The 40,423-nt window shown below is 36.7% G+C and carries 44 protein-coding genes (1 of these 44 only partly in view); 43 read left to right on the top strand and 1 reads right to left on the bottom strand.

Translation table 11 applies throughout. The annotated features are described in order from the left end of the window. Positions 1–332 precede the first annotated feature (332 nt). The 27 genes from EDD72_RS05160 to EDD72_RS05030 all read left to right on the top strand — a co-directional run bounded on the left by EDD72_RS05160 (position 333) and on the right by EDD72_RS05030 (position 24,793). Positions 333–563 carry an AtpZ/AtpI family protein gene (locus EDD72_RS05160; protein ID WP_132767915.1) on the top strand — a complete coding sequence of 77 codons (231 nt, stop codon included), beginning with the start codon at positions 333–335 and terminating at the stop codon, positions 561–563. A gap of 3 nt (positions 564–566) precedes the next feature. Continuing rightward, positions 567–992, top strand: a complete 426-nt coding sequence (locus tag EDD72_RS05155; RefSeq protein ID WP_132767913.1) for an ATP synthase subunit I — start codon at positions 567–569, stop codon at positions 990–992. 6 nt (positions 993–998) lie between these two features. Further along, complete coding sequence (gene atpB / locus EDD72_RS05150) at positions 999–1,784, top strand: F0F1 ATP synthase subunit A (RefSeq protein ID WP_279388087.1); 786 nt, start codon at positions 999–1,001, stop codon at positions 1,782–1,784. Positions 1,785–1,905: 121 nt separating this feature from the next. Beyond that, positions 1,906–2,121, top strand: a complete 216-nt coding sequence (atpE, locus tag EDD72_RS05145; RefSeq protein ID WP_132767911.1) for a F0F1 ATP synthase subunit C — start codon at positions 1,906–1,908, stop codon at positions 2,119–2,121. 94 nt (positions 2,122–2,215) lie between these two features. Continuing rightward, positions 2,216–2,701, top strand: coding sequence for a F0F1 ATP synthase subunit B (atpF, locus tag EDD72_RS05140; protein ID WP_132767909.1), 486 nt, complete (start codon positions 2,216–2,218; stop codon positions 2,699–2,701). Beyond that, positions 2,698–3,243, top strand: a complete 546-nt coding sequence (locus tag EDD72_RS05135; protein WP_132767907.1) for a F0F1 ATP synthase subunit delta — start codon at positions 2,698–2,700, stop codon at positions 3,241–3,243. The genes atpF and EDD72_RS05135 overlap by 4 nt, the downstream gene beginning before the upstream one ends. A 19-nt stretch (positions 3,244–3,262) precedes the next feature. Continuing rightward, the gene (gene atpA, locus EDD72_RS05130) at positions 3,263–4,780 is read left to right on the top strand and encodes a F0F1 ATP synthase subunit alpha (RefSeq protein ID WP_132767905.1); all 1,518 of its coding nucleotides are present in this window, start codon (positions 3,263–3,265) and stop codon (positions 4,778–4,780) included. A gap of 48 nt (positions 4,781–4,828) precedes the next feature. Continuing rightward, on the top strand, positions 4,829–5,692 hold the full coding sequence (atpG, locus tag EDD72_RS05125) for an ATP synthase F1 subunit gamma (RefSeq protein ID WP_132767903.1): 864 nt from the start codon (positions 4,829–4,831) through the stop codon (positions 5,690–5,692). Positions 5,693–5,719: 27 nt separating this feature from the next. Beyond that, a complete protein-coding gene (atpD, locus tag EDD72_RS05120; RefSeq protein WP_132767901.1) occupies positions 5,720–7,132 on the top strand; it encodes a F0F1 ATP synthase subunit beta in 1,413 nt (470 codons plus the stop codon). A 30-nt stretch (positions 7,133–7,162) separates the two neighbouring features. After that, on the top strand, positions 7,163–7,567 hold the full coding sequence (locus EDD72_RS05115) for a F0F1 ATP synthase subunit epsilon (RefSeq protein ID WP_132767899.1): 405 nt from the start codon (positions 7,163–7,165) through the stop codon (positions 7,565–7,567). A 395-nt stretch (positions 7,568–7,962) separates the two neighbouring features. Continuing rightward, positions 7,963–8,334: an NADH-quinone oxidoreductase subunit A gene (locus tag EDD72_RS05110; protein ID WP_132767897.1), complete on the top strand. Its 372-nt coding sequence runs from the start codon at positions 7,963–7,965 to the stop codon at positions 8,332–8,334. Continuing rightward, positions 8,325–8,849, top strand: coding sequence for a NuoB/complex I 20 kDa subunit family protein (locus tag EDD72_RS05105; RefSeq protein ID WP_132767895.1), 525 nt, complete (start codon positions 8,325–8,327; stop codon positions 8,847–8,849). Before EDD72_RS05110 ends, EDD72_RS05105 begins: the two co-directional genes overlap by 10 nt. Next, positions 8,842–9,342 (top strand): NADH-quinone oxidoreductase subunit C, encoded by a 501-nt coding sequence (locus EDD72_RS05100; protein ID WP_132767892.1) that lies wholly within the window; start codon positions 8,842–8,844, stop codon positions 9,340–9,342. The genes EDD72_RS05105 and EDD72_RS05100 overlap by 8 nt, the downstream gene beginning before the upstream one ends. A gap of 26 nt (positions 9,343–9,368) precedes the next feature. Beyond that, positions 9,369–10,451, top strand: a complete 1,083-nt coding sequence (locus EDD72_RS05095; protein WP_132767949.1) for an NADH-quinone oxidoreductase subunit D — start codon at positions 9,369–9,371, stop codon at positions 10,449–10,451. Next, positions 10,448–11,452: an NADH-quinone oxidoreductase subunit NuoH gene (gene nuoH, locus EDD72_RS05090; protein WP_424565531.1), complete on the top strand. Its 1,005-nt coding sequence runs from the start codon at positions 10,448–10,450 to the stop codon at positions 11,450–11,452. Before EDD72_RS05095 ends, nuoH begins: the two co-directional genes overlap by 4 nt. 17 nt (positions 11,453–11,469) lie before the next feature. Then, complete coding sequence (nuoI, locus tag EDD72_RS05085) at positions 11,470–11,892, top strand: NADH-quinone oxidoreductase subunit NuoI (RefSeq protein ID WP_132767887.1); 423 nt, start codon at positions 11,470–11,472, stop codon at positions 11,890–11,892. After that, positions 11,847–12,398: an NADH-quinone oxidoreductase subunit J gene (locus EDD72_RS05080; RefSeq protein WP_243643779.1), complete on the top strand. Its 552-nt coding sequence runs from the start codon at positions 11,847–11,849 to the stop codon at positions 12,396–12,398. The genes nuoI and EDD72_RS05080 overlap by 46 nt, the downstream gene beginning before the upstream one ends. Next, positions 12,398–12,706, top strand: coding sequence for an NADH-quinone oxidoreductase subunit NuoK (nuoK, locus tag EDD72_RS05075; protein ID WP_424565530.1), 309 nt, complete (start codon positions 12,398–12,400; stop codon positions 12,704–12,706). The genes EDD72_RS05080 and nuoK overlap by 1 nt, the downstream gene beginning before the upstream one ends. 23 nt (positions 12,707–12,729) lie before the next feature. Then, positions 12,730–14,574 carry an NADH-quinone oxidoreductase subunit L gene (gene nuoL / locus EDD72_RS05070; protein WP_132767883.1) on the top strand — a complete coding sequence of 615 codons (1,845 nt, stop codon included), beginning with the start codon at positions 12,730–12,732 and terminating at the stop codon, positions 14,572–14,574. After that, the gene (locus EDD72_RS05065; RefSeq protein WP_132767881.1) at positions 14,574–16,118 is read left to right on the top strand and encodes a complex I subunit 4 family protein; all 1,545 of its coding nucleotides are present in this window, start codon (positions 14,574–14,576) and stop codon (positions 16,116–16,118) included. The genes nuoL and EDD72_RS05065 overlap by 1 nt, the downstream gene beginning before the upstream one ends. Positions 16,119–16,121: 3 nt before the next feature. Further along, the gene (gene nuoN / locus EDD72_RS05060; RefSeq protein ID WP_132767879.1) at positions 16,122–17,657 is read left to right on the top strand and encodes an NADH-quinone oxidoreductase subunit NuoN; all 1,536 of its coding nucleotides are present in this window, start codon (positions 16,122–16,124) and stop codon (positions 17,655–17,657) included. A 263-nt stretch (positions 17,658–17,920) separates the two neighbouring features. After that, positions 17,921–20,182 (top strand): S8 family peptidase, encoded by a 2,262-nt coding sequence (locus tag EDD72_RS05055; protein WP_165894972.1) that lies wholly within the window; start codon positions 17,921–17,923, stop codon positions 20,180–20,182. A 20-nt stretch (positions 20,183–20,202) separates the two neighbouring features. Then, positions 20,203–20,439, top strand: a complete 237-nt coding sequence (locus tag EDD72_RS05050) for a DUF1146 family protein (RefSeq protein ID WP_132767875.1) — start codon at positions 20,203–20,205, stop codon at positions 20,437–20,439. Positions 20,440–20,619: 180 nt separating this feature from the next. After that, positions 20,620–21,345: a YwmB family TATA-box binding protein gene (locus EDD72_RS05045; protein ID WP_132767873.1), complete on the top strand. Its 726-nt coding sequence runs from the start codon at positions 20,620–20,622 to the stop codon at positions 21,343–21,345. A gap of 40 nt (positions 21,346–21,385) precedes the next feature. Then, positions 21,386–22,687 (top strand): UDP-N-acetylglucosamine 1-carboxyvinyltransferase, encoded by a 1,302-nt coding sequence (gene murA / locus EDD72_RS05040; RefSeq protein ID WP_132767871.1) that lies wholly within the window; start codon positions 21,386–21,388, stop codon positions 22,685–22,687. Between the two features lie 206 nt (positions 22,688–22,893). Continuing rightward, positions 22,894–23,895: a stage II sporulation protein D gene (gene spoIID, locus EDD72_RS05035; RefSeq protein ID WP_132767869.1), complete on the top strand. Its 1,002-nt coding sequence runs from the start codon at positions 22,894–22,896 to the stop codon at positions 23,893–23,895. A gap of 82 nt (positions 23,896–23,977) precedes the next feature. Beyond that, entirely contained in the window at positions 23,978–24,793 is an 816-nt protein-coding gene (locus EDD72_RS05030) for a M23 family metallopeptidase (RefSeq protein ID WP_132767867.1), read from the top strand. A gap of 72 nt (positions 24,794–24,865) precedes the next feature. On the opposite strand, the gene EDD72_RS05025 is transcribed toward EDD72_RS05030, so the two are convergent. Continuing rightward, on the bottom strand, positions 24,866–25,786 hold the full coding sequence (locus EDD72_RS05025; RefSeq protein WP_132767865.1) for an RluA family pseudouridine synthase: 921 nt from the start codon (positions 25,784–25,786) through the stop codon (positions 24,866–24,868). Positions 25,787–26,041: 255 nt separating this feature from the next. Between EDD72_RS05025 and spoIIID the strand changes: the two genes are divergently transcribed. The 16 genes from spoIIID to EDD72_RS04940 all read left to right on the top strand — a co-directional run. Next, complete coding sequence (gene spoIIID, locus EDD72_RS05020) at positions 26,042–26,311, top strand: sporulation transcriptional regulator SpoIIID (protein WP_132767862.1); 270 nt, start codon at positions 26,042–26,044, stop codon at positions 26,309–26,311. A gap of 107 nt (positions 26,312–26,418) precedes the next feature. Beyond that, complete coding sequence (mreB, locus tag EDD72_RS05015) at positions 26,419–27,432, top strand: rod shape-determining protein (RefSeq protein ID WP_132767860.1); 1,014 nt, start codon at positions 26,419–26,421, stop codon at positions 27,430–27,432. A 4-nt stretch (positions 27,433–27,436) separates the two neighbouring features. Further along, entirely contained in the window at positions 27,437–28,243 is an 807-nt protein-coding gene (locus tag EDD72_RS05010; protein ID WP_132767858.1) for a flagellar hook-basal body protein, read from the top strand. A gap of 3 nt (positions 28,244–28,246) precedes the next feature. Next, entirely contained in the window at positions 28,247–29,071 is an 825-nt protein-coding gene (locus EDD72_RS05005; protein ID WP_132767856.1) for a flagellar hook-basal body protein, read from the top strand. 30 nt (positions 29,072–29,101) lie between these two features. After that, the gene (locus EDD72_RS05000; protein WP_132767854.1) at positions 29,102–29,365 is read left to right on the top strand and encodes a DNA-directed RNA polymerase subunit beta; all 264 of its coding nucleotides are present in this window, start codon (positions 29,102–29,104) and stop codon (positions 29,363–29,365) included. Between the two features lie 100 nt (positions 29,366–29,465). Then, a complete protein-coding gene (locus EDD72_RS04995) occupies positions 29,466–29,984 on the top strand; it encodes a CDP-alcohol phosphatidyltransferase family protein (RefSeq protein ID WP_132767852.1) in 519 nt (172 codons plus the stop codon). Between the two features lie 506 nt (positions 29,985–30,490). After that, a complete protein-coding gene (gene fabZ, locus EDD72_RS04990) occupies positions 30,491–30,916 on the top strand; it encodes a 3-hydroxyacyl-ACP dehydratase FabZ (RefSeq protein ID WP_132767944.1) in 426 nt (141 codons plus the stop codon). 87 nt (positions 30,917–31,003) lie between these two features. After that, positions 31,004–32,629 carry a murein biosynthesis integral membrane protein MurJ gene (gene murJ, locus EDD72_RS04985; protein WP_132767850.1) on the top strand — a complete coding sequence of 542 codons (1,626 nt, stop codon included), beginning with the start codon at positions 31,004–31,006 and terminating at the stop codon, positions 32,627–32,629. Positions 32,630–32,863: 234 nt separating this feature from the next. After that, positions 32,864–33,856, top strand: a complete 993-nt coding sequence (locus EDD72_RS04980; RefSeq protein WP_132767848.1) for a Gfo/Idh/MocA family protein — start codon at positions 32,864–32,866, stop codon at positions 33,854–33,856. 17 nt (positions 33,857–33,873) lie between these two features. Then, entirely contained in the window at positions 33,874–34,878 is a 1,005-nt protein-coding gene (locus tag EDD72_RS04975; protein WP_207893644.1) for a glycosyltransferase family 4 protein, read from the top strand. Positions 34,879–34,912: 34 nt separating this feature from the next. Then, positions 34,913–35,467: an acyltransferase gene (locus EDD72_RS04970; RefSeq protein WP_132767843.1), complete on the top strand. Its 555-nt coding sequence runs from the start codon at positions 34,913–34,915 to the stop codon at positions 35,465–35,467. 27 nt (positions 35,468–35,494) lie between these two features. Next, positions 35,495–36,580, top strand: a complete 1,086-nt coding sequence (locus EDD72_RS04965) for a DegT/DnrJ/EryC1/StrS family aminotransferase (RefSeq protein ID WP_132767841.1) — start codon at positions 35,495–35,497, stop codon at positions 36,578–36,580. Between the two features lie 12 nt (positions 36,581–36,592). Further along, positions 36,593–37,621 (top strand): DUF354 domain-containing protein, encoded by a 1,029-nt coding sequence (locus EDD72_RS04960; RefSeq protein ID WP_132767839.1) that lies wholly within the window; start codon positions 36,593–36,595, stop codon positions 37,619–37,621. 20 nt (positions 37,622–37,641) lie between these two features. Then, positions 37,642–38,304 (top strand): sugar transferase, encoded by a 663-nt coding sequence (locus EDD72_RS04955; protein WP_243643778.1) that lies wholly within the window; start codon positions 37,642–37,644, stop codon positions 38,302–38,304. A 135-nt stretch (positions 38,305–38,439) separates the two neighbouring features. Continuing rightward, positions 38,440–39,378: an LCP family protein gene (locus EDD72_RS04950; protein WP_165894971.1), complete on the top strand. Its 939-nt coding sequence runs from the start codon at positions 38,440–38,442 to the stop codon at positions 39,376–39,378. 589 nt (positions 39,379–39,967) lie between these two features. Next, positions 39,968–40,423, top strand: the 5' portion of a protein-coding gene (locus tag EDD72_RS04940; RefSeq protein WP_165894970.1) for an oligosaccharide repeat unit polymerase. It continues 867 nt past the right edge of the window; 456 of the gene's 1,323 nt are visible here — the first part of the coding sequence; its start codon is at positions 39,968–39,970; its stop codon lies off the right edge, out of view.

Raw genomic sequence — 40,423 nt, 5'->3', positions numbered from 1 at the left:
TACTGCGTAAACTTAGGAACCGCCGTGTACCGAACGGTACGCACGGTGGTGTGGGAGGTCGGTTACTCAAATAATGAGTAACCTCCTACCCGATTCACAATATTGACAAAATTATTGTTGTAGTATAACATAGCTTTGGGACAGGTTAGTCTGTTAAATAACAATGATTACTCGTTCACAATGAGAGCAGTAAAATATTTATTTAGGAAAATATTCTGAATATTATGTATGAGAAATGTTTTTTTCTAATAATGGAAACAAAAAGAGATTGATTTGTAAATATAGCGTTGTTATACTATTTAAGGGTTTAATACTATGTGAGGGATAGCACAATGAACCAAGACTCAGGTCAAGATAATAAGAATCCATGGCGTGCTTTGGCAGTCGTAGGAGTTGTTGGTGCGAATCTCGCTATTTTTTTGCTTATGGGTATCTGGTCTGGGAAAAAATTGGACATCTACTTTCATAGTTCACCTATTTTTTTAATTATTGGCATGATAGTAGGTTTTGTACTCGGAATATGGTCTGTTATCGGCTTAATCAAACCGTTTTTAGGAGATTGATCAATGAAAGATCATTCAATGGATGACTTTAAACAAAGGATCCTCCGAATTATTCGTTATACCCTTTTCTTACTTAGTTTCTTTATCATTGGCATGCTTACACCATATTCCAAAATGTTCTCAGGCTTAGCCTTAGGAACTTTTGTAAGCCTATTAAATACGATTTATACCGCTTGGAAAGTGAATAAAATCGGAGAATTCGCTGTAAGTGCAAAAAACCATCTTAGAAGAAGGCCTCATTTTAGTGGCATGCTAACGAGGTTTGCGAATTCAATTCTTGCAGTCATGCTTGTATATCAATATCCCCAACACATTCATTTGATTTCCACGTTGTTCGGTTTGTTTGTCACGCAAATCGTCACGATCGTGGATGGAATAATAAATACGAAAAGAGAGAAAGAAAACAAACTATCTACTAGAAAGGGGTGAGAATTCGTGCATGAATCACCAATATGGGCACCTGAAGCGCTTCCTTGGCTCCGCTTTAATTTATCTACTTCTTTGATGACGATCGTTACCTTTATTATCGTTTTGGTGATAGCGATCGCAGGTACGAGGAAATTGACATCAGGAGTGCCAAAAGGATTTCAGAATGTCTTAGAGTGGGTTGTTGATTTCGTATATGGCATTATAGGCAGTACGATGGACCTGAAAAAAGGTGCGGGTTTCATCTATTTAGGACTTACATTGATTTTGTTTATTTTTATCGGCAACCTTTTAGGGTTACCGCTTAATTTTGTCACGATCCATCATGAACCATTTAGTCTCTTTGGAATGGATATCGTCACAGAGAAGATGATTCAAGAATCTAATGTGATACATAATGGGCATAAAGTGGTGGAGTTAGCTTGGTGGAAGTCGCCAACTGCTGATGCAAGCGTTACCCTAGCGATGTCACTTTCAATCATCATTTTAACCCACATTTTCAGTGTGAAATTCGTAGGGATCAAGAATTATATTAAACACTATTTTGAACCCCATTTCTTGTTTTTTCCACTTCATATCATTGAAGAATTTGCAAAAACGTTAACATTAGGTTTTCGTCTTTTTGGAAATATCTTTGCAGGTGAAGTGTTAATCGCGGTTATTTTGTTGATGGGTGCTGCGGGAATTATACCTTTAGCTATTTGGCAAGGATTTAGCGTTTTTGTTGGCGCGATCCAAGCTTACGTCTTTACGATTTTAAGCATGGTATATATATCCCAAAAAATCCATCACTAGTATCAATAACACAAATCGATAGCTTATTTATTTAACGATGTTTTCTTGAAAAAGTTATCTATTTTAAGAAAAGCTTTTTCAAATGATAAAAAATTTATTAATTAAAGGGAGGATATTATCAATGAATTTATTAGCAGCAGCAATTGCAATTGGTTTAGCAGCTTTAGGAGCAAGTCTTGGTAACGCATGGGTTATTCAACGTACAGTAGAAGGAATTGCTCGTCAACCTGAATCAAGAGGTTTCTTACAAACCACAATGTTCATCGGTGTTGGTTTAATCGAGGCATTGCCAATCATCGTTGCGGTATTTGCATTTATTATTCTATTCACAAAGTAAAGTGACATTTAGATAAGTGTGGCAGGGGGGGATCGGTATCCCTGCCTTCCTTTTTCGTAATCACTTTGTTCTTTGCTAGAAGGGAGTGACAATCGTGGAAATTGCATTGGGCAGTTTTCTCATTCAAATTCTTGCCTTTGCATTATTATTTCTTTTATTAAAAAAATATGCGTTTGGTCCTTTAGTGAAAGTAATGGTCCAGCGTCAAGAAAATATACGTGAACAGATCAATATGGCAGAAAAGAATCGTCAAGAAGCTGAAAAACTGTTGAAAGAACAGAACGAAGCGATTCAAAAAGCACGTGTTGAAGCACATGAGATCGTCGAGCGTGCTCGAGTAAATAGTGTGAAGCAGGCAGATGAAATTATTGAAACGGCTAGACGTGAGGCTGAGAGAATCAAAGAGCAAGCCATTCAAGAAATCCAACATGAACGTGAAAAAGCTGTGGAAGCTTTACGTGAGCAAGTAGGTACTTTATCCGTTTTACTAGCTTCTAAGATTATCGAAAAAGAACTAGATGTAAAAGAACAGTCGAAGTTAATTGATGACTTTATGAAACAAGTAGGGGAAAGCCTATGATAAACGGTCTAGTTGCGAAACGTTATGCGAAAGCGCTATTTGAGGTGGCGTATAACAACCGAATACTTGAACAAGTAGAAGCAGATTTACAATTAATTGTAAAGGTGTTTAGGGAGACAGAAGGTTTCCTATCATTTTTACGCCATCCACTAGTAGATAAGGAAAAGAAAAAGCAAATCATTGATACTGCTTTTGGCGATTCAATCTCATCAGTTAGCAAAAAATTACTCCTTCGGCTGATAGAAGGTGGACGAGAAGAATATGTAGAAGCGATTGCGGAAGCTTATACACACCTTTCCAATCAAGTGCGTGGAATTGTCGATGTAACAGCAACTACTGCGATTGCTTTAACCCAAGAAGAAAAAGACAAGATCACGCAATCAATCCAAACAAAAATCGGGAAAACGGTACGTTTACATAATATCGTTGATCCAAACATCATTGGTGGAATGGTCATTCAAATTGGAGACCGTTTATACGATGGGAGCTTGAAAAAGAAATTATTAATGGTAAAAAGAAGCCTTATGGCATCTCGAGCTTAATTGAGATAGGGGTGGAAAAATGAGTATCAAACCTGAGGAAATCAGCTTACTGATTAAACAACAAATTGAATCTTTCCAATCAGAAGTTGAAGTAGCTGATATTGGTACGGTAATACAAGTAGGGGATGGTATCGCCCGTGTCCATGGTCTGGAAAAGGTAATGGCTGGTGAATTATTGGAATTTTCTAATGGTGTCATGGGTATGGCCCTTAACCTTGAAGAACAAAACGTGGGTGTTGTTATCCTTGGACCTTACACAGAAATTCGTGAAGGAGATCAAGTAAAGCGAACAGGTAGAATCATGGAAGTTCCAGCAGGTGAAGCTTTATTAGGTCGTGTGGTTAACCCTCTAGGCCAGCCCTTGGATGGTTTAGGTCCAATTGAAACGACAGCTACTCGGCCAATCGAATCTCCTGCACCTGGTGTTATTGATCGTAAATCAGTCCATGAACCCATGCAGACAGGTATTAAAGCAATCGACTCCATGGTACCGATAGGACGGGGTCAGCGTGAGTTAATCATCGGAGACCGTCAAACGGGTAAAACAGCGATTGCTATTGATACGATTATTAACCAAAAAGGCCAAGACATGATTTGTATCTATGTTGCAATCGGCCAAAAACAATCTACTGTAGCAGGTGTGGTAGAAACACTACGTAAACATGGAGCGATGGATTACACAATCGTCGTCACTGCAAGTGCATCCGACCCAGCTCCACTACTTTTCTTAGCTCCATATGCAGGGGTAGCAATGGGTGAATATTTTATGTACAAAGGTCAGCACGTGTTAGTTGTTTATGATGATCTATCAAAACAAGCTGCGGCCTATCGTGAGCTTTCACTCTTATTACGTCGCCCGCCAGGTCGTGAGGCTTATCCAGGAGACGTATTCTACTTACACTCTCGTTTACTAGAAAGAGCCGCGAAACTTAGTGATAAATTAGGTGGAGGCTCATTAACAGCACTTCCATTTATTGAAACACAAGCAGGTGACGTATCTGCCTATATTCCGACAAACGTGATTTCCATCACAGATGGACAAATCTTCCTAGAGTCTGATTTATTCTACTCTGGTATGCGTCCTGCTGTCAGCGTCGGTTTATCCGTATCTCGTGTAGGTGGTAATGCACAAATTAAGGCGATGAAAAAAGTTGCAGGTACATTACGTCTTGACCTTGCACAATATCGTGAATTAGCTGCATTTGCACAGTTCGGTTCCGATTTAGATAAAGCGACACAAGCGAGATTAATTCGTGGTGAAAGAACCATGGAAATCTTAAAGCAAGATCAATATCAACCAATGCCTGTCGAAAAGCAAGTTGTATCCATCTATTCCGCAATTAAGGGATATCTAGATGATATTCCTGTACATGATGTAAAACGATTTGAAAAAGAATTGCTGGCTTATATGGATCAAAATGCTGCAGATGTATTCCAAGAGATTCGTGAGACGAAAGATTTAGGAAAAGAAACAGAAGAAAAATTAGCGAAAGCCATTGAAAACTTTAAAAAGACATTCGTCGTATCCAATATATAGATGAACCACGAAGGATGAAAGTTCTTTTAGACTAAGGTGGTGAAATGATTGCAAGGGACTCGTGAGATCAAACGGCGGATTAGAAGTGTTCAAAACACCCAACAAATCACCAAAGCGATGAAGATGGTTGCAGCAGCCAAACTTCGCCGTGCACAAGAACGAGCAGAAGCTTCTCGTCCATATACCGATAAGATTCGTGAAGTGATTGGTGCGATTGCTTCTGCGACAGAAGATGTCAGCCATCCATTACTCGAAACACGTGAGATTAAGAAAACGGGTTATATCGTGATGACATCGGATCGGGGACTAGCTGGAGGATATAATGCGAATATCCTTAGGCTTTTAACAAGTACAGTGAAAGAAAGACATCAATCAAACGATGAATATTCGATCTTTGTGATTGGTCGTAAGGGAAGAGATTTTTTAAAGAAACGCAATTACCCATTAATCGGTGAGATTGTTGGGTTATCCGATAGCCCACAATTTGCGGATATCAAACAGATTGCAAAGACAGCGGTAGCCATGTATGCGGAAAAAGTGTTTGATGAGCTATACCTTGTATATAACCGATTTAATAGTGCCATTTCGCAAACACCCGTTGTTGAAAAACTTCTCCCATTAGCAGATCTAGCTGATAGTGGAGCAGGTAATTATTCACCATATGAGTTTGAACCATCTGCAATCGAGGTATTGAATGATTTACTTCCTCGTTTTGCAGAAACGGTAATCTATAATGCTCTATTAAATGCCAAGGCAAGTGAACATGGTGCACGGATGACTGCAATGGGCAATGCAACTGACAATGCTACAGAGATGATTGCAACATTAACACTAAATTATAACCGTGCTAGACAAGCATCGATTACACAAGAAATTTCTGAGATTGTCGGTGGAGCGAATGCGTTATCCTAATTTCCAATTTAGTAAGGAGGTACATCGATGAACGTCGGACGTATCGTCGCGGTTACTGGCCCAGTTGTCGATATCGAATTCGAACGCGGGTCATTACCTGAAATCTATAATGCGATTAAAATTGAACATAAAGCAACGTCTCCTGGTGAAGTAGATATTAACCTTGTGGTAGAAGCTGCTCTTCATCTTGGCGACAATGTCGTTCGTTGCGTAGCTATGTCTTCGACAGATGGTCTCGTACGTGGTATGCAAGCGGTGGACACTGGTAGACCAATTAGCGTACCAGTTGGACCTACAACACTTGGTCGGGTTTTTAACGTATTGGGACAGCCAATTGACGAAGCGGGTCCTGTTGAAGTAACTGAAGATTTACTCCATCCAATTCATCGTCCAGCTCCATCCTTTAAGGAATTATCCACTCAAGATGAAATTCTTGAAACAGGGATAAAAGTGGTAGACTTACTTGCTCCTTATGCTAAGGGTGGAAAGATTGGTCTGTTTGGTGGTGCTGGAGTAGGTAAAACCGTTCTTATTCAAGAATTAATCAATAATATTGCTCAAGAGCATGGCGGCCTTTCAGTATTTGCAGGCGTTGGTGAACGTACACGTGAAGGAAATGATCTTTATCACGAAATGAGAGATTCTGGTGTTATTAGTAAAACAGCGATGGTATTTGGTCAGATGAATGAACCTCCAGGGGCTCGTTTACGTGTTGCATTAACCGGTTTAACAATGGCTGAATACTTCCGTGATGCGGAAGGTCAAGACGTGTTACTTTTCATTGACAATATTTTCCGCTTCACACAGGCTGGTTCTGAGGTGTCTGCGTTATTAGGACGTATGCCATCTGCGGTAGGTTATCAACCAACTCTCGCTACAGAAATGGGTCAATTACAAGAACGGATTACATCAACGAAGAAAGGTTCTGTAACCTCAATTCAAGCGATTTATGTACCTGCGGACGACTATACAGACCCAGCTCCAGCAACGACATTTGCGCACTTAGATGCGACTACAAACCTAGATCGTAAGATTGCTGAGCTTGGTATTTACCCTGCTGTGGATCCATTAGCTTCCACATCCCGTATGCTTTCTCCTGCAATTGTAGGTGAAGAGCATTATCAAGTAGCACGAGGAGTACAGCAAATCCTTCAAAGATATAAAGAGTTACAAGATATTATTGCAATCTTAGGTATGGACGAGTTATCGGACGAAGATAAACTTACGGTAGCCCGTGCACGTAAGATTCAACGCTTCTTATCTCAACCATTCCATGTTGCAGAGCAATTTACAGGGTTCCCAGGAAAATATGTTCCTGTTAAAGAAACTGTACGTGGTTTCAAAGAGATTTTAGAAGGGAAACACGACGATTTGCCTGAAGCTGCATTCTTATATGTCGGAACGATTGATGAAGCAGTTGAAAAGGCCAAAAAGATGTAAAAACCCTTTACTAGAAGGGATGGATGATCAATGAGTACGATTCGATTAGAAATCGTAACGCCGGAGCGGAAAGTATATGACGATGACGTGAATATGGTCATAGTAAGAGGAGTTGAAGGTGAATTAGGAATTTTACCGAAACATGCTCCATTTGTTACACCATTAGTTATTTCCGCAATGCGCATCAAAAAAGGAAAAGAAGAACAAATCGTAGCAATTAGTGGCGGCTTTCTTGAAGTAAGCCAAAATAAAGTCGTGGTTCTAGCTGAAGCTGCAGAATTACCTGAGGAAATCGATGTTAATCGGGCGTTGGCTGCTAAGGAAAGGGCAGAAAAACGACTAGCCCAATCAAGTGCTGAAGAACTCGATTTCAAACGGGCACAACTAGCACTTCAAAGGGCTTTAAATCGTATAAGTGTTGCAGAAAAGAAATAAACTTCATAAAACAGTTCCTGATTCTAGGGACTGTTTTATGCTGTCTTTGAAATTTAGTAATCTAGTGAATTTTATCAATTCCGACTCCAATATCTGACCTCTGGAATGAAGTTGCAAAGTTATTAATTTTTGTGATGGATTACACAAATAAATTAGAAAAATTCCTATGAAAAAAAGCTGGAATTTAGTATTATAGATTATGGGAATATTCCGCCCGATTTATAAAGTATTCAGACTTTTCTGAATATTTTATTGTGCAAAGTATAACGAACTCGAAATACATACAAGCGAAAAACAGACGTGCCAGAGGTCATTATGTTATAATTTTTGTATATATTTATAAAAAAGCATGTATGTATTTCAAAAAAAATTAATTGATTGGAGGGGAAGTGTGTATGGATCAAATTTATGGAAATAGTTACCTTTCCATGGCAATTTTCCTGTTGCTCGGTATTGCATTACCTTTCCTAACGATCTGGCTAATAGGTCCTATTTTAAGACCTAATAACCCGACAAAGGAAAAACTTACAACCTATGAAAGTGGTATTGAGCCAACAGGAGACGCAATGGTTCAATTCAACGTGCGTTACTATCTTTTCGCACTTTTGTTCGTAGTATTTGATGTTGAAACCGTTTTTCTTTACCCATGGGCCGTTGCATTTAACAAACTAGGACTATTTTCATTAATTGAAATGACCATCTTTATCTTTATGTTAGTCATTGGTCTAGCTTATGCTTGGAAGAAGAAGGTGTTGAAATGGGATTAAATCTTGAGAATATTACTCCAGAAGAACAACAAGAATTAGAGCGTAATGTGTTACTTACAACACTTGAACAAATTAAAGGATGGGCTCGTAGTAACTCTTTATGGCCATTAACATTTGGTCTTGCATGTTGTGCGATTGAGATGATGGGTACTGGTGGTTCCCATTATGACTTTGACCGTTTTGGAGTCATTTTCCGTGCTTCACCTAGACAATCTGACGTTATGATGGTTGCTGGAACAGTGACGAAGAAAATGGCACCACTTGTACGACGTCTCTATGACCAAATGGCTGAACCAAAATGGGTGATTGCGATTGGAGCTTGTGCTACAGCTGGTGGTCCATATGTGAACTCCTATTCCGTGGTGAAAGGGGTAGACCAAATCGTTCCTGTAGACGTATATATTCCAGGCTGTCCTCCAAGCCCAGTAGCCATTATTTATGGTGTGAATAAGCTGCAAGAAAAGATAATGTACGAAGCGAAAACTGGAAAGAAGGTGCCAACAAGCAATGAGTGAAGAAGTAAAAGCATCTTCCCCTAAACAACCATTACTTGATCAGTATGTGAAAATCATCAAAGAGCAAGTTGGTGAAGAAGCTATCAAAGATGCTTTCATCAACGAGCCAAATGATCATATGCCAGTCTTAGTGATAAATAAAGACAAATGGTACGATGTAGCTAAATTACTCAAGGATCATCCTGAGATGAGATTCGACTATCTGATGAACCTTGCAGGTGTGGATTATGAGAAGTATATGGAAGTGGCTTATCATTTTTATTCATACTCAAGAAACGAGTTTCTTGGTGTAAAAGTACAAACGGAACGCGATGGTGGCACCGTTCCAACCGTTATGGACATCTGGGCTACGGCAGACTGGCATGAAAGAGAAGCGTATGATCTCTTAGGAATTGGTTTCACCGGTCGTCAAATTAGCCGCATTCTTTTACCTGATGATTGGGTAGGACATCCACTGCGTAAAGACTATAAGCCTTTTGATGAGGAGGTGTAAGAATCGTGGCAATACGTACAGAAGAAATGTTATTAAACGTAGGTCCTCAACATCCAAGTACACACGGGGTATTCCGTCTAGTCGTCAAAGTGGATGGTGAAAAAATTACGGATGCCATTCCAGTAATCGGATACTTACACCGTGGTACCGAGAAATTAGCAGAAAATCTAACTTACACACAGATTATCCCTTATACAGACCGCCTTGATTATTTATCTTCCATGACAAACAACTACGCTTTAGTTCAAGCTGTAGAAACATTAATGGGTATTGAAGTTCCAGAACGGGCTGAGTATTTAAGGGTTATTGTTATGGAATTAAATAGAATTGCTAGCCACCTCGTTTGGTGGGGAACCAATCTTCTTGACTTAGGGGCAATTTCTCCATTCCTCTTTGCATTTAGAGATCGTGAAATCATTGTGAATATGCTAAATGAGATTTCCGGTGCCCGTCTAACTTTTAACTACATGCGTGTAGGTGGAGTGAAATGGGATGCTCCAGAAGGTTGGATTGAAAAAGTTCGCAAATTCGTTCCATATATGAGAGAAAAAATTAAAGAATATCATACTCTAGTTACTGGTAACGAAATTTTCCTTGCTCGTGTCAAAGATATAGGTGTATACGATGCGGAAACAGCGATTAATTATGGTTTATCTGGCCCAGTTTTACGTGGATCAAATGTTAAATACGACATTCGCAAGAACCAACCTTATTCTGTTTATGATCGTTTTGAATTTGATGTTCCTGTTGGTGAAAAAGGAGATGTATACGATCGATACATGGTACGTATGGAAGAGATGGTTCAATCGTTACGTATCATTGAACAAGCTGTGGAACAGTTCCCTGAATCAGGTGAAATTCAAGGGAAAGTACCTCGAGTCCTTCGAGCACCTGAAGGGGAAGTTTATACAAGAATGGAATCTTCAAAGGGTGAACTTGGTGTTTACCTTGTAAGTAAAGGTAAAGATAAACCTTACCGTCTCAAACTAAGAAGACCTTCCTTTGTAAATCTACAGCTATTACCAAAGCTCTTAATTGGTAGAACCATGGCTGATGTTCCAGCTATCTTAGGAGCGATCGATATTGTATTAGGGGAGGTTGACGCATAATGGCAAATATTTTGTCCCAACCTTTTTCTTGGTTAAACTTATTATGGATGGTATTGATCGCTGTAGCTGTAATGGGTGTTGTTCTCGTATTCGTTATGTATGCCATCTATTTTGAGCGAAAGATTATCGGTTGGATGCAGCTTAGAAAAGGTCCAAACCGTGTAGGTCCTTATGGACTCTTCCAAACTGTTGCAGACGTTTTGAAGCTATTAATCAAAGAGGACGTTGTTCCTGCAAAGGTAGACCGTTTTCTCTTTTTGATCGCTCCAGTCATTGCCTATACACCTGCATTTGCGATCATTGCTGTTTTACCTTATTCCGAAAAGTTGTATTTTGCCGATGTTAACGTTGGTCTTCTATACTATGGGGCATTATCTAGTATTACGATCTCAGGAATATTACTTGGTGGATGGGCATCGAACAACAAATACTCCATCATGGGTGGTATGCGTTCTGTTGCGCAAATGATCAGTTATGAAGTACCACTGATCATGTCATTCTTAGGAATCGTATTAATGACTGGAAGCTTAAACTTAATTGATATTGTAAAAGCCCAACAAGAAAGTGGCGTATGGTTTATCTTCCCGCAGTTTTTAGGATTTATCATTTTCTTGATTGCTGGAAACGCTGAACTAAACCGTACACCATTTGACCTGCCAGAAGCTGAGAACGAACTTGTAGCTGGATATTTTGTAGAGTATAGTGGTTTCCGCTTTGCCTTCTTCATGTTAACCGAATATGTATATATGTTCGCAATGGCTAGCTTAATGACCGTATTGTTTTTAGGTGGATGGGATGCACCATTTGGCCTCACATTCATTCCAGGAATTGTATGGTTTATTCTCAAGTTCTTACTTCTAGTATTCTATTTATTCTGGGCACGTTCGACATTCCCACGTGTTAAAACAGATCAACTGATGGGATTTGCTTGGAAAGTATTAATACCATTAGCATTATTGAATGTGATGGGCACAGCAGTGATTAAGAGTTTATTCTTCTAAAGCGGGGTGAAATCATCATGTGGGGAACAGGATTTTTTAAGGGATTAGGTTTCACGCTCAAGCAATTAAAAGAGCCAAAGGTAACCAGTAAATATCCCGATGAGCCATACGTTTTTCCAGAACGTTTTCGTGGGATTCAGCATTTTGAACCTGAAAAATGTATCGTATGTAATCAATGTGCAAGGATTTGTCCAACAGGTTGTATCACCCTAGTCGGAAAACCAAATCCAGATCCTGAGAAAAAGGGTAAAGTGATTGACACTTACGATATTAACTTTGAAATTTGTATTTTATGTGATTTATGTACGGAAGTTTGTCCAACTGAAGCGATTGTGATGACCAACAACTTTGAACTTGCAACCTACAGTCGAGACTATCTAATGAAGGATTTGAAATGGTTGGCAAACAACAATACCAACGTGAGAGGGGCGAATCATTAATGACGATTACGGGTCAATTTATCGCGTTCTTCGTCTTTGCCCTGATGGCAATCACAGGTGGAGTTCTTATGTTAAACCTGAATAAGGTCATACATATGGTACTCTCCATTGGATTATCTTTCTTTGGGGTAGCAGGTTTATTCATTATCTTACAAGCTGAATATTTAGCATTTGTTCAAGTTCTGATTTATGCTGGTGCAATTACCATTATGATGGCAATGGGTACGATGATGACACAGCATAAGGAAAAAGACACCAAAGAAAGAAATTGGACCCATATTATCTTGTCATTACTTGCTGCAATCGGTGTAGGTGGGTTCTTCTTATATGGAATTTATCAAACAGCTTGGCCAACAGAAGCTGCTGATTTAGGTGCGAATAACGTGAAAGTCATCGGTGAAACCCTCTTCCAGAAATATGTGATTCCATTTGAAGTTGCTTCGGTTCTTTTACTTGTTGCGTTAGTCGGAGCAATTGTGATTGCGAAAAGAGAGGGGGATAAATAATGGTACCTTTAGGGGCGTATCTAGCTGTAGGAGCCATTTTATTTTCCATCGGTATCTATGGTTTATTAACGAAGAAGAACGGGATTATCGTTTTGTTATCCACAGAATTAATGTTAAATGCCGTGAACGTGAATCTTGTGGCATTTTCTAAGTTTGGTGTGAATGCAAACATTACAGGTCAAATCTTCACTGTATTTACCATTACAGTAGCAGCTGCTGAGGCTGCAATCGGATTAGCATTATTGATGGCAGTCTTCCGCAATAAGGCGACCATCAATGTCAAAGAAATGGATATTATGAAGCGATAAAAAGTGGAAGGAATGGTGATCAAATGTTAGAAAATGCATGGCTCATACCCCTATTTCCGCTTATCTCCTTCATACTGTTAGTATTATTTGGTCGCAAACTTAAGGAAGGCGCAGCCTATGTGGGTATAGCTGCTCTGCTTACTTCATTCATTTTAGCTCTTCTCGTCTTTATCCAAAGACTTGGTGAGGGTGCAGAGAACTATCTCAAGAATATTCCATGGCTAACGGTTGGAGATAAAACCATTACGGTCGGATTTGAGGTAAACGAATTAAATGCAATGATGCTATTCGTGGTAACCCTTGTTAGCTTGATGGTTCATATTTATTCCAAAGGGTATATGCATGGAGATGAACGTTTTCCAGTGTTCTACTCCTATCTGTCACTCTTTACATTCTCGATGTTAAGCCTTGTGATTTCACCAAACATTTTACAGGCTTATATCTTCTGGGAATTAGTAGGTGCTACATCCTTCTTATTAATCGGTTTCTATTATTTCAAACCATCTGCACGAGCAGCAGCGAAAAAAGCTTTTATTACAACGAGAATCGGTGACTTAGGTATCTTTATTGGTCTTTCATTATTGTTCTGGAAGACAGGTACCTTTGAATATTCCGGGATTTTTGAAGCAGTAAAATCTGGTGATCTTGCTCCAAGCTTCATTACATTAACGGCGATCTTAATCTTTATTGGTGCGGTTGGTAAATCTGGTCAATTTCCATTACATACATGGTTACCAGATGCGATGGAAGGTCCTACACCTGTTTCTGCATTAATCCACGCCGCAACGATGGTTGCTGCAGGGGTATATTTGGTTGCAAGGATGTTCCCATTATTTGAAGCGTCTGAAACAGCATTAATGGTTGTTGCCGTGATTGGTGGCTTTACAGCAATTTTTGCAGCATCGATTGGTTTGGTACAAAACGATATCAAACGTGTACTTGCTTATTCGACAGTGAGTCAGTTAGGTTACATGATGTTAGCATTAGGGTCAGCTGGTTATGTAGCTGGGGTATTCCACTTATTTACCCACGCATTCTTTAAAGCGTTATTATTCCTAGCAGCTGGTAGTGTCATCCATTCAGTAGGGACACAAAACATTAAAGAAATGGGTGGCGTTGGTAAGGATATGAAGATTACTAGAGCCGTATTCTTGATTGGTGCTCTAGCAATCGCTGGATTTCCAGGATTTGCTGGCTTTTTCTCAAAAGATATGATTTTAATGTCTACTTATGCTAGCGGTCACTATGTCTTGTTTACATTAGCATTGATTGCAGCGATTATGACAGCATTCTATATGTTTAGATTGTATTTCTTAACTTTCTCTGGTACACCAAGACATAATAATCATCATGTTCATGAGTCACCGCTTAATATGACATTTCCAATGATGGTTTTAGCAGTATTAGCAATTGTTGCAGGTTACTTCGAGTATGCTGGATTTGGTGAATGGATTACTGCAGAAGGAACGATTGCTCATGCTCATGTAGAAGCTCCATCATGGATCATGATTGCATCGATCATTGCTGCATTAGCGGGGATTGGTTTCGCATACCTTGTTTATGGACGTAACCACAAAGTGAAAAATACAGAGCCAAAAGGATTGCACAAGTTACTGTTCAATAAATACTATGTGGATGAATTATACGATACCGCAGTGATACGTCCGTATACTTTATTTGGTTACTTCTTAAAGTTCTTTGATAAGTTTATTATCGGTGGATTGGTTCAACTAGCAGTATGGATTTCCAAGTTTTTTGGTTATCTTGGTTCCAGATTACAAAATGGTCAGGTTCAAACATATGGTCTAATCATGGTTATTGGATTAGTACTGTTATTTGTTAGCTTGACGGCAGGGAGGTTGTTCTGATGAATTCAATCGGTTTACTTACCCTCATCACCTTCTCGCCATTACTAGGAGTTCTCTTACTTGCATTCGTGCCTAAGGATAAGGCAGGCACAATTAAATTTATTGGCGTCTTGGTAACTCTTATTCCATTAGTATTGGCTATTGGATTGTTCCTTAAATTTGACCATACTGTTGATGGTATGCAGTTTGTTGAAAACTATAAATGGATTCAATTTATGGTTGGGGATAACACCATCGAATTTAATTACAGTTTAAGTGTAGATGGTTTATCGATGCCACTTGTGGTACTTGCGACAATCGTTGCAACGATGTCGGCATTAGCCGCAGCGAATATCATTGAAAAGCGGGAAAAAGAATACTTTATCTTATTCTTCTTGATGCAAATTGGTTTATACGGAGTATTCGTAGCGCAAAACCTATTCTTATTCTTTATCTTCTTTGAATTAACTCTGATCACCATGTTCTTCTTAATTGGTGTATGGGGGAATGAAGGAAGAGAAGATGCAGCATTTACCTTCTTGATTTACAATGGATTAGGTTCTGCGATTATGCTTATCTCTTTCATTATTCTTTTAATCAATGCTGGTTATGTGGAAGGACCAAATGGAGCAACATTTACAACTGACATCCCAACATTAATTCACAATTTAACCAGTCCAAATTCACCTTATGCCCAAGATGGATTTAGTAATGCGTTTAAATATGGAGTATTTGCAGCTTTACTTGTTGCGTTCGGAATCAAGGTACCATTATTCCCATTCCATTCTTGGATTCTCAAAGTACACTATCAGGCTCCTGCATCGATGTCTATGATTCTTTCTGGTGTACTCTTAAAAATTGGTGCTTACGGTCTATTCCGTATGGAATATTCCTTCTTCCCAGGAATTGCAAAGGATTTAGCCACATTCTTAGTTATATTAGGTATTATCAACCTACTATACGGTGCTATCTTAGCGTTCGTCCAAAAAGATTTCAAAATGGTCGTTGTGTATTCCAGTATTAGCCACATGGGTATCATTCTGCTTGGTTTAGGTGCGATGAACAGCTACGGATTTCAAGGCGCAATCTTTCAAATGGTATCCCATGGATTCTTATCCGCCCTCTTCTTCTTTATCGTTGGTGTGATTTACAAACGTACACATACTGCGGATATGGGGGAACTTGGTGGAATGGCATCAACCATGCCAATTACAAGTGGACTACTACTAACAGGAGCGTTAGCTTCACTAGGTCTACCTGGTATGTCAGGATTTGTGAGCGAATTCCTAAGCTATCTAGGGGTATTTAAAACCATGCCTGTTCTAGCGGCAATTGGTACATTAGGAATCGTGTTCACTTCAGCATACCTATTACGCGCAGTACTAAATGTAACTTATGGCCCAACGAAGGATAAGGTTAAGGGACTATCTGATGCTAGTGTACTAGAGCTTGTCCCAATGGTAGTTTTAGTAGCATTTGTTGTGTTAATTGGAGTATATCCATCTATACTTAGTGACCCAATACAAACGACGTTGCAATCCTTATTGTCTAGGATAGGAGGGTAGACCATGAATCTATTAGAGTTAAACTGGGGATTACTTGCTCCAGAACTAACCATTGTAATCTTAGCCGCGGTCATTACCCTAGCCGATCTTATTATGAAAGACAAGGGAGACCGAAAAATATTTGCTTATGTAAGTATTGCAGGGATTCTTTTATCCATCTATTTTGTTGTTCAGGATCTAGGTGAACCCGTACAACAATTGCTCAATGACAGCTATCGTATTGATAGTTTTGGTAATCTATTCAAACTGATATTCTTGGTAGGTACTGCATTTGTATTCCTGATGTCAATCCATCATATAGACAAAGAAGAGATTGAGTATGATGGTGAATATTATTACCTACTATTAACAGCTTTACTCGGTGCGATGATTATGTCATCATCCGCTGATATCATCACTCTATACATTGGCTTAGAACTATTGAGTTTGTCCTCATATGTTCTAGCCGGTATACGTAGAAAGAATCTGAAGTCTAATGAAGCAGGTTTCAAATATGTGATTGTAGGTGGAGCATCCTCTGCAATCTTCCTGTATGGAACATCTTTCATCTATGGAATTACAGGAACAACAAACCTACTAGAGTTAGCCAATCGTTTACCTGAAACATTTGCTACTGGAGAATATAATTTCTTCATTTATCTAGGTTTCTTGATGATTGTTGTTGGTTTAGGCTATAAGATTTCTGTCGTACCTGCTTATATGTGGGCACCAGACGTCTACGAGGGAGCACCTACACCAGTAACAGCCTTCTTATCTGTTGTTTCTAAAGCAGCAGGATTTGCCATCATTCTGCGGATGTTTATGACAGTATTCACTTCACTTGTCGATACATCAACGAATCAGTATTTCTTCTTTGATCAAATGACGCTTTATCTATCAGTTATTGCTGGCCTCACGATGATCATCGGAAATACAATGGCCGTTCGCCAAAGAAATATCAAACGTATGATGGCATTATCCAGTGTTGCTCAAGCGGGATACATTTTAGTACCACTCGCTTCGATGAAATTGGCAAGCGCTCAATTAGTTGAAGCAAATATGTCAAATATGATCTTCTATCTCATGGCTTATTTACTCATGAACCTTGGCGCATTTGCTGTCATCACCGTTGTGACAAAGGATACAGGAACAGAAGAGTTAAATGCTTTTGCAGGTCTTTACCACCGCAGCCCATTACTTGGCGTTGCCATGACTTTCTTCCTCTTATCCTTAGCTGGATTGCCTGTAACTGCAGGATTTATTGGAAAATTTAATATCTTTATAAGTGCCTTAACCGTTAATAACCAACAATCTTCTTATTGGTTAGCTGGAATTATGATGGTAACTAGTGTGATTTCTTACTTCTACTATTTCAATATTGGACGTCAAATGTACATGCGTAATGGTAGCAATCGAACACTAAGCGTACCATTTGGTTTACAGCTTGTCATTCTTCTTACATTCGTAGGTACATTCGCTTTTGGTTTAGTACCAAATGTCCTTTATGACTATATTGCGAATCATTTCAATCTAGTTGATTTGTTCACGATGGGTAAATAAAACAAACCAAGTCTAACAATAGAAGCACTAGGGGAGATTTCCTCTAGTGCTTTTTACTTTTATCTGACTTATTCTAATGTTTATCATTCAATTCATCTCCCATCTACTCACTGACGTTCGTTGAGGTGGGAGACTTCTTTCGGAAAACAGTTAAAAACTTATTTTTCCTATTTTTTGCAGAATATATTCTGGTAAGGTATGATAAGATTAGAATAATACAAAAGGATAAAACAAAACTCTAGTACGGAGTGAAAAAATAGATGATGCAATATAAAAATCATATCTGGCGACCGATCCTACTCGTCATTGCACTCCTATTTCTTTTGGATATGCTAGTACCAAAACCTTATGAACCTTCCATCATTCAAACCCATCATAAAGAAAATGAATGGATTATTAAATGGAAAAAAAATGATTATCCAAAAGAAATATTAAATGATGCAATGCTGTTAAATTGGGTGCCAGAATTAAGAGTGACCAAGCTCCGATTGAAGGAGAATGTGAACCTAAGTGAATGGCTGAAAAAATGGGAAAATAATCCTGATATTGAATATATCCACCCCAATTCAATTATCCGTATATCACAAGTGCCTAACGATCTTTTCTTTTCCAAACAAACGTATTTAAAAAAGATCCATATAACGAAAGCCTGGGATCAAGTGAATAGCACTTCGGATATAACGATTGCAATTCTTGATACGGGAATTGATCTCGAACATCCTGACTTAAAAGCGAATGTAGTAGATGGAATCAATCTACTTGATCGAAATGCCAAACCTCAAGATGATAACGGTCATGGTACGAATGTGGCAGGGATTGTAGCAGCAGTTGGCAACAATAGTATGGGAATAGCAGGAATCACGTGGAAAGCAAAGTTGATGCCAGTAAAGGTTTTAGACAAAAAAGGTGAAGGCGACTCTTTTCTTGTTGGACAAGGGATTCGTTACGCGGTGGATCATGGAGCCAAAATCATTCTTCTGTCACTAGGAGAACCAGTGTATACCCCTTTTATGAAAGAAGCCGTTGATTATGCTCAAAGCAAAAATGTACTCATTGTTGCAGCATCTGGGAATGAAGGTGATCAACTCAATTATCCTGCTGCATTTTCCAATGTCCTTTCCGTTGGAGCGGTCAATCAAAACGATCAACATGCCCGCTATTCCAATTATGGACAACAATTAGATGTGGTTGCACCTGGTGATAATATTTATACCACAGAATTAGGAGGAGGTTATACAACAAATTCGGGAACATCAATGGCTGCACCACAAGTAGCAGGGTTAGCTGCATTACTATACCAAAAGTATCCCAATCTTACCCCTAAAGAAGTAGAGAACATAATCAAATTCTCTGCTGATGATGTAGACCAAGTAGGATGGGATGAAAAAACAGGTTTTGGCAAAATCAATGCAGAACGAGCCATAAATTTTCCGTTAGAAAAATTAAAGGATGGATTCGAACCCAATGATACAAAAGTAACGGCAGCGGTTTTTCCCTATAATGATAGCTTACATGGAGAGCTAACGTTAAATCAAGATCGTGATTGGTATAAAATAGAACTACCTTATAAAGGAGTTGTTGAATTTCAATTGAGTTTAGAGCAAACATTAACGACTCCCATTCAATTAACTGTGTTTCCTAATGAAATGAATAAAGATTTTGTTTACAAAATGAAAGACAGTACCAAGATTTCACTCAACCTTCCCCAAGGGATCTCCTACATTCAGCTAGAATATTCCGATCCTAACCAAAAGGGGATGAGTAGGGTAGAGTATTCATTAGCGAACCGGTATCGAATCAATCAAGATCGATTCGAGAATAACGATAACCTCTGGGAAGCATCCCCAATTCCAAATTTAAATCAAATTGTCAAAGGGACATTTCATAAGGAACACGATTGGGACTGGTATCAGATTGAAGTAAATCAAAGTGGGGAATTAACGGTGAATGTATCCGTTGATACGAATCGATTGGATCCTGTCATCTGGTTTCAAGCAAAAGGGAAAAAGAAACTGGAAATCGATGAAAAGGGTTCAGGAGAAAAAGAAGAAAAAACGATTTCAGTAACACCTGGAATCTATTATATCAGGTTAGCGGATTATAATGGTTATGAAGTGATAGGGGAATATCTATTATATTTTCAATTCACAACATCTGATGGGGATACCCATGAACCGAATGATCTGCCAAAAGAAGCCTCACCATTAGCTGGGAGTTACGTAATCACAAAAGGGATCATTTTCGATGAAAAAGATCAAGACTGGTTTCAAATCGATTTGCATCAGACAGCAATGATTGAAGTCAAGGGTACGAATGGGCAAAATCAAAAGCTAAAAGTTGTGTTATACAATCAGCAATTGGATGCCATTTGGGAAAATAGCGGGACCACGATCAACCAAATCAGTCGTTTAACAAAAGGGAGCTATTATATTCGCGTGGAAGCACCAAACCCGCTAACATCCTATCAATTGATTTTCATACAACATATTGATTCTGGGAATGTAAATCGGACTAGCTATCAATGAGAAAGGAAGGGAGAAAAAGAATGGAATCCTACTTTGTCTATACTAGTATTGTAGGAATTGTCGTTACGCTCATTAGTATTGGCGTTTCTTGGTGGGCTTTACAAGTTGTTCGTTTTGATGTGTTTACCTTTCGCCCAAAAAGCCCACAAGCCATCGCATTACAAATCATCTTATCCATTGTTATCGGCTATCAATTGTCACGTTTTCTCTTAGATTATGTAAGTTGGTCCTATCAGCTACACAATCTAATTCAATAATTTAGTATTATTTCACACCCCATTTGAGTTTGTATGTACTAACGCTACTTTTATACCACCAACATAAAATACCAATACTTTTATTTATGAAGGTATATCTCCTCTCTTAAGTGTGAAAAATGGTGACTAAGGACAGAAAAAGAGACCAAATTTCGAACACTATGGGAGGGGAAAAGACGCATGATAAAGAAAAAACACCTCGGGTACATGATCTTGATCAGTATCTTATTTTTATTGGGCATGACCGTACCAAACAACAATAAGAATGATCTACAATTGCTTTTAAACGGATTTCAACAAACGAAAGCAGAGCTCAAGCAATATTCATTTCATGTAGGTATTCCTTATCAACCCCTGAAAGAAGAGCAATTATTCACAAAAGGAAAGGAATTAAGTCAAATATTTCATCTTCCTGTTGGAAAAGTTGAGAGCTTTGACCAACAACCTTTTTATGCGAGTAAAGGAACATGGGAAAATGGTACAGAAATTGAATTACAATTAAAGAATATTAACCAAAATACCAATACTTATCTCGTAATCAAAGTAACAGGAAATCGATCTTTTCAGGAATTAGAACAGGATTATCAAACATTCAATAAATTGTTACAAATGGCCCATATAAATCCTAAAATTAACACTTGTGTCCAAGGGGAAATCAGTGATAAACTGAATAATGCTGAACAATATCAGTTAATTCAAAAAGTCCTGAAAAAGATTGATGCTTCAATTGTTGAAGAATTAAAAACTGATTTAGTCACAAGCGTTTCTGCCTATTCCCCTGAGGTTGGACAAGCGATCCAAACCAAGGGAGGAGAAATGAATTTGCAAATGGCAACTCATTATGATTCCTTACATAACAAAACCATACTTACAATGGGAACGCCTATTATTACGATTGAATATTAATATCTTGAATAAGAAATAAATGAACGCGGAGGGAAGCGCCTTGGGAAAAATCATCGTCCGCGGTGGGAGGCAATTATCAGGTAGGGTAAAAGCCGATGGGGCAAAAAATGCGGTACTCCCGATACTTGCGGCATCAATTCTAGGGCAAGAAGGAGTAAGTACAATCTACGAAGTCCCCGCCCTAGATGATGTATACACCATCATCGATGTCTTATCTTTTATTGGAGTCGATATACGATTTCAAGATGGAATTGTAACAACAAATGCAGCGAAGATTCAGCGTACAGAAGCACCTTATGACCTCGTTCGCAAAATGAGAGCATCTTTTCTAGTTATGGGTCCTCTATTAGCGAGGGAAGGCCATGCACGAATTGCACTACCTGGTGGTTGTGCAATTGGAAGTCGCCCAGTCGACCTTCACCTTAAAGGTTTCGAAGCAATGGGCGCAAAAATCCACATTGGCCAAGGATATATCGATGCAAAAGTAGATGGAAGACTTAAAGGAGCAAAAATTTATTTAGATTACGCGAGCGTAGGAGCAACAGAGAATATTATCATGGCTGCTGTTTTAGCTGAAGGTACCACAGTGATTGAGAATGCAGCTCAAGAGCCTGAAATTGTTGACCTCGCTAATTTCCTCAACTCTATGGGTGCTAAAGTAAGAGGGGCTGGAACAGGGACCATTCGGATTGATGGGGTTGATCAATTAACATCGACAAGACACAGCGTGATTCCTGACCGAATAGAAATTGGGACATATATGGTAGCAGCAGCAATCACAGGTGGAGACATTCTTATCGAAAACGCGATTACCGATCATCTCAAACCAGTCATTGCGAAATTGGAAGAAATGGGAGTCATGATTGAAGAGGAAGATGAAGGATTAAGAGTTCGTGCATCTCATCCACTAAAAGCCATTGATATCAAAACACTTCCCCATCCTGGATTCCCAACCGATATGCAATCGCAAATGATGGCCTTATTGTTAACAGCACAAGGAACAAGCATTATTACAGAGACTGTTTTTGAAAATCGTTTTATGCATGTAGAAGAATTTAAACGAATGAACGCAAATATTAAAATTGAGGGTCGTACAGCAATCATAGAAGGAAATGCGAAGTTAGTCGGAACCCGAGTAGAAGCGACCGATTTAAGAGCAGGTGCGGCACTTGTATTAGCTGGACTAGTTTCTGAAGGTGAAACAGAAGTAACAGGTCTGCATCATATTGATCGAGGTTATGTTGATCTAGTTGGGAAATTAAAAAGCTTAGGCGCCGATATCGAAAGAATTGATGAAAAAGAAAATACCACCCAAGAGTTACAACCGCTCTGGGTGAAATAGCAATATACTTTAACTAGGGAATCATTCCCTAGTTTTTTTATGGTATGGGACTGTATTTTCTAATGTGTTCCGCTAGCTAGCAGCTAATAGAACATACAAGCCAAGAAGCTAGAAATACTAGAATATTTAGTTCTGAACTTAGTAGCTTTTTCATATCTTGTACTAAAGTAAAAAAAATTGTAGCAAGAGATGGAGGAGCTATTTTTATGAGAATTCGGCCCTTGATTTTTGTTTTCTTGTTCGTGCTTGGAGCAGCAATGATCTTTATTCCTGCTGTATTTACGATGATTGGTCCAAAAAAACAAATAGATTTACCACCGAACAAAAAAGTAGAATTAAAGTTAGATCCAAATCATTCCGTTAAAGTAACTGTCTATCGAAATTCATTAGGAAAAGTAGAAACTTATCCACTAGAAGAATATGTTCGTGGGGTCGTAGCAGCAGAAATGCCGATTGAATTTGAGCTAGAAGCATTAAAAGCTCAGGCTCTTTCTGCTCGAACATATATTATCAAAAGAATACTAGAAAAAGACTTTTCAGGAGTACCTCAAGGGGCAATGGTTACAGATACGGTTCAACATCAAGTTTTTGTCTCAGATTCTGAACTTCAAAAGCGTTGGGGACTTGAATATCCCGCAAAAATCTCAAAATTAAACCAAGCGATTAACGAAACGATGGGACAAGTGATCGCTTATGAAGGAAAACCGATTAGCGCTGTATACTTCTCAACGAGCAATGGCTATACCGAGAATTCAGAAGATTATTGGTCAAAAGAGGTTCCTTATTTAAGAAGCGTGGCAAGCCCATGGGATAAAGCATCCCCAAAATATCAATCTACCATGGTCGTACCCTTTTCAGAGATCAAAGGGAATCTAAAAGTAGATGCAACAGTTCTTGCTTCAACAGGACAAGAATGGATCAAAATCCTTGAAAAAACCTCTACTGGCCGAGTGAAGAAGATAAGAGTAGGTGACAAACTGCTAACAGGTCGCGAAATGAGAGATTTGTTCAGTCTACGCTCCTCAGATTTCACCATAGAAGTAAAAAAGGATCAGGTCGTTTTCCACATGGTTGGTTATGGACATGGAGTTGGAATGAGTCAATACGGAGCAAATGGAATGGCACAAGAGGGGAAAAAGGCTGAGGAGATTGTCAAGTATTACTATAAAGGCGTTCAGATTGAAGATTACGCAAAATGGGTAAAATAAACATTTTCTATTAAAAATTTATACATCACCGAGTTTAAAAGCGGAAAATTCTGGACAAAATGATTGCTGAGGTGATGTATAAATGAGTCCAATTTCAAAATGGAAAAAATTATTAGGGAAAAAATGGACATTCCCTGCCATTTACATGACAGTTGCAGCACTTATTCTAACATTAATGTGGTGGTATCAGAATGGTCACAATCCTTCACTAACCAAAGAGGATCTTGGAATCCAACAAACAACGAATGAAACAGCAAATGCAGATTTAGTGAACAAGGATCAAGCAGTTCCTGTTACTGCCCATCAAGAGCAGATGATCTGGCCAGTTCAAGATCCTAGCAAAGCCGATATTAAAATGGAATTCTTCGATTCATCTCTATCGGATAAAGAGATGGAAAAAGCAATTGTGAGATTCCAAGATGAAATTTGGCCACATACGGGGATTGATATTGTGTCAAAAGACAAATCACCACTAACCGTTATTGCAGCACTTAGTGGGGAAGTAGTTCGAGCAGAAAAAGATCCAGTCGTTGGTTTCATGGTCGATATTCGCCACGAGAATGGTTTAGTCACCAACTACTCCAGTTTAAGTGAACTGAAAGTAGCAAAAGGTGACAAAGTAACTCAAGGACAAGTACTAGGTACGGCTGGTCGCAACATCTTTGAAAAAGACCAAGGAGTACACTTGCATTTTGAAGTAAGAAAAGGTGATGAAGCATTATCTCCACAAGCATTTATTGGTCAAGATGCAAGCCAAGTTTTGAAACAACTAGAGCAAAAAGCAAACGCAACCAAAGATACAAACGATCAAGATAAAAAAACTGACAGCAAAACAAACGAACAACCAAAGACAAACGAACAAAAATCACCAACCAGTTTTAAAGGAAATCTAAGCTAAATCAAGTTTTACACATCAAAAAAGTCCCGTTAAGGGACTTTTTTCTTACCGCTACATCCTTACATGAATGATTTATGCATTGGAATGCAGAAGAATAAGAAGTTGCTCCATATCTTCTGGCATTGGTGCATCAACTGTAATTTTCTCTAGTGTAAAAGGATGAAAAAAAGTTAACTTTGCCGCATGTAAGGCTTGCCTTTGAATCCCCTTCATCGGTCCATCATAGAGAAAATCGCCAAATAAGGGATGACCAATATGGCTCATGTGAACACGAATTTGGTGGGTTCTCCCTGTATCTAAATATAGTTTCACTAAAGCAGCCTCATTGTTCATGGTTTCAAGGACCTCATAATGCGTAACAGCCCGATCCCCTGTTTTGGAAACCCTTCTACGAGTGGGATGATGCCGATCGCGTCCAATGGGTTCATCAATAGTCCCTTGTGTTGGTTCTGGGATTCCTGATACGATAGCCAAGTATTCCCTGCTTATTTTTCTTTCCCTTAAATCTTTATCTAAGATACTTTGGGCAAGGGAATGTTTTGCGATTAAAATCGCTCCTGTAGTATCTTTATCCAAACGATGGATGTGCCTTACTTTTGTTTGCAGCCCTTTTGTTTGGTAATAAAAAGCGATGGCATGTGCTAATGTTCCCCTTTGATTCGGTTCTGTTGGATGAACCGCAACCCCAGCCGGTTTATTCACCACCAATACATGATCATCCTCGTAAAGAACCTCTAATGGAGTGGCCTCAGGTTCTACACCATACTCTTCCCATTCAAAAATTTTGATTTGCAATCGGTCTCCTTTTTTTAATGGATAGGCCAAGTAACTCTTTTTGCCGTTAATTTGGATCCCTCTATGTCTTGTTAATTTTTGCAGCATCCTTCCAGAAATTAGAAATTTACTCATACAAACCTCTTCGATGGTTTTTCCCTGGTCTGTACTTGAAACATGGTATTCTAACCATTCGCCTTTACGGATAAAATTTGCCATTTTCCTCTACTTCCTCTAGTTCTTTCATTTTTAATCGACCATGATCTAGTCTTTTTTCCTACATGATAGAATTATACAAAATTAAGCCCTCGTATTCCATCGTAATACCTGTCCATGGGGATGGATGACAATTTTGGCTTGACGATGATTGAAAAAAATTTGGAAATTAGCTTGTCAAGGCTTGTAACAAGAGAATATATGCCAAACCATCTCATATAATGTAACAGACGATTTCGAAATGGGGAGGCGAGGGGAGTGCACGATTACATCAAGGAGCGAACCCTAAAAATAGGACGATATATCATAGAGACGAAAAACACAGTTCGTACGATTGCAAAAGAATTTGGCGTATCCAAAAGCACAGTGCACAAAGATTTAACCGAACGATTGCCAGAAATAAGCCCAGAATTAGCCAACCAAGTGAAGGAGATTTTAGAATATCACAAATCGATCCGCCATATCAGAGGGGGGGAAGCGACTAGAGTCAAATACAAAAATCAGGCAAATGAAAAAAATTTTTTATAAGATATAAAAAAGGATTTTCCCGATCTCTATCGAATTTAATAATTTTAAGGTATACTATGTACGTATGAATAATCTTGTAGAGTATGTCGCAGGGAGGATATTTTTTCATGTGGAGTAGGGACATTGGAATAGATCTTGGGACGGCCAACGTATTAATCTATCTTAAAGGTAAAGGAGTTGTCATCAACGAACCATCCGTTGTTGCGATAGACACCACAACTCGCAAAGTAAGAGCTGTTGGCGAAGAAGCGAGGCGAATGGTTGGAAGAACGCCAGGGAATATTGTCGCGATGCGGCCGCTAAAAGATGGGGTAATCGCTGATTTTGAAATCACAGAAGCAATGTTAAAGCATTTCTTAGAAAAAGCGGGTGCGAAAAGCCGATTTGGAAAACCAAGAATTTTAATCTGTGCGCCAACTGGGATTACGAACGTAGAACAAAAAGCAATACGAGAAGCTGCGCAAAAAAGTGGTGCTGGGGAAGTATTAATGGAACATGAACCAAAGGCTGCTGCGATTGGTGCTGGACTAGATATCTTTCAACCAAGCGGGAATATGGTCATTGATATTGGCGGAGGTACGACCGATATTGCAGTCTTATCCATGGGAGATGTCGTAACCGCCTCTTCTATTAAGGTCGCTGGGGACAAGTTCGATCAAGCGATCATGGCATACATAAAGAAGAAATATAATTTATTGATTGGTGAAAGAACAGCAGAAGAATTGAAAAAGACAATTGGAACAGTTTTTCCGGGTGCACGTCATGAATCTATGGATATCCGTGGACGCGATTTAGTCACAGGCCTACCCATTTCGGTCACAATTCGTTCGGAAGAAGTTCAAGAAGCATTGGAAGAATCGGTTTCAGCCATTGTTGCTGCTTCCAAATCTGTCTTAGAAAAAACCCCACCAGAACTAGCAGCAGATATTATTGATAAAGGGATTATCATCACAGGTGGCGGAGCATACTTGCATGGCCTAGATACCTTATTAACCGAAGAATTAAAAGTACCTGTAATGGCAGCTGAAGATCCAATGTCTTGCGTTGTTAAAGGAACTGGTATTATGTTAGAGAATTTAGATAAAGTATCAAAGAAAAGAGGATTTTTCTCAAGGGTGTGAAACGATGATCAGAGGAATTTATACTGCGGCAGCAGGAATGTTAACCCAGCAAAAAAGACAAGATCTGCTCACCAATAATCTTGCTAACGTCAATACACCGGGATATAAACAAGATGAGGCGATCATCCGTTCTTTTCCAGAGGTACTCCTGCAAACGATCCGAGTACCAGTGAAGGATAAACAACCGATTGGCAGTCTTCATCAGGGTGTTTTTGTTGAAGAGGATGTACCAATCTTTAAACAAGGGGATTTAACAGAGACAGGGGTCAACACCCATTTTGCGATTTGGGATCCAGAATTAGAGTTGATTCCAAATGGCCAAAGAAGACCCATTCTTCTATTTACTGTACAAGGCCAAAATGGAGAACGACTCTTTACTCGAAGTGGATTATTTACAGAAGATGCAGCGGGTCAACTTGTAACCCCAGAAGGTTATCTCGTTTTAGATGACCAAGGTAGACCGATACGTACCAATGGACGCTCATTCACCGTGGATCAAAAAGGAAATATCCGTTTTTCTGATGGACAAACCCTTCGCCTTGGTCTGACGAAAATCAATAACCCGAATCAGTTATTGAAACAAGGAGAGCAGATTTACCGTTTACAAGGAAATCAAGGTAATCTTCCCTTTGTAAACGAGAATGAGAATTATCAAATTTTCCAAGGGAAATTAGAACGTTCCAATGTTGACCCTACTCAGACCATGGTCGATATGATCACCGCTTTACGAATCTATGAAGCGAATCAACAAATGATACAATTTATGGACAAGACCTTGGAAAAGGCCGTGAACGAAATCGGGAGGGTTTAATCTATGAATTTGTCGATCATTAACTCCCTTACTGGAATGCAATCCGTCCAACAAAAAATTGATACAATCGCAAACAATATCGCTAATATCAATACCAATGGGTATAAGAGCAGAGAAATTTTTTTTCAAGATATCTTATCGGCCCGAATGGAACAACCAGAGGAATTTCGTCTAAATGGCCGCCTTACTCCCTTAGGAATCGATGAAGGGGCAGGATCTAGAGTTGCATTATCAGTTACCCATTTTGATCAAGGACAACCCATCGATACGGGAGTTGCGACAGATTTGTTATTATTGGGTGAAAATATATTTTTTACTGTTTTATCACCTAATGATCAAATCACACGTTATACAAGGGATGGACATTTTTTCATCGATGGACAAGGCTATTTGGTAACCGCAGAGGGAGACTATGTGTTGAATCATAATGGCACTCCCATTCAAATTCCAAATGGAAGTTCATTAAAAGTAGATGCAATGGGTAAACTGATAACTGAGGATAACGGTGGACGAATCACAGACTTAGGGTACCTGCAATTAGCAAAAGTGAATTCTTTGCAATCGTTAGAAGAAGCAGGAAATAATTTGTATCAAGTTCCTGCTGAACTGTCCAATCAGGCGAATAATATCATCGAAAATTTGGACATGCAGAGTCCAAACAATCGAAACCTATTTTCGATTCAGCAAGGTAAGCTGGAAGGTTCTAATGTGGATCTTGCGAAGGAAATGGTGCAACTAACAGAAGCACAAAGACAATATCAGTTTCAAGCTAGGGCATTATCTTATTCCGATCAGATGATGGGTATGGCGACTCGTTTACGGGGTTAACTTTTTGAAAAAAAGGTTGTGAAAGAGGAAATGCAATCAGGACAAGGACAATACAAAGTACGCTCAAGATCTGAAAGGCATCAACTTGAAGCCAAAAAAGAAAAGCAAAATAAAGAAGTTAAACCAAGAACTAAGGCGAAGACCCATCAATTAGCATTATTACTCATGGTCGTAGCCATCATTGCACTTTTTGTAGGATCTATGATCGGCTATGGTGTTCTAGGAAAAGGGAATCCCTTACAAGTACTAAACCCAGGTACTTGGATTCATATATATCGATTAATTTTTGGTTAAATAACTTTCCTCAGTCATCTTCCGGTCGTTAAATATCAGAAGATGACTTTTTTCGTTGAAAGAATTTCTTCAACTTTGTCAACTTGTAGGAGGGGATGGAGTGAATCTACCCAATTTATTAACGACGATTCGCTTTTTCTTAATACCCTTATTCGTAATCGTTTACTTCTCAGGGCAAGAATTCGTTGCTTTTGGTGTTTTACTTTTAGCAGGTATTACGGATATTGCTGATGGCTATATCGCAAGGAAGCATAATTGGGTAACTGATATTGGAATTTTGCTAGACCCTTTAGCAGATAAATTAATGATGTTAACGGTGATCATATCTTTGCTCATTTCAGGTAAGATCTCGGTGCTTGTTGCGATTCTGATCTTTATTCGCGATTTTGGAATGATTGTAAGCTCCATCTTTTTTCATTTTCGTGGAAAAAAAACCGTCCCTGCCAATGCTTTAGGTAAAATGACGACCATTTTGTTTTATCTTGCGATCTTATTTATTATTTTTAAGTTCCCGTTTTATATGAAGTTTTTATGGTTTGTGGTTATTTTTGCTTTTTTTACATCGATGATTTATTTATTTGAATTTCGAAAGATGAATAGAAAGAATCAATCAAGATAGCGGCTGTACGATGATGTAGGGCTTATATGTTCGAAAACTCGCTCGCTAAAGCACACATAGGGCACAAGTCACGCTATGCAACTAAAGTTGCAAGTCGTGCTATGTCGCAGCTTTTAGAACATATAAGCCTAAGATACGAAAGAAATGGGATTGTATATTCCAACGCAGCTCCGTTGTCCGCCACTTTCTTTAATAATGATTAGGTAAGAAAGTGGCTACCAAAAGTCGCTGCTTATGGAATATACAATCCCGATATGGCCTGTATGTTCTAACGCTGCTCCTAACCTTACGGTTTTCCTTGAATAGGGAGTACGACATTTAAGGTGTCGCACTCCTTTATGTGAACCCTCCACCAACCAGGGCCGGTAGAGGGGGCACTATTTATTCTAATTCGCTTACTACAAAAATATGCGAAAAGTCAAGTTTTTAGAAATAGCAATTTATGGGAAAATAATGATGATAGAAAATTTATATAAATTTATAGCTGGTAGGAGTTGAAAATGCAAATGTTAGATATTAACCAAATTAAAGAAATTATCCCCCATCGTTACCCATTTTTATTAGTGGACAAGATCATTGAACTAGAAGAAGGAAAGAAAGCGGTAGGAATCAAGAATGTAACGGTAAATGAACCATTTTTCCAAGGCCATTTTCCTGAATACCCTGTAATGCCAGGAGTATTGATTGTAGAGGCATTAGCCCAAGTGGGTGCAGTGGCCATGTTGGTAAAAGAGGAGAACAAAGGCAAACTCGCCTTCTTCACAGGAATCGATAACTTCCGTTTTCGTGAGCAAGTAAAGCCAGGGGACACATTAACATTAACAGTGGAAGTCATACGGATCAAAGGACCAATGGGAAAAGGAAAAGCAACCGCTCAAGTTGGAGAAAAGGTTGTGGCCGAGGGCGAGATTATGTTTGCGATAGGGAAGTAAGATTTAGGGTATAACATTTAATGGAAAATTAAAATGTTAGGTCAAAAATATTAAAACAAATGATGAATGAAAATATAGGACTATTGAATGAAAATTAATGAAAATCAATTACAGAAATGGAATATAAACAAAAAACTTATACTAGGAAAAATAAAGGAGCAGAATATGCCTAGGAATGCAGTAAAAATTACCTTAGTAATAATGATAATAACAGCAATTAGTAGAGTATTAGGTTTTTTTAGAGAAATGGTCATTGCAGCGAAATTTGGTGCGGGAATTGAATCAGATGCATTTTTTATCGCATACATGATTCCAGGAACAATTTTTGCTGCAATAGCTACTGCAATAGGTACAACTTTTATTCCCATATATACAAAGAAAAATGGATTAAAAGAAAGGCTAGTATTTACGAATAATTTAATCAATATTACTAGTATAATAGCAATAATTATAACTATTATCTCAATGTTTTTCTCAAATTATCTTGTCTCAATTTTTGCACCTGGCTTTTCAGGGAGTGGCTTTGACCTTGCAGTTAAATTAACTAGAATAATGATGACGATGTTGCTCTTTTTAACGCTAAATTCAATTTTCGCTTCGATTTTACAAAGTCATGAGCGATTTTATATAACTGCTGGATTAGGAATTCCGTTTAACTTAATCATTGTAGGTTATTTAGTTCTCTATGGTAACTCTCTTGGGATTGCTGGATTAGCTTGGATTGTAGTTTTAGGAGTGATTGGTCAAGTCATTATTCAAGTACCTTCACTAATAAAAACAGGCTGGAGATATAAAGTGATTTTAAACTGGAAAGAAGAAGGTTTTCAACAAATCATTAAATTAGTTGGACCAGTTATACTTGGCGCTATGGTTGGTCAAATAAATGTTATTGTTGATCGAATGCTTGCATCTCACCTAGTAGAAGGAAGTATATCAGCTTTAAATTATGCAAACCGTTTAAATCAACTTTCATATGCAATTGTAGTGATGGCGATCGTATCAGTTTTATATCCCAGACTTTCTAAATTATTTGCTAGTAATCAAATTGATGCCTTTAAAATGACCACAATGAATGGTTTAGAATCTATGATTATTATTTTGCTTCCGATAACGGTAGGAGGGGGTATATTAGCAACACCTATTATACAATTATTATTTCAACGGGGTGCATTCGATAGTACAGCTACATCAATGACCTCTATAGCATTTGTCTATTATAGTATTGGATTAATTGGTTTAGGGATTAGAGAACTATTAAGTAGAGTTTTTTATTCATTACAAGACACAAAAACTCCAATGATAAATGGAATTATTGCTCTCGTAATAAATATTATCTTAAATTTAATATTAATAAAATATATGCAACACGCAGGTCTAGCTCTAGGATCTTCAATTAGTTTGTTAGTTGCAAGTTTACTTTTATACGGAGGATTAGCAAAAAAAATAGGAAAGCTAAATAATAAATATTTTACTATAAGTTTTATCAAAGCTATGGTTGCGTCTATGATTATGGCGATTTTTGTATATAAACTTTACTATTTTTATGATATTACAAAATACTCACTAATAATTCGTTTTGGCTGGTTATTATTATCGGTTTTATTTGGTGTTTTAATCTATCTCCTCGTTTCTTTACTTTTAAAGCAAAGACTGGTTCTTTTAACTTTTAGTAAAATTTTCAATAATAAAAAACCAAAAGCAGGTACGTTTTAAACTTTATTTCATTCTTTAATATTATTATTCATAATTTTGTAAATTGAAATATGTAGAATTTTGTGGAAAAATTCGTTATAATGTAAACTAGTGTAAAAAAATTACATTATTAATTAAAAAATTACCTTGAACTACAAGATAAAAGGAGTAGGCTGCTCAATTATTATAGAGCTTATTTTTTGGTTTGAAATTCCATTATAAATAAAATGGAATATTTATAGAGGGAGGATTAAAATGACCAAATTAAAAATTGGAGTCATCGGTGCTGGTTCAATGGGAAAAAATCATGTTAGGGTCTATGATAGACTTAAACATGATGTGGAATTAATAGGAATTTATGATGCTAACTTTCAACATTCAAGAAAAATAGCAAAAGATTTCAATACAGTACCATACGAAAATATGGAAGAACTACTTGCTGCCTGTGATGCTGTATCTATAGCTGTTCCCACATCACTACACTATGATATAGCGATGAAGGCATTAAATTTAAATACACATGTCTTAATTGAAAAACCGATAACTGTTCTACCAGAAGAGGCAAAAGAAATTATAGATTTAGCAAATAAAGAAGGTTTAATTGTACAAGTAGGGCATATTGAAAGATTCAATCCGGCTGTTAGAACGTTAGCAGAAATTTTAAAAGATCATAGAGTAATTGGTGTAGATATTCAACGAATGAGTCCTTATGATGGAAGAATTAGTGATGCTGATGTTATTCAGGATTTAATGATACATGATATAGATATTGTTTTAAGTCTATTTCCATCAAAGATAAAAGATGTACAATCATTTGGTAATATCATTTTCTCAAAAGATAAAATTGATTACGCAGTAGCCTCTTTACAATTAGAAAACGATATGATTATTAATCTTACAGCAAGTAGAGTTACACAAGAGAAGATTCGTAGAATTGGAATAACCACAGAAACTGCATATATTCAATTGGATTATATGGAAAAGAAAGTTTTACTTTCTCGAAAAACTAATATGATTGAGGGTAAGGATAAAACAATGACTTATAGGCAAGAAAATATCGTTGAAAAGGTTTATGTTCCTAATGAAGAACCCCTCCTTGTGGAACTACAAGCATTTATTGATAGTATTAAAAATAATAGTGTACCAGTTGTTACTGCTTATGACGGTCTTAAAGCGGTTGAAATGTCCGAAAGAATTAGAAAGCAAGTATATGATAGACTAAATACTTCTTTATTATTAACAAGATAATAAAGTTGGTGTTGGCATTGAAAATTCTACATTTCAACGATATTGCAAATGTATCTAGTACGTTAGTAGAGGCTTCCAAAAGCCATGGAATTTATTCTGAGATATACAGAATTCCATTAGGTAATTATAAAAAAACTTCTATATTAAGAAAGATTGCATTATTTATTAATAGACTAAAAGAAATTAGAAAGTTAAAAAAGTATTTTAAAGAAAATCACTTTTCAGTCCTACATATTCATTATGCGTATTTTGGAATATTGGGTATATTAACTAGAATACCTTATTATTTACATTGTCATGGTACAGATATAAGAGGAAATTTAAAGCACCCAATATTCAAATGGATCACTTTACTATCCTTAAAAAAGGCTAAAAAAGTCTATTTTAGCACACCGGACTTAGGAGAAGAAGTTTTAAGAATTCGGAAAGATGCTAAATTTATACCAAATCCTATTAATATGAATATGTTTTTTTTAGATACGAATCGTTCAAATGAAAAACAATTACATAGTAAGACGAAAGTTTTAGTAATAAGTAAGTTAGATCCTACAAAAGGAATAGAAATTGCAATTGAAACGATTAATCAGTTAGCTGCTAGATCTGATATCGAATTTACCATGTTTAATTTTGGTGTAGATCATATAAAATATTTAAACTTACTTCAAAACAGAGAAAAGATTAAATTCATCGATAAAGTTCCTTATTCGGAAATACCTAAATTAATAAGTGAACACGATATTGTTATTGGCCAGCTAAAGTTGGGTGCTATTGGAATGTCTGAATTAGAAGCTTTAGCTGTAGGAAGGCCAGTAATATGTAAGTTTGATTATGATGGATTTTATGATGAAATATCCCCTTTTATTAAAGTAAATAATTCAGAAAAATTATTAGAGGCGATTACCTACCTAGCAGATAACCCTGATATACGAAAAGAAATTGGTGTTCAATCGAGAATTTGGGTAGAAAAGAACCATGATTATAAAAAAGTTTTCGAAAAATTATACAATGATTATCTCTGCTAAATAACTTTATTTAATATACAAGGAGAAGACCGAAATGGACACAAAAAAAATTTTTATTCATCCATCAGCAGAAGTATCAGATCGAGCAAAAATAAGTGAAGGAACAAAAATTTGGAATCAGGCACAAATAAGAGAAGATGTGGAAATTGGGGAGAATTGCATAATCTCAAAAGATGTCTACATTGATAAAGGTGTTAAAATCGGCAATAGATGTAAGATACAAAATGGAATCTCTATTTATCATGGAGTCGAAATTGAAGATGATGTATTTCTTGGACCACATATGGTGTTTACAAATGATCTTTATCCAAGAGCTTATAATGATGAATGGATAGTAACCCCTACAAGAATAAAAAAAGGTGCATCGATCGGGGCAAATGCAACTATTGTTTGTGGTAACGAAGTAGGTAGATATGCAATGGTAGCCGCAGGGGCCGTCGTTACAAAAGATGTGCCAGACTATGCCTTAGTTGTAGGTAACCCAGCAAGAATTATAGGTTATGTTTGCGAATGTGGAAGGAAAATGGAACAAATTGAAGAAGATGTATACAAATGTAATACATGCAACACTACAAAAGTAATAAAATAAAATATTAAAAATATTGGAGGATTTATAATGATACCTATAGCTAAACCCCTAATATCTGATCTAGAAAAAAAACTAGTAATGGAAGTACTAGATAGTGGAGTAATAGCATCAGGAAAATACGTAGAACAATTTGAAGAAAAATTTGCCGACTATTTGAAAGTTAAGTATGCTGTTGCAACTTCATCTGGTACAACGGCGTTACACGCTGCAATTGAAGCTTTAAATCTTCCAAAGGACTCGGAAATTGTTACTACTCCCTTTACATTTATAGCAAGTAGCAATTCTATTTTATATAGTGGACTAAACCCAGTCTTTGTAGACATTGATGAAAAAACATTTAATATTGACCCGAATAAGGTAGAGAATGCTGTTAAAGAAAATCCTAAAATACGTGCAATCTTAGTTGTTCATTTATATGGTCTACCCGTTGATATGGATGCAATTATGGAAATCGCCAATCGATATGACCTAAAAGTAATTGAAGATTGTGCACAAGCTCATGGTGCTGAAATAAATGGTAAAAAAGTAGGGACTATTGGAGATGTAGCAACTTTTAGTTTTTATCCAACAAAGAATATGACAACAAGTGAGGGAGGAATGGTTGTAACAAACAATGAAGAAATCTATAAAAATACTAAACTTTTAATTAACCATGGCTCTCCTGAAAGATACAACCATACAATATTGGGTTATAATTACAGAATGACAAATATTAGTGCTGCTATTGGGTTAGGTCAACTCGAGAGACTTGATGAGTTTAATAATGCTAGAATTAAAAATGCAATGGCATTAAATGAAGGGTTAAAAGATATTGATTGGCTAGTTACACCGTATACTCCTGAACATTATAAACACGTTTACCATCAGTATACAGTTAAAGTATTAATCGATCGTGATAAAGTAATTCAAGCTTTACAAGATAACCAAATTGGCTATGGTATTCATTATCCAAAACCGCTACATAAACAAAAAGTATATACGGATAGGGGTTACGCTGGTCTAAGCTTACCAATATCTGAGAAGATGGCTGAGCAAGTACTTTCTTTACCTGTTCATCCAGCATTGAAAGATGAAGATATTGGTACAATTATTTCTGTTTTAAATAGTATTTAATGGAGGCTAGTAATGAGCAAAAATATATGGATAGATCTTACAAATTCACCACATGTTCTATTTTTTAAAGGTATCATTAAAGCCCTAATCGATCAAGGTCATAATGTAACCGTAACAGCTCGAGATTATGCACAAACTCTCCCGTTATTAGATGAATACCAAATAGATTATATTCATCTAGGAAATCATATGGGAAAAAACAAATTTAAAAAGGTACTGGGCTTATTTAAAAGAACGTTACAACTATATAGATTTTCAAAAGGTAAGTCATTTGATTTAGCATTAAGTATGGGATCAAATGATTTAGCCTTTGTTGCATTTTTAAGAGGAATTCCACATGTAACATCTTTTGATTATGAGTATGTTTTTGCACATAATATAAATTTTAGATTAGCAACAAAAATTTTAAAGCCATCTGTTATACCTTTTGAACGAATTAAAAAATATGGAGCAAAAAAGGAAAAAATTATCGATTTCAATGGGTTAAAAGAAGATTTTTATATCCATGAATATAATTATCAAGAAGGATATTTAGTGAAAAAATTAGGATTAGATCCTTCTAAGGTAGTTATAACGTATAGACCACCTGCAACTCAGGCACATTATCAACAAAACAACTACGATATTTCCATTAAATTATTAAAATATCTTTCCTCTAATGAAAATTGTTATATAATTGTTGTTCCAAGAACTAAAGATCAAATAGAATTTTTTAATTCTCTAAAATTACCGAATGTAATTATTCCAAATGAGGTTCTTGATGGATATAATTTGATCAACTGTTCTGATATTGTAATTAGTGCTGGAGGAACTATGAATCGTGAAGCTGCTGCTCTGCAAATTCCAGTATTTACAATTTATAAAGGTGGAATAATGGGGGCCGTTGACCAATACCTTATAAATAGTGGTAAAATGATAGAATTAAAATCAGAAGAAGATTTTGGTAAAATTAAATTTGTAAAAAGAAAAAAAGATTTTAAAAAAGATAAAAAAAATCAATTAGACTATATTCAGATATTAAAACAATATGAATTAATATAATATAAAAAGAGGGGAATATTTTGAGTAAGGTTAGCTATGAAACTCGAGCTACTACCGTTTCACAAATAAATACAAATTACTCCTTTTACATTTATGTTAAACGTACTTTTGATATTATCGTATCTCTTTTACTCATTTTATTATTTTTACCAATATTTTTAATTGTGGCAGTCTTAATCCGATTAGAATCAAAAGGGCCCGTTTTTTTTCTGCAAGAACGTGTAGGACAATTTGGAAATACATTTAAAATTATTAAATTTCGAAGTATGTTAGTTAATGCAGAGGAAATCTTGCCAACACTCAAGGAATTTCAAGAAAGAAAAGAAGTATATGTGAAAATGAAAAACGATCCAAGAGTAACAAAGATAGGATCTATCATTAGAAAACTGAGTTTAGATGAGCTTCCTCAGCTAATCAATGTTTTAAAAGGTGATATGAGTCTAGTTGGTCCTCGACCATTAATTCAAAGTGAGATAGAACATTGTACAAAGGAACAACTTGTTAGACTGAATGTGAAACCGGGTATTACGGGTCTAGCCCAAATTAGTGGAAGAACTGATGTAACCTTTGATCAGCTTCTTACTCACGATATTAACTATGTTAAGAATCAATCACTTAAATTAGACTTGATAATCTTATTGAAAACAATTCCCTATGTGATTTTAGGTAAAGGGGCATATTAAAAAATATTGTATAATTATAGTTAATTTTTATACAATAAACAATATTTTCCTTGAATGTAATTGCTTTTTTGTTTATTACTTTTTTGTTTATTAAAGGGGTGTCTATAAAAGGTTATTATAGAGGAGTAAATGGTCATGAGGAATAGAAAGAAAAAAAAGAAGAATAGTAAATGGATCAAATGGTCATTATTAACAATTATTGTCTTACTTTTAGGGACAATAGGATATACATATTTTAGAATTAATAATGCTATGAACAAAATATATAACCCAATTAATCGGGTCCATTCTGAGGTTGATACAGCTATCAAACCGGACTATGTAAAAACTTTTTTGGTACTCGGTTTGGATAAGCGACCAAATACTAATGATAAGGGTAGAACTGATGTTATAATGTTAATCGTTATGAATGATAAAACAAAAAAAATAACAATGGTTTCAATCCCACGAGACACATATGTGGAGATTGCCGGTAAGAACCGTAAAAGTAAGATAAATAGTGCATACGGTTTTGGAGTAGGTACTACAATTGCCACAGTTGAAAACTTTACTGGCATCCCTATAGATCATTATGTTTTATTCAACTTTAATGGTTTTGTGAAAGCAGTAGATGAAACCGGTGGACTTCGGTTAAACGTAGATCAACCAACTGCAGAGAAGATAAATAACCAATTTCCTGAAGTACATTTACCTTATGGTGACAATCAATTATTAAATGGTACACAAGCACTTTATTTTTCAAGGTTTAGACATGATAATAAGGGTGATTTTGGTAGAAACGATAGACAACAAGAAGTGCTTAAAGCATTTTTAGATCAAAGTAAAAATATACGGTCTCCATTGAAAATTAATAGTCTCCTTGATGTTCTAGGTGATGATGTACGTACGGATATGGATAAATCCACTATTTATAGCATTGCTTTTGATTTAAATAGTTATTCTAGTAAAAACGTCGAACAATTAAAATACAAAGCTACGACTGGTTCGATTGATGGTATTTCTTATGTATTTATCTCAGAGGAAGAGAAAGCGAGAATATCAGAGATATTAAAAAATAAGATGAGTGAGAATTAAAAGATTCTTATTTTTAAAAAGGTGAATTCAATGTATTATTAAATATATAAAATATATTATTTAATTAGTTAACAAATTAAATAATACAGTAAAGTCTTACTCAACTTTCGCACCCTAAATTAGGTAAACAAGCCTTGATATAATTAGGCAAAGTAGCTATCCAATGTTGTACTTGTTTGGTGTTAGTATAGTTTCATGGACACAACTTAGCTAAGTCCCTTACAATAAAAATTGGGAGAGGATGTGTCCGTGATGAAACGCAAGAAATATAATGATGATTTTAAAAAAACAATTGTCTTCATACGGATTTAGGTACACAATATACAAATGATGAGTTTGAACAATACGTAAAATCTCAAGGCATCACACAATTATTCATCCGCAAAGGCTGTCCTTATGACAATGCCTGTATAGAGTATTTCCTTGCGATTTTGAAGAAAGAAAAAGTCAATCATGTGCAATATCCAGACTATCATTCTGCCAAACTAGCCTTATTTCAGTTCATCGAAGGATGGTCAACAGAAAAAGAAACTTAACTATTTTGTGTTCAAAATATTGATTAAAATCCAGACTAATGGAGGCATTCTTGGTGAATCTTTTAAATGATATCAAATATAATATATTTTTTTTGGTACTTATAATATTAGTGTCAATAGCTTTAACCCAATATAGTACGGAATTATTATTATTATTCATGTTATTCTCTTTTTTATTTATTCTTTTAAGAATTAAAAAAATGGATCTATTAGTTAACCCCATTGTTTTATTTTTTTGGTTTGCTTTACTTTATATTTTCATTCCTTTTAGTAGGTTGCCAGATATTACATACGATGTTATATCTAAATTTAATATTAATATTCTTTATTTTAAACCAAATGTAATAACATTATTTATATATATATCTAGTCTAATTCTGTTAGTTTTATCTTTTATTATTGGATCTAGATTTAATTTTAAAAATTTACCTGATTATCATAAATTTACTAATAAGATTAGTAAATTGATAATCATTGTTTATCTTATTTCTGTTTTAGCTGTCTTTATC

It is taken from the genome of Tepidibacillus fermentans, from assembly GCF_004342885.1.
GTDB lineage: Bacteria > Bacillota > Bacilli > Tepidibacillales > Tepidibacillaceae > Tepidibacillus > Tepidibacillus fermentans.
Note: the sequence above shows the minus strand (reverse complement) of the source record. Positions and strands in the feature narration are given on the sequence as shown.

What these genes read in the sequence shown, in the direction of transcription:
- EDD72_RS05160 (WP_132767915.1), top strand. Translation starts at nt 333, where the DNA reads ATGAACCAAGACTCAGGTCAAGATAATAAGAATCCATGGCGTGCTTTG.
- EDD72_RS05155 (WP_132767913.1), top strand. Translation starts at nt 567, where the DNA reads ATGAAAGATCATTCAATGGATGACTTTAAACAAAGGATCCTCCGAATT.
- atpE (WP_132767911.1), top strand. Translation starts at nt 1,906, where the DNA reads ATGAATTTATTAGCAGCAGCAATTGCAATTGGTTTAGCAGCTTTAGGA.
- EDD72_RS05135 (WP_132767907.1), top strand. Translation starts at nt 2,698, where the DNA reads ATGATAAACGGTCTAGTTGCGAAACGTTATGCGAAAGCGCTATTTGAG.
- atpA (WP_132767905.1), top strand. Translation starts at nt 3,263, where the DNA reads ATGAGTATCAAACCTGAGGAAATCAGCTTACTGATTAAACAACAAATT.
- atpD (WP_132767901.1), top strand. Translation starts at nt 5,720, where the DNA reads ATGAACGTCGGACGTATCGTCGCGGTTACTGGCCCAGTTGTCGATATC.
- EDD72_RS05115 (WP_132767899.1), top strand. Translation starts at nt 7,163, where the DNA reads ATGAGTACGATTCGATTAGAAATCGTAACGCCGGAGCGGAAAGTATAT.
- EDD72_RS05110 (WP_132767897.1), top strand. Translation starts at nt 7,963, where the DNA reads ATGGATCAAATTTATGGAAATAGTTACCTTTCCATGGCAATTTTCCTG.
- EDD72_RS05105 (WP_132767895.1), top strand. Translation starts at nt 8,325, where the DNA reads ATGGGATTAAATCTTGAGAATATTACTCCAGAAGAACAACAAGAATTA.
- EDD72_RS05100 (WP_132767892.1), top strand. Translation starts at nt 8,842, where the DNA reads ATGAGTGAAGAAGTAAAAGCATCTTCCCCTAAACAACCATTACTTGAT.
- EDD72_RS05095 (WP_132767949.1), top strand. Translation starts at nt 9,369, where the DNA reads ATGTTATTAAACGTAGGTCCTCAACATCCAAGTACACACGGGGTATTC.
- nuoI (WP_132767887.1), top strand. Translation starts at nt 11,470, where the DNA reads ATGTGGGGAACAGGATTTTTTAAGGGATTAGGTTTCACGCTCAAGCAA.
- EDD72_RS05080 (WP_243643779.1), top strand. Translation starts at nt 11,847, where the DNA reads ATGGTTGGCAAACAACAATACCAACGTGAGAGGGGCGAATCATTAATG.
- nuoK (WP_424565530.1), top strand. Translation starts at nt 12,398, where the DNA reads ATGGTACCTTTAGGGGCGTATCTAGCTGTAGGAGCCATTTTATTTTCC.
- nuoL (WP_132767883.1), top strand. Translation starts at nt 12,730, where the DNA reads ATGTTAGAAAATGCATGGCTCATACCCCTATTTCCGCTTATCTCCTTC.
- EDD72_RS05065 (WP_132767881.1), top strand. Translation starts at nt 14,574, where the DNA reads ATGAATTCAATCGGTTTACTTACCCTCATCACCTTCTCGCCATTACTA.
- nuoN (WP_132767879.1), top strand. Translation starts at nt 16,122, where the DNA reads ATGAATCTATTAGAGTTAAACTGGGGATTACTTGCTCCAGAACTAACC.
- EDD72_RS05055 (WP_165894972.1), top strand. Translation starts at nt 17,921, where the DNA reads ATGCAATATAAAAATCATATCTGGCGACCGATCCTACTCGTCATTGCA.
- EDD72_RS05050 (WP_132767875.1), top strand. Translation starts at nt 20,203, where the DNA reads ATGGAATCCTACTTTGTCTATACTAGTATTGTAGGAATTGTCGTTACG.
- EDD72_RS05045 (WP_132767873.1), top strand. Translation starts at nt 20,620, where the DNA reads ATGATAAAGAAAAAACACCTCGGGTACATGATCTTGATCAGTATCTTA.
- spoIID (WP_132767869.1), top strand. Translation starts at nt 22,894, where the DNA reads ATGAGAATTCGGCCCTTGATTTTTGTTTTCTTGTTCGTGCTTGGAGCA.
- EDD72_RS05030 (WP_132767867.1), top strand. Translation starts at nt 23,978, where the DNA reads ATGAGTCCAATTTCAAAATGGAAAAAATTATTAGGGAAAAAATGGACA.
- EDD72_RS05025 (WP_132767865.1), bottom strand. Translation starts at nt 25,786, where the DNA reads ATGGCAAATTTTATCCGTAAAGGCGAATGGTTAGAATACCATGTTTCA.
- mreB (WP_132767860.1), top strand. Translation starts at nt 26,419, where the DNA reads ATGTGGAGTAGGGACATTGGAATAGATCTTGGGACGGCCAACGTATTA.
- EDD72_RS05010 (WP_132767858.1), top strand. Translation starts at nt 27,437, where the DNA reads ATGATCAGAGGAATTTATACTGCGGCAGCAGGAATGTTAACCCAGCAA.
- EDD72_RS05005 (WP_132767856.1), top strand. Translation starts at nt 28,247, where the DNA reads ATGAATTTGTCGATCATTAACTCCCTTACTGGAATGCAATCCGTCCAA.
- EDD72_RS05000 (WP_132767854.1), top strand. Translation starts at nt 29,102, where the DNA reads ATGCAATCAGGACAAGGACAATACAAAGTACGCTCAAGATCTGAAAGG.
- fabZ (WP_132767944.1), top strand. Translation starts at nt 30,491, where the DNA reads ATGTTAGATATTAACCAAATTAAAGAAATTATCCCCCATCGTTACCCA.
- murJ (WP_132767850.1), top strand. Translation starts at nt 31,004, where the DNA reads ATGAAAATTAATGAAAATCAATTACAGAAATGGAATATAAACAAAAAA.
- EDD72_RS04980 (WP_132767848.1), top strand. Translation starts at nt 32,864, where the DNA reads ATGACCAAATTAAAAATTGGAGTCATCGGTGCTGGTTCAATGGGAAAA.
- EDD72_RS04970 (WP_132767843.1), top strand. Translation starts at nt 34,913, where the DNA reads ATGGACACAAAAAAAATTTTTATTCATCCATCAGCAGAAGTATCAGAT.
- EDD72_RS04965 (WP_132767841.1), top strand. Translation starts at nt 35,495, where the DNA reads ATGATACCTATAGCTAAACCCCTAATATCTGATCTAGAAAAAAAACTA.
- EDD72_RS04960 (WP_132767839.1), top strand. Translation starts at nt 36,593, where the DNA reads ATGAGCAAAAATATATGGATAGATCTTACAAATTCACCACATGTTCTA.
- EDD72_RS04950 (WP_165894971.1), top strand. Translation starts at nt 38,440, where the DNA reads ATGAGGAATAGAAAGAAAAAAAAGAAGAATAGTAAATGGATCAAATGG.